65 protein-coding genes and 1 tRNA gene (2 of these 66 cut by a window edge) are annotated in these 54,122 nt (G+C 58.5%); 49 read left to right on the top strand and 17 right to left on the bottom strand.

The genetic code is table 11. From position 1 onward, the window contains the following. The 3 genes from fdhD to IGS58_RS21185 form a co-directional block, all read left to right on the top strand. Positions 1-269, top strand: partial view of a formate dehydrogenase accessory sulfurtransferase FdhD gene (fdhD, locus tag IGS58_RS21195; RefSeq protein ID WP_230522619.1) — the final stretch only. It extends 583 nt beyond the left edge of the window; the window shows 269 of its 852 coding nt (coding positions 584-852); its start codon lies off the left edge, out of view; the stop codon is at positions 267-269. 155 nt (positions 270-424) lie between these two features. Further along, on the top strand, positions 425-1,924 hold the full coding sequence (locus IGS58_RS21190; RefSeq protein WP_230522618.1) for a metal-dependent hydrolase family protein: 1,500 nt from the start codon (positions 425-427) through the stop codon (positions 1,922-1,924). Between the two features lie 46 nt (positions 1,925-1,970). Beyond that, a complete protein-coding gene (locus tag IGS58_RS21185) occupies positions 1,971-2,951 on the top strand; it encodes a ribonuclease Z (RefSeq protein WP_230522617.1) in 981 nt (326 codons plus the stop codon). Here IGS58_RS21185 and IGS58_RS21180 read toward each other — a convergent pair. Beyond that, positions 2,938-3,594 (bottom strand): tetratricopeptide repeat protein, encoded by a 657-nt coding sequence (locus tag IGS58_RS21180; protein WP_230522616.1) that lies wholly within the window; start codon positions 3,592-3,594, stop codon positions 2,938-2,940. The two genes, IGS58_RS21185 and IGS58_RS21180, sit on opposite strands and share 14 nt — an antisense overlap. Between IGS58_RS21180 and IGS58_RS21175 the strand changes: the two genes are divergently transcribed. Together IGS58_RS21175 and IGS58_RS21170 are read left to right on the top strand one after the other, a co-directional pair. Continuing rightward, positions 3,593-4,417 carry an XAC2610-related protein gene (locus IGS58_RS21175; RefSeq protein WP_230522615.1) on the top strand — a complete coding sequence of 275 codons (825 nt, stop codon included), beginning with the start codon at positions 3,593-3,595 and terminating at the stop codon, positions 4,415-4,417. The two genes, IGS58_RS21180 and IGS58_RS21175, sit on opposite strands and share 2 nt — an antisense overlap. Positions 4,418-4,466: 49 nt before the next feature. Beyond that, positions 4,467-4,937, top strand: a complete 471-nt coding sequence (locus IGS58_RS21170) for a GNAT family N-acetyltransferase (RefSeq protein WP_070255217.1) — start codon at positions 4,467-4,469, stop codon at positions 4,935-4,937. On the opposite strand, the gene IGS58_RS21165 is transcribed toward IGS58_RS21170, so the two are convergent. Then, the gene (locus IGS58_RS21165; protein ID WP_230522614.1) at positions 4,934-5,551 is read right to left on the bottom strand and encodes a TetR/AcrR family transcriptional regulator; all 618 of its coding nucleotides are present in this window, start codon (positions 5,549-5,551) and stop codon (positions 4,934-4,936) included. The genes IGS58_RS21170 and IGS58_RS21165 overlap by 4 nt on opposite strands. 236 nt (positions 5,552-5,787) lie before the next feature. Between IGS58_RS21165 and IGS58_RS21160 the strand changes: the two genes are divergently transcribed. Continuing rightward, positions 5,788-6,933 carry an MFS transporter gene (locus IGS58_RS21160; protein WP_230522777.1) on the top strand — a complete coding sequence of 382 codons (1,146 nt, stop codon included), beginning with the start codon at positions 5,788-5,790 and terminating at the stop codon, positions 6,931-6,933. Positions 6,934-6,943: 10 nt separating this feature from the next. Here IGS58_RS21160 and IGS58_RS21155 read toward each other — a convergent pair whose 3' ends face one another. From IGS58_RS21155 to IGS58_RS21145, 3 genes are all read right to left on the bottom strand, one after another. Continuing rightward, positions 6,944-7,438 (bottom strand): prolyl-tRNA synthetase associated domain-containing protein, encoded by a 495-nt coding sequence (locus IGS58_RS21155; protein ID WP_070255226.1) that lies wholly within the window; start codon positions 7,436-7,438, stop codon positions 6,944-6,946. Positions 7,439-7,506: 68 nt separating this feature from the next. After that, a complete protein-coding gene (locus IGS58_RS21150) occupies positions 7,507-7,704 on the bottom strand; it encodes a DUF3079 domain-containing protein (protein ID WP_034786630.1) in 198 nt (65 codons plus the stop codon). A 137-nt stretch (positions 7,705-7,841) separates the two neighbouring features. After that, positions 7,842-8,366, bottom strand: a complete 525-nt coding sequence (locus IGS58_RS21145; protein ID WP_230522613.1) for a hypothetical protein — start codon at positions 8,364-8,366, stop codon at positions 7,842-7,844. Between the two features lie 91 nt (positions 8,367-8,457). On the opposite strand from IGS58_RS21145, the gene IGS58_RS21140 reads away from it, so the two are divergent. Further along, positions 8,458-9,129 (top strand): hypothetical protein, encoded by a 672-nt coding sequence (locus tag IGS58_RS21140; RefSeq protein ID WP_139144124.1) that lies wholly within the window; start codon positions 8,458-8,460, stop codon positions 9,127-9,129. Between the two features lie 132 nt (positions 9,130-9,261). On the opposite strand, the gene IGS58_RS21135 is transcribed toward IGS58_RS21140, so the two are convergent. Together IGS58_RS21135 and IGS58_RS21130 are read right to left on the bottom strand one after the other, a co-directional pair. Beyond that, entirely contained in the window at positions 9,262-9,669 is a 408-nt protein-coding gene (locus tag IGS58_RS21135) for a GNAT family N-acetyltransferase (protein WP_230522612.1), read from the bottom strand. Between the two features lie 152 nt (positions 9,670-9,821). After that, the gene (locus tag IGS58_RS21130; RefSeq protein WP_230522611.1) at positions 9,822-10,283 is read right to left on the bottom strand and encodes a GNAT family N-acetyltransferase; all 462 of its coding nucleotides are present in this window, start codon (positions 10,281-10,283) and stop codon (positions 9,822-9,824) included. Positions 10,284-10,569: 286 nt separating this feature from the next. Here IGS58_RS21130 and IGS58_RS21125 point away from each other — a divergent pair, with 286 nt between their 5' ends. Further along, positions 10,570-10,983: a hypothetical protein gene (locus IGS58_RS21125; RefSeq protein WP_230522610.1), complete on the top strand. Its 414-nt coding sequence runs from the start codon at positions 10,570-10,572 to the stop codon at positions 10,981-10,983. A gap of 553 nt (positions 10,984-11,536) precedes the next feature. Here the strand turns inward: IGS58_RS21125 and IGS58_RS21120 are convergent. Together IGS58_RS21120 and IGS58_RS21115 are read right to left on the bottom strand one after the other, a co-directional pair. Next, on the bottom strand, positions 11,537-11,929 hold the full coding sequence (locus IGS58_RS21120; protein WP_442908376.1) for a GFA family protein: 393 nt from the start codon (positions 11,927-11,929) through the stop codon (positions 11,537-11,539). Positions 11,930-12,271: 342 nt separating this feature from the next. After that, complete coding sequence (locus IGS58_RS21115) at positions 12,272-12,964, bottom strand: DUF4274 domain-containing protein (RefSeq protein ID WP_230522609.1); 693 nt, start codon at positions 12,962-12,964, stop codon at positions 12,272-12,274. Positions 12,965-13,041: 77 nt separating this feature from the next. Between IGS58_RS21115 and IGS58_RS21110 the strand changes: the two genes are divergently transcribed. The 5 genes from IGS58_RS21110 to IGS58_RS21090 all read left to right on the top strand — a co-directional run bounded on the left by IGS58_RS21110 (position 13,042) and on the right by IGS58_RS21090 (position 16,699). Beyond that, positions 13,042-13,209 carry a DUF4265 domain-containing protein gene (locus IGS58_RS21110; protein ID WP_230522608.1) on the top strand — a complete coding sequence of 56 codons (168 nt, stop codon included), beginning with the start codon at positions 13,042-13,044 and terminating at the stop codon, positions 13,207-13,209. An 80-nt stretch (positions 13,210-13,289) separates the two neighbouring features. Further along, the gene (locus IGS58_RS21105) at positions 13,290-13,535 is read left to right on the top strand and encodes a hypothetical protein (protein ID WP_230522607.1); all 246 of its coding nucleotides are present in this window, start codon (positions 13,290-13,292) and stop codon (positions 13,533-13,535) included. Between the two features lie 1,853 nt (positions 13,536-15,388). Further along, positions 15,389-15,901 (top strand): hypothetical protein, encoded by a 513-nt coding sequence (locus tag IGS58_RS21100; protein WP_230522606.1) that lies wholly within the window; start codon positions 15,389-15,391, stop codon positions 15,899-15,901. Continuing rightward, complete coding sequence (locus tag IGS58_RS21095; RefSeq protein WP_230522605.1) at positions 15,879-16,298, top strand: hypothetical protein; 420 nt, start codon at positions 15,879-15,881, stop codon at positions 16,296-16,298. The genes IGS58_RS21100 and IGS58_RS21095 overlap by 23 nt, the downstream gene beginning before the upstream one ends. A gap of 65 nt (positions 16,299-16,363) precedes the next feature. Continuing rightward, the gene (locus IGS58_RS21090; protein ID WP_230522604.1) at positions 16,364-16,699 is read left to right on the top strand and encodes a hypothetical protein; all 336 of its coding nucleotides are present in this window, start codon (positions 16,364-16,366) and stop codon (positions 16,697-16,699) included. A gap of 462 nt (positions 16,700-17,161) precedes the next feature. On the opposite strand, the gene IGS58_RS21085 is transcribed toward IGS58_RS21090, so the two are convergent. From IGS58_RS21085 to IGS58_RS21075, 3 genes are read right to left on the bottom strand one after another with little or no spacing between them, the layout of a single operon-like run. Beyond that, positions 17,162-17,377, bottom strand: coding sequence for a hypothetical protein (locus tag IGS58_RS21085; RefSeq protein WP_230522603.1), 216 nt, complete (start codon positions 17,375-17,377; stop codon positions 17,162-17,164). Next, the gene (locus tag IGS58_RS21080) at positions 17,374-18,435 is read right to left on the bottom strand and encodes a phage portal protein (RefSeq protein ID WP_442908375.1); all 1,062 of its coding nucleotides are present in this window, start codon (positions 18,433-18,435) and stop codon (positions 17,374-17,376) included. Before IGS58_RS21080 ends, IGS58_RS21085 begins: the two co-directional genes overlap by 4 nt. Next, a complete protein-coding gene (locus IGS58_RS21075; protein ID WP_230522602.1) occupies positions 18,432-20,243 on the bottom strand; it encodes a terminase ATPase subunit family protein in 1,812 nt (603 codons plus the stop codon). Before IGS58_RS21075 ends, IGS58_RS21080 begins: the two co-directional genes overlap by 4 nt. Before the next feature lie 136 nt (positions 20,244-20,379). Between IGS58_RS21075 and IGS58_RS21070 the strand changes: the two genes are divergently transcribed. From IGS58_RS21070 to IGS58_RS20950, 25 genes are all read left to right on the top strand, one after another. After that, the gene (locus IGS58_RS21070) at positions 20,380-21,168 is read left to right on the top strand and encodes a GPO family capsid scaffolding protein (protein WP_230522601.1); all 789 of its coding nucleotides are present in this window, start codon (positions 20,380-20,382) and stop codon (positions 21,166-21,168) included. A 48-nt stretch (positions 21,169-21,216) separates the two neighbouring features. Continuing rightward, positions 21,217-22,236, top strand: coding sequence for a phage major capsid protein, P2 family (locus tag IGS58_RS21065; protein WP_230522600.1), 1,020 nt, complete (start codon positions 21,217-21,219; stop codon positions 22,234-22,236). Continuing rightward, entirely contained in the window at positions 22,236-22,952 is a 717-nt protein-coding gene (gene gpM / locus IGS58_RS21060) for a phage terminase small subunit (RefSeq protein ID WP_230522599.1), read from the top strand. Before IGS58_RS21065 ends, gpM begins: the two co-directional genes overlap by 1 nt. A gap of 97 nt (positions 22,953-23,049) precedes the next feature. Beyond that, positions 23,050-23,553 (top strand): head completion/stabilization protein, encoded by a 504-nt coding sequence (locus IGS58_RS21055; protein ID WP_230522598.1) that lies wholly within the window; start codon positions 23,050-23,052, stop codon positions 23,551-23,553. Beyond that, positions 23,553-23,762: a tail protein X gene (locus tag IGS58_RS21050; RefSeq protein WP_230522597.1), complete on the top strand. Its 210-nt coding sequence runs from the start codon at positions 23,553-23,555 to the stop codon at positions 23,760-23,762. The genes IGS58_RS21055 and IGS58_RS21050 overlap by 1 nt, the downstream gene beginning before the upstream one ends. A gap of 64 nt (positions 23,763-23,826) precedes the next feature. Continuing rightward, positions 23,827-24,198, top strand: a complete 372-nt coding sequence (locus IGS58_RS21045; protein ID WP_230522596.1) for a hypothetical protein — start codon at positions 23,827-23,829, stop codon at positions 24,196-24,198. Further along, positions 24,198-24,758, top strand: coding sequence for a glycoside hydrolase family 108 protein (locus IGS58_RS21040; protein ID WP_230522595.1), 561 nt, complete (start codon positions 24,198-24,200; stop codon positions 24,756-24,758). Before IGS58_RS21045 ends, IGS58_RS21040 begins: the two co-directional genes overlap by 1 nt. Then, a complete protein-coding gene (locus tag IGS58_RS21035; protein ID WP_230522594.1) occupies positions 24,755-25,267 on the top strand; it encodes a lysis system i-spanin subunit Rz in 513 nt (170 codons plus the stop codon). Before IGS58_RS21040 ends, IGS58_RS21035 begins: the two co-directional genes overlap by 4 nt. Further along, entirely contained in the window at positions 25,251-25,739 is a 489-nt protein-coding gene (locus IGS58_RS21030; RefSeq protein ID WP_230522593.1) for a phage tail protein, read from the top strand. The genes IGS58_RS21035 and IGS58_RS21030 overlap by 17 nt, the downstream gene beginning before the upstream one ends. Then, positions 25,736-26,203: a phage virion morphogenesis protein gene (locus IGS58_RS21025; protein ID WP_230522592.1), complete on the top strand. Its 468-nt coding sequence runs from the start codon at positions 25,736-25,738 to the stop codon at positions 26,201-26,203. The genes IGS58_RS21030 and IGS58_RS21025 overlap by 4 nt, the downstream gene beginning before the upstream one ends. A 57-nt stretch (positions 26,204-26,260) precedes the next feature. Next, the gene (locus IGS58_RS21020) at positions 26,261-28,189 is read left to right on the top strand and encodes an AAA family ATPase (RefSeq protein ID WP_230522591.1); all 1,929 of its coding nucleotides are present in this window, start codon (positions 26,261-26,263) and stop codon (positions 28,187-28,189) included. Between the two features lie 202 nt (positions 28,190-28,391). Further along, positions 28,392-29,054, top strand: coding sequence for a phage baseplate assembly protein V (locus IGS58_RS21015; protein ID WP_230522590.1), 663 nt, complete (start codon positions 28,392-28,394; stop codon positions 29,052-29,054). Beyond that, a complete protein-coding gene (locus IGS58_RS21010) occupies positions 29,051-29,395 on the top strand; it encodes a GPW/gp25 family protein (RefSeq protein WP_230522589.1) in 345 nt (114 codons plus the stop codon). Before IGS58_RS21015 ends, IGS58_RS21010 begins: the two co-directional genes overlap by 4 nt. Further along, positions 29,392-30,303 carry a baseplate assembly protein gene (locus IGS58_RS21005; RefSeq protein WP_230522588.1) on the top strand — a complete coding sequence of 304 codons (912 nt, stop codon included), beginning with the start codon at positions 29,392-29,394 and terminating at the stop codon, positions 30,301-30,303. The genes IGS58_RS21010 and IGS58_RS21005 overlap by 4 nt, the downstream gene beginning before the upstream one ends. After that, entirely contained in the window at positions 30,296-30,916 is a 621-nt protein-coding gene (locus IGS58_RS21000; protein ID WP_230522587.1) for a phage tail protein I, read from the top strand. Before IGS58_RS21005 ends, IGS58_RS21000 begins: the two co-directional genes overlap by 8 nt. Further along, positions 30,913-32,568 carry a phage tail protein gene (locus IGS58_RS20995; protein ID WP_230522586.1) on the top strand — a complete coding sequence of 552 codons (1,656 nt, stop codon included), beginning with the start codon at positions 30,913-30,915 and terminating at the stop codon, positions 32,566-32,568. The genes IGS58_RS21000 and IGS58_RS20995 overlap by 4 nt, the downstream gene beginning before the upstream one ends. 1 nt (position 32,569) lies before the next feature. Beyond that, the gene (locus tag IGS58_RS20990; protein WP_230522585.1) at positions 32,570-33,079 is read left to right on the top strand and encodes a hypothetical protein; all 510 of its coding nucleotides are present in this window, start codon (positions 32,570-32,572) and stop codon (positions 33,077-33,079) included. A 31-nt stretch (positions 33,080-33,110) separates the two neighbouring features. Then, positions 33,111-34,286 (top strand): phage tail sheath protein, encoded by a 1,176-nt coding sequence (locus tag IGS58_RS20985; protein WP_230522584.1) that lies wholly within the window; start codon positions 33,111-33,113, stop codon positions 34,284-34,286. 58 nt (positions 34,287-34,344) lie between these two features. Continuing rightward, on the top strand, positions 34,345-34,854 hold the full coding sequence (locus tag IGS58_RS20980; RefSeq protein WP_046682355.1) for a phage major tail tube protein: 510 nt from the start codon (positions 34,345-34,347) through the stop codon (positions 34,852-34,854). Positions 34,855-34,891: 37 nt separating this feature from the next. Continuing rightward, on the top strand, positions 34,892-35,200 hold the full coding sequence (locus tag IGS58_RS20975) for a phage tail assembly protein (RefSeq protein ID WP_230522583.1): 309 nt from the start codon (positions 34,892-34,894) through the stop codon (positions 35,198-35,200). A gap of 8 nt (positions 35,201-35,208) precedes the next feature. After that, the gene (locus tag IGS58_RS20970) at positions 35,209-35,322 is read left to right on the top strand and encodes a GpE family phage tail protein (RefSeq protein WP_230522582.1); all 114 of its coding nucleotides are present in this window, start codon (positions 35,209-35,211) and stop codon (positions 35,320-35,322) included. 135 nt (positions 35,323-35,457) lie between these two features. Next, positions 35,458-38,574: a phage tail tape measure protein gene (locus tag IGS58_RS20965; RefSeq protein ID WP_230522581.1), complete on the top strand. Its 3,117-nt coding sequence runs from the start codon at positions 35,458-35,460 to the stop codon at positions 38,572-38,574. A gap of 15 nt (positions 38,575-38,589) precedes the next feature. Further along, positions 38,590-39,198 carry a phage tail protein gene (locus IGS58_RS20960; RefSeq protein ID WP_230522580.1) on the top strand — a complete coding sequence of 203 codons (609 nt, stop codon included), beginning with the start codon at positions 38,590-38,592 and terminating at the stop codon, positions 39,196-39,198. Then, entirely contained in the window at positions 39,195-40,421 is a 1,227-nt protein-coding gene (locus IGS58_RS20955) for a phage late control D family protein (RefSeq protein WP_230522579.1), read from the top strand. The genes IGS58_RS20960 and IGS58_RS20955 overlap by 4 nt, the downstream gene beginning before the upstream one ends. A 325-nt stretch (positions 40,422-40,746) precedes the next feature. After that, complete coding sequence (locus IGS58_RS20950; RefSeq protein WP_230522578.1) at positions 40,747-41,475, top strand: hypothetical protein; 729 nt, start codon at positions 40,747-40,749, stop codon at positions 41,473-41,475. Positions 41,476-41,921: 446 nt separating this feature from the next. Here the strand turns inward: IGS58_RS20950 and IGS58_RS20945 are convergent, their stop codons facing one another. Together IGS58_RS20945 and IGS58_RS20940 are read right to left on the bottom strand one after the other, a co-directional pair. Beyond that, the gene (locus tag IGS58_RS20945) at positions 41,922-44,252 is read right to left on the bottom strand and encodes a KAP family P-loop NTPase fold protein (protein WP_230522577.1); all 2,331 of its coding nucleotides are present in this window, start codon (positions 44,250-44,252) and stop codon (positions 41,922-41,924) included. Positions 44,253-44,704: 452 nt separating this feature from the next. Then, a complete protein-coding gene (locus IGS58_RS20940) occupies positions 44,705-45,151 on the bottom strand; it encodes a helix-turn-helix domain-containing protein (protein WP_230522576.1) in 447 nt (148 codons plus the stop codon). A 291-nt stretch (positions 45,152-45,442) separates the two neighbouring features. Between IGS58_RS20940 and IGS58_RS20935 the strand changes: the two genes are divergently transcribed. From IGS58_RS20935 to IGS58_RS20885, 11 genes are all read left to right on the top strand, one after another. After that, positions 45,443-45,646, top strand: a complete 204-nt coding sequence (locus tag IGS58_RS20935) for a hypothetical protein (RefSeq protein ID WP_035820909.1) — start codon at positions 45,443-45,445, stop codon at positions 45,644-45,646. A gap of 37 nt (positions 45,647-45,683) precedes the next feature. Further along, a complete protein-coding gene (locus IGS58_RS20930; RefSeq protein WP_096234259.1) occupies positions 45,684-45,872 on the top strand; it encodes a hypothetical protein in 189 nt (62 codons plus the stop codon). Continuing rightward, the gene (locus tag IGS58_RS20925; RefSeq protein ID WP_121670599.1) at positions 45,869-46,132 is read left to right on the top strand and encodes an ogr/Delta-like zinc finger family protein; all 264 of its coding nucleotides are present in this window, start codon (positions 45,869-45,871) and stop codon (positions 46,130-46,132) included. The genes IGS58_RS20930 and IGS58_RS20925 overlap by 4 nt, the downstream gene beginning before the upstream one ends. A 120-nt stretch (positions 46,133-46,252) precedes the next feature. Next, the gene (locus IGS58_RS20920) at positions 46,253-46,654 is read left to right on the top strand and encodes a hypothetical protein (RefSeq protein ID WP_230522575.1); all 402 of its coding nucleotides are present in this window, start codon (positions 46,253-46,255) and stop codon (positions 46,652-46,654) included. Between the two features lie 101 nt (positions 46,655-46,755). After that, positions 46,756-47,109 (top strand): hypothetical protein, encoded by a 354-nt coding sequence (locus tag IGS58_RS20915; protein WP_034745810.1) that lies wholly within the window; start codon positions 46,756-46,758, stop codon positions 47,107-47,109. Then, positions 47,099-48,937: a replication endonuclease gene (locus IGS58_RS20910; RefSeq protein ID WP_230522574.1), complete on the top strand. Its 1,839-nt coding sequence runs from the start codon at positions 47,099-47,101 to the stop codon at positions 48,935-48,937. Before IGS58_RS20915 ends, IGS58_RS20910 begins: the two co-directional genes overlap by 11 nt. Next, complete coding sequence (locus IGS58_RS20905; protein ID WP_230522573.1) at positions 48,934-49,086, top strand: hypothetical protein; 153 nt, start codon at positions 48,934-48,936, stop codon at positions 49,084-49,086. The genes IGS58_RS20910 and IGS58_RS20905 overlap by 4 nt, the downstream gene beginning before the upstream one ends. After that, the gene (locus IGS58_RS20900) at positions 49,080-49,319 is read left to right on the top strand and encodes a hypothetical protein (RefSeq protein ID WP_230522572.1); all 240 of its coding nucleotides are present in this window, start codon (positions 49,080-49,082) and stop codon (positions 49,317-49,319) included. Before IGS58_RS20905 ends, IGS58_RS20900 begins: the two co-directional genes overlap by 7 nt. Next, complete coding sequence (locus IGS58_RS20895; protein ID WP_230522571.1) at positions 49,316-49,930, top strand: hypothetical protein; 615 nt, start codon at positions 49,316-49,318, stop codon at positions 49,928-49,930. Before IGS58_RS20900 ends, IGS58_RS20895 begins: the two co-directional genes overlap by 4 nt. After that, complete coding sequence (locus IGS58_RS20890; protein WP_230522570.1) at positions 49,927-50,778, top strand: phosphoadenosine phosphosulfate reductase domain-containing protein; 852 nt, start codon at positions 49,927-49,929, stop codon at positions 50,776-50,778. The genes IGS58_RS20895 and IGS58_RS20890 overlap by 4 nt, the downstream gene beginning before the upstream one ends. 9 nt (positions 50,779-50,787) lie before the next feature. After that, positions 50,788-50,961 carry a hypothetical protein gene (locus tag IGS58_RS20885; protein ID WP_230522569.1) on the top strand — a complete coding sequence of 58 codons (174 nt, stop codon included), beginning with the start codon at positions 50,788-50,790 and terminating at the stop codon, positions 50,959-50,961. A 143-nt stretch (positions 50,962-51,104) separates the two neighbouring features. Here the strand turns inward: IGS58_RS20885 and IGS58_RS20880 are convergent, their stop codons facing one another. From IGS58_RS20880 to IGS58_RS20870, 3 genes are all read right to left on the bottom strand, one after another. Continuing rightward, positions 51,105-52,286, bottom strand: a complete 1,182-nt coding sequence (locus tag IGS58_RS20880) for a tyrosine-type recombinase/integrase (RefSeq protein ID WP_230522568.1) — start codon at positions 52,284-52,286, stop codon at positions 51,105-51,107. Positions 52,287-52,480: 194 nt separating this feature from the next. Then, positions 52,481-52,570 (bottom strand) — tRNA-Ser (locus tag IGS58_RS20875). Positions 52,571-52,731: 161 nt separating this feature from the next. Then, positions 52,732-54,122, bottom strand: partial view of a putative bifunctional diguanylate cyclase/phosphodiesterase gene (locus tag IGS58_RS20870; RefSeq protein WP_070255249.1) — the 3' portion only. 655 nt of this gene lie beyond the right edge of the window; only the last 1,391 of its 2,046 coding nucleotides appear in the window; its start codon lies beyond the right edge, outside the window; it ends in the stop codon at positions 52,732-52,734.

Genomic DNA, 54,122 nt, shown 5'->3' with positions numbered 1-54,122 from the left:
GCCTCGATAAACTGATCGGCTACCTGGCCCTGCACCGCATCGCCATGCACGACGGCTTCGTCTTCCTCTCCAGCCGCGCCAGCTATGAACTGGTGCGCAAGTCGGCGCGCATGCATATCGGGCTCGTCGCCACCATCTCGGCACCCACCTCGCTGGCCATCCGCATCGCGCGCCAGGCCGGCATGCAGCTGGCCAGCTTTTGCCGCCGCGACGGCTTTGTCGATTACACGGCCGGCGACGGGGAAGATAGCGGCCAGCATGCACCTTAGCATGTACCTTTAACGGCAGATGCTGCATTCTTTGCTGTAAAGCAAGTGCACGCTTGACTTGCCGACGCTGCGGGCTTTCAATGGGAATAGTTTCCTATTGTTAACTTTGCCTGCAGCCACTCTCCTGGCGCGGCAGCGATGAAAGGATGGCGGCGATGGCACTGGCACAGGAGCAGCATCTGATCGATACGTGGCAAACGGGCGGCTTGAAACCGCGCGCCTGCGATTGCGGCGGCACCGTCTTCACCATCTTGCACCAGCGGGTGATGGCCGACATGCGGCGCCGGCAGTTTCTCGGCGGCGCGGCCGCCATGCTGGCACCCTTCGTCGGCCTCGGCCTGTCCACCGGCAACGCCATCGCCCAGCAGCCGCAAACGCCCCAGCGCCCCCTGCTGCTGACCAATCTGCGCCTGTTCGACGGCACGGGCAAGGCGCCCCGCTCCGGCATCCACGTGCTGGTGACGGGCCCGACCATTACCGCCCTGTTGCCGGCCGGCGAAAAGGTGGACGGCGCGCAAGTGATCGATTGCCAGGGCAAGCTGGTGATGCCGGGCCTGATCGACGCCCACTGGCACACCATGCTCGCCGCCATCAACCAGGTGACGGCCATGACGTCCGACGTCGGCTATCTATACCTGGTGGCGGCGCAGGAAGCGCAGCGCACCCTGCTGCGGGGCTTTACGTCCGTGCGCGATCCTGGCGGCCCCGCCTTTGCATTACAGCGCGCCATCGATGAAGGCATCGTCGACGGCCCCCGCATCTTTCCGTCGGGCGCCATGATTTCGCAAACCTCGGGCCATGGCGACTTCCGTTTGCGCTCGGACATCCCGCGCGCTGCCAATGCACCGCTGGGCATGGCGGAAACGGCGGGCATGGCCATGATCGCCGATGGCGAGGCGGAAGTGCTGCGCCGCGTGCGCGAACAATTGATGCTGGGCGCGACGCAAATCAAGATGATGGCTGGCGGCGGCGTCGCTTCGATGTACGACCCGCTCGACAGCACGCAGTATTCGGAACGCGAACTGCGCGCCGGCGTGGAAGCGGCCGCCGACTGGGGCACGTATGTGATGACCCACGTCTACACGCCGAAAGGCATACAGCGGGCCATCCGCGCAGGCGTGCGCAGCATCGAGCATGGCCAGCTGGCCGACGACGAATCCGTGCGCATGATGCGCGACACGGGCACGTGGTGGAGCCTGCAGCCTTTCCTGCAAGACGCGGATGCGAATGTCTATCCCGATGTGGCGCGCAAGGCCAGCCAGGCTATTGTCTCGGAGGGCACGGTGAAGGCATATGCGCTGGCGCAAAAGTACGGCATCAGGACGGGCTGGGGCACGGACATCCTGTTCAACGCGAAAAACACGCCCACGCAGGGCCGCCAGTTGGCGAAACTCACGCGCTTTTACGATCCCCTGACCTTGCTGGCGCAGGCGACGGGGCAAAATGGCGAACTGCTGGCCCTGTCCGGCCAGCGCTCGCCCTACCCGGGCACCTTGGGCAAGCTGGCCGCGGGAGCGCTAGCCGACTTGCTGGTGGCCGATGGCGACCCCGCGAAGAATCTCGATTTCCTCGCCAGGCCGGAAGAAAACCTGCTGCTGATCATGAAGAACGGGCGCATCTACAAGGACAAATTGCGCGCGCCATTGGCAGGCTGAAGGCGGGCGCGTTGGCAACGGCGGTGGCTTGCCGCATAATGCGCCCATGTTCAAACTGACTTTTCTCGGCACGTCTTCCGGCGTGCCCACGCGCCACCGCAACGTCACGTCGCTGGCCCTGCAAACCACGCACAACCGCGACTGGTGGATGATCGATTGCGGCGAAGCCACGCAGCACCGGCTGCAGCGCCTGCCCCTGTCCGTGCACGACCTGGTGGGCATTTGCATCACCCACGTACATGGCGACCACAGCTACGGGCTGCCGGGCTTGCTGGCCAGCGCCTCGATGACGGGGCGCAAGAAGCCCTTGCTGCTGATCGCCCCGGCCGCCATCAAGGCCTGGATCGACGCGACACTGCTGCACACGGAACTGTTCCTGACGTATCCGCTGATCCACATCGACGTGGACAGCGCGCCAGTGGTCTACGAGGAAGCGGGCTTGACCGTCTCGCGCCATGCGCTGTCGCACCGCGCGCCGAGCGTCGGTTATCGTTTCGCGCTGGAAACGAGCAGGTGGAAGCTGGACAAGGCGGCCCTGCAGGCAGCGGGCGTGCCGCCCGGCCCCGCCTGGGGACTCTTGCAAGCTGGCCAGGAGGCGCTGCTCGAAGACGGCACGGTCTTGAACGCCGCCGCTTTCCGCCAGGTGGAAACGCAGCGCGCCACGGTAGTGATAGGCGGCGACAACGACACGCCGGCCTTGCTGGCGGAGGCTTGCGCGGATGCGCAATTGCTCGTGCATGAAGCCACCTACACGGAAGCGATGCTGCAGAAAGTGGGGCCCGGCCCCACGCACAGTTCCGTGCAGCGCGTGGCGCAGTTCGCCGAAGCGGTGCGCTTGCCGAACCTGATCCTCACCCACTTCAGCGCCCGCTATCACAATGCGGACGGCATGGCCGAGCTGGAAGCGGAAGCCCGGCTGCATTATTCGGGCGAACTGTTCCTGGCGCGCGATTTCGACAGCTATGAACTCGACGCGGCGGGTGCGCTCACCAAGCAGCCGGGGAAATCGTCGTTCAGTGGGGATTGACGCCATACTGCGCCGCATACTCGGCGGCCAGCGCGCGCGCCGCCTGCTGCTGTGACGGCGTGAGGATTTCCAGCAACTGGTCGCGGTTCTTGATCGATTGCACGCTGCCTGCCTCGGCCGGCATGGCGATCCACGCATACGCCTGCACGTAGTCGAGCTCCACGCCCTGCCCTTGCGCGTACAGCAAGCCATATTCATTCTGCGCCGACAGGGAACCGGCTTCGGCCGCCTGCTTGTACCAGAACGCCGCTTCGGCAAAGTCTTGCGGTACGCCATCGCCCTTGCGGTAAGCCTGCGCCAGGTTGAATTGCGACTGGCCATCGCCCGCCTCGGCCGCCTGGCGGCCATACGCGAGCGATTGCGCCATGTCTTGCGCGACGCCATCGCCGCTCGCATACATCAGGGCCAGATTGGCCAGCGCTGGCGGAAAACCCGCCTGCGCGGCCGCCGTAAACAATGCCACCGCTTTCGGCAAATCTTGCGTCACGCCATGGCCCTGGTAATACAGGCTGGCCAATAAATGCTGGCCGGCCGGATCGCCGGTGCGCGCGGCCGCATCGAATTGCTTGAATGCCTCGGCGTAATTGCCGTCGTTATAAGCGAGAATACCCGCTTCATTAAAAGATTCAGGAGAGGATGTCATGGAATTCCTTGTTCGGGGATTTTCGGGCATTGTACACAGCACCGTTCCGCGCAGAATGTACGATAGGGAATGGTGTGGCGCACTGCCCAAATCCTGCAGTATGATCACTCTCCGCCTGATGCAATCGGGGCATTTGCCCCAACGCCCGTCCACGAATATCGCCATGAAACTGATTGCTCTGCTTTTATCCCTGATTTCCACCTCGGTTTATGCTGGCACCTTGCATCTGGATAAAGCAGTGACAGGCAAAGTGTGGCAAGCGGCCAATATCCGTTATGCGAATCACGATGAAAAACAGACGTATCAGCTGAAAATCGGGAAGCAGTGGCTCAATGGCCGTTGCAGCAGCAGCGGCACGGGCAATTTGCACGCGCTGCTGCTGGACATGAATTTCGACGGCCATGCCGACCTGTGGGTCACCGGCTATACGGATAGCCAAGGGCGCATCCGCTGTTCCGATGTATGGCTATGGGATGCGCCGGCGAAACAATACAGTTTCAACAAGCCATTATCGGCCATTCCAAATCTGGATATCGGCATGAACGATCAAAGAATCGAAGGCGGCATCGCCAATTGCGGCTGCGCGGCGCAATGCTTTTATGAAGACAGCTATGCGTGGCGGGCCAGCAAATTAATCACCACCGCGCGGCGCGAACAGGATTGCGAGCGCTATCGGGAATATCGCTTGAATGACAAAAACGACATGATCATCGTCAAGGATGAAATCATCGATAGCAGCAACCCCGGCCAGCAGGCCATCGAGAATACAAAACTAGTTGACTGGCAGCGTCACGCGAAAATCATGCGCAAACCCTGGGAATGATTTTTATCCTGCCCTGCCCGCCATTCATCCCACACCATCGAGCAAATACATGACGACACACCCAACATCGATTACTTTCCATTCCGCCAAGGCGGAAGACACGCCAGCCTTCATCGACTTGCGCGGCAAGACGCGGCAAAACGCCATTCCCGCGGAACGCCTGGCGGAAGTGGGCATCACGGCCGACTCCTGGGCCGAGATGATGCACTCGGGCAGCCTGCCTGGCCAGGTCTGCCATCACGACGGCCAGCTGGTCGGCTACTGCTTTGGCGAGCGCGACACGGGCGAAATCATCGTCCTGGCCCTGCTGCCGGAATTCGAAGGCTTAGGTATCGGCAAGACCTTGCTGGAATTGGTGATGACGGAACTGCGCGCGCAAGGCCACCAACGGCTGTTCCTCGGCTGCTCCAACGACCCCGCCTCGCGCTCCTACGGTTTTTACCGCTACCTGGGCTGGACCGCGACGGGCGAGACGGACAAGTATGGCGACGATGTGCTGGAATTCCGCTTTACGGCCTAGGCTGCCAAGCGGTTGGCATCCCACACGCGCATGATTTGCGTGATGGCAGAGTCAAACACGGTGTAGCCCACGCCATCGCGGGCCTGGATAGCCACGCCCGATAGAAAGCTGTCGAAGACGGACGCCAGCGCCACGGCATCCATATCACCAGGCAGGTCGCCGCTGGCCATGCCCCGCTCGACGCAGCGCACGAAGCCGGCGCGCGTGCGGGCGCGCGAATGCGTGAGGGGCGCGGCCACGGCCGCGTGTTCGGCCGTCGGCGCGCTCATGCAGCCGAGCGCCACCATGCAGCCGGGCGGATGTCCCGGCTCGGACTGCATGCTGGCCGACTGGCGCAAGGCCAGCTCGATGGCCGCGCGCGGCGCCAGGCTATCATCCCACAGGCACTCCGTCACGCGGGCAAACGTGTCCAGATAGCATTGTGCCGCTTCGCGGAACAGCGCTTCCTTCGAACCGAACGCCGCATAAAAACTGGGCGCGGAAATGCCGCCGCCCAGGCTCGCCTTGAGCTGGCTCAAGGACGTCGATTCATATCCCTGCTGCCAGAATAAAAACATGGCCTGCTCGACCGCTGCCTGCCGGTCGAACGTGCGCGGCCGTCCCATTTGCGCCATCCTTCGCTCCTCCTCATTTACTTACATACTACTCGATACAGAAGTCATTGACAACGCGGCACGTCATCACCTATATTTATACCGATCGATACATATGTACCGCAACGACGGTCAGGGGCGCTCCTGCGCCTGATCTCTTTACAAGGATGTTCGCCGTGAATCTCGCCACTATCACCACCGGAGCCAGCCCCGCGCTGGCTGACCGCCTCCCCGTCGCCGGCCTGCTGGCCCTGGCCATGACGGGTTTTATCTGCATCGTCACGGAAACCCTGCCCGCCGGCTTGCTGCCGCAGATCAGCGCTGGACTCGGCATCAGCGCCGCGCTGGCCGGGCAAATGGTCACGGCCTATGCCCTCGGCTCCCTGCTGGCAGCCATTCCGCTCACCATCGCCACCCGCGGCTGGCGCCGCCGCAACGTGCTGTTGCTGACCATCATCGGATTTCTCGTGTTCAATACCGTCACGGCCCTGTCGTCGCACTACTGGCTGACCCTGGCGGCCCGCTTCTTTGCCGGCATGGCGGCCGGACTGGCATGGAGCTTGCTAGCCGGCTATGCGCGGCGCATGGTGGCGCCCCACCAGCAAGGCCGCGCCTTGGCGCTGGCCATGGTGGGCGCACCGGTCGCCCTGTCCTTGGGCGTGCCGCTGGGCACCTTGTTCGGTTCGCTCGTCGGCTGGCGCGCCGCGTTCTGGATCATTTCAGCACTGACATTGATCCTCATCGCCTGGGTGCTGGCCAAGGTGCCGGATTACCCGGGCCAATCCGTCCATGAGCGCCTGCCCTTGCGCCGCGTCTTCACGACGCCGGGCGTGCGCCCCGTGCTGGCCGTCGTCATCGCCTGGATGTTGGCACACAATATTCTCTACACCTACATCGCCCCATTCGTGGCGCCGGCCGGATTGACGGAGCGAGTCGATCTGGTGCTGCTCGTCTTCGGCGCCGCCGCCATGGCTGGCATCTGGATCACGGGCAAGCTGGTCGAGCGCCACTTGCGCGCCACCGTGCTGGCCAGCCTGGCCGTGTTCGCCGCGACGGCCTTCGTGCTGGGCGTCGCATCGCACATTCCCGCTGTGATCTACCTGGGCATGGCCGTCTGGGGCTTGTCCTTTGGCGGCGCGGCAACACTGTTGCAGACGGCGCTGGCCGACACGGCAGGCAGTGGCGCCGACGTGGCCTTGTCGATGAACGTAGTGGCGTGGAATGGCGCGATTGCGGCCGCGGGCGTGGTCGGCGGCGCCCTTCTGGAAACGTGGGGCGCGGACGCCTTCCCGTGGGCAATGGTCAGCTTGCTGGTGCTGGCGCTCCTCGTCGCCTGGTCGGCCCGCGCGCACGGCTTCCGGCCGGGACGGCGCAGCGGCGGCGCGTCCGTGGCCGGGCATTGATACAACGCGTTTAATCAGCCGCCGGCACGCTCAGAATGCGGGGTACGTGTCCAGTATGGGCGAGGAAATCGACCAGGGTGGCATGCGACAGCGCCACCGTGGCCGTATTGCGCAAGGGATGGGCTTGCACAGAACCAGCTTCCCATACGGCCTGGTCCAGCACCAGTTCCACCGCCTGCGCGCTGTCGTGGATCAGCGCAAACAGGCTGACGGACCCCGGCGTGATGCCCAGATGCTGGAGCAAGCGTTCAGGCGAAGCCATGCTCAGCTTACTGGCCGGCAACAGCCGCCCCAGCGCCGCCAAGTCGATGCGCTTGTCGAAAGGCACGATGACGAGAAAATGCCGCCGACCCTTTTCATCGCGCACGAACAGGTTTTTTACCATCAGGCCAGGCATGGCTGGCACGTGGATCAGCGCCTCGTCGATGGTGTGGACGGCCGGGTGTTCGGCCAGGGTGTAATCGCCGGCGCTGCTTGCCAGCCAGCGGGACAGGGTTTCTTGCATGGAGACTCCTCAGCTCGGACGCAATGAGGAATTGTAGCGGGTCGCTGCACAGCTCGCTGTGCTTAGCCTTAAGGTTTTTTCTCCGCCTCTTCCTTATCGGCCGCCGCCAGCCCCCAGTCATTCCAGCCCTCGCCAAACAGCTCGATCGGATGCTGCGTGCGCTCGGAACCATTGCCGCAGCGCATGGCGTCCGGCGGACAATACTTGTCGCAGCCCCAGCAGATGCGTTCGGGGTTCTTGGGATTCAAGGGAAAAGGCTTGGCCATGGTGTGGGCGCCGGGGTCGGTTGGGTCTTGTTGATGACTCTAGACCTGGCGCGGTGGGCGGTCAAACCAATTTCAGCTAGAAACTTGTCCAATATCAAGCTTGTGCAGATCTTGGAGCATCTGCATGGCGCCGTCCCCTACTCTTTATCTTTTCTGACGGAGATGGCCACTTCCAGCACGATACGCGCCACATTGACACCGCCGTCGGCGGCTGGCTGTGCCTTGAGCTCATCCAGCGCGTAGACCATCGTCACCATGGCGCCAGGCACGAACAGCTTGATGTCCTGTTTGTCGTTCATGTAGATGCTCTCGTCCACTGTCGAGCCATCCGCCAGGCGCAAGGTAACGCTGTTGACCTGATCGCCACGGCGGCTGTCCTGGCCCGCGAAATACGTTTGATCGATGATGCCCGTCAAGATTTGTGTTTGGAGGCACTTGGCCTCGATGCTTTTCCACCAGGCTTCGGAAGCGAACAGGCCCTCGCTGCCTTTCAGGCCCATGTGGGGTCTGGAACTGTCGAGGGTGAGGGATTGGATTTTGGCGACGCGGCTGGGGTCTTTTGCCAGGGCTTCGGCAAGGGTATACACGCATTTCATTGAGCTGTATTTTTCCGAGGACGAGAATTGGCGTAGCTTATGGAAGGTTGAAAATATCGGCTGCATGAATGGCGCTCCGGGTATGCCAGCACTTTATAATAGTGCCAAGTATAACAAGCACTCATATCGACCAACTCCCTTCACTGATCAAATAACCATGTCTTCAAAAATATTGGCTGGCCTGCTCTTACGTTCGAAAACCTTTCGCGCACTGGCACTGCTTTCCTTCACCCTCGCCTGCGCCGCAGTATCGGCGGAAGGCTTTCAAAACATCACCGCCGGACAGACCCTGGGCAGTATCAAGGCACAATTTCCTGCTGCAACCATTGAATCCGTGGAAGCTGCATGGGTAACGGAGTCAGATGGTTTCTATCGGCTTTCAGGTCCGGGGTTTCCAGGCAAGCTATATCTGGTATTTTCCGACATGCGCCCTTTTCAACGAAAAATGCTTGAGAAGATAAGTGAGAAAATCGAAGCTTCCCCCGAAGGCACGATCACGAGAAAGGATGTATTCACTTTCGAGTACTGGACAAAACTGGCCAATGAAACCACCGATAACAGTTTAAAAATAAGCAACATGCGCTGGGTACCGGACGCATCCATCCCGCTGCAGCGCTATATTGCCAAGTATGGCAAACCCGACGCATCGGGTTTCAGCGACGCTGACATGAAGCCCTATGCCGAGTGGAAAAAACGCGGCATTTATCTCAATTTATCGGATGATCAAAAACAGGTTCAATCTGTTGAATTTTCTTTCACAAAAGAAGAAGAACGCGTCGAGTGCCGCAAGAAGTATCAAAAAGCCGATTGGGCCAAGGAGTGCGCTTAAGACAGCACGCGCGCGCCGGATGAAGCTAGTATACGCTTGGACGGAGCGTCGTTCGCCGTGAAAGCTGACTCATCATAAGCAAGCGGCGAGATTCAAGTCCCGTGGCGCAGCCATCGCATGGAAGCTTGCGTCTTAATGCTTGCGCCGAATGACGTAGGCATTGCCGGCAGGCTCAAAACCGAGCGTCGGATAGTAAGACATCGCATCCGGGGCGGAGAGCAGTATCAACGACACTTCCTCGCCGATGATGTCCTGGGTGCGCTTGACAAGTTCCTTGCCGATTCCCAAGCCCTGGTAATCCTTGTTGACGGCCAGATCCGACAGATAGCAGCAATACGCATAGTCGGTCAACGACCGGGCCAATCCTACCAGCTCCCCATCCACCCAAGCCGACAGCAAGAGGCAAGGCGCGGCGAACATGCGCGCGATTCTCGGGAGATTGTCGGTGGGGCGCTTGATTCCAGACTGATCGAAAACACGGACGATATCGACCGGATCAAGGGGAAAATTGTGACGATATTCTACGGTGATGTTTTTCATGTTTTCAAAGGTGGAGGTAAGCGCGCTTGGGCGTGCTATACCCATGATATGGCCGCAGCCTGTTTCGACAAGCATCGCTCATGTCGGCGTATTCATAGTATGGCAGTTGCGGGGGATAAGGGCTGTTCCCGTCTCCGCCACGCACCTGTAACTCAGTCAATTGCCCGGAACTTTAAAAAACATTGGCCCTCATACTCCACTTCGCCATCCAATGCGAAGCCGATTCTTGCAAGCCCCTTGACGTGAGTGCGGCTGGGCGGCAGCAGGATAGTGACCGGGCCAATACCCAGTTCCAGCCGGCGGTGCATGAACCGGCGAACCAGCGCAGGACCATGTCCCCAGAACGCGGGGAGCAATACCAGTGCCAGGTCAGCTTCGCGCCCTTCCTTCTGAAAACCGCCCCAGCCGGCAAACGCGCCATCAATCCGGATAGCCCACGGCCCATAGCCATTTGCTTGCCACTGCGCGTCCTTGCCTTTCGCCCATTCCATCACAGTGTGCTCATCCCAGCTTTCGGTGGCGAGCGGCATGTGGCGGATGACGTCCTGGTGATTCAACAGAACGAGCCATTCATCATTGGCAATATCGGAGAGCGGGTGAAAAGTAAAAGCCATGTGCGTCTTGTCAGTTTAATGAGAACTCGATGAACTTCTATCGTGCCACGAAAACTACGCACTCACCAGTGGAGAACAAAAACGCTGGAGCCGGGATTGTTGACTGTAGACGGGGCAGTTCCATTCTTCCTGCATTCGCAAGGGTGTGAAGAGTCAACATGCGTGAGGCAATCCTGCCAGCAAACGAGCAAGCTGTCGGCAGCTTGTGTGACAATGCTCACACTGGAAATGTGGAAGCTTCCATATCTCTATCTGATATCGAACAGACTTGGCAAGGATTGTAAATATGTTGGCACCGTTACGTTTGAATAGAAGCATGTACGCTTCCTTTGTCGCCGCCGTTTTTCTTGTTGCTGGCGTCTCATCGGCACTCGCCACCTCTCTTGATGAAGACCGGACACGCGGTGACATACATGGCTTATTTGAGATCAGGGATGCTGCAGTAAAGTTCATGGCAGCAGAGAATTCCAAAAACGGCACACGGTGGCGGGTCTTGGAGCCTAACCGGAAGATTCTGGTGACGAAATGCGCGGTATCTTTGCGTGTGGAATGGGTTCCGAAGAGCCGTGGCCTGTCTGGATCAAATGTTGCGGTGAGCTGCGCCAAGACTGTAAAGCCCACGATACAACATAAATGGGAAGTGTTTGTGCCAATCGCCAAGGGTCCACAACGCGCCACAGTTATTCCAGGAAACTCCTGAGTGACACCGCTTATTTTGAGCCGCGGACGAAACTGCCGACAAAAATATTTCAATTTGGCAATGTCGATTTGTATTTTCTGAAAAATCATACATCTATCACGACTACGTTCCACACCACAACATTGAACGCATCAATTAAAAATATCTCACATTCCATTGAAAAAGCCAGCTCTTTCAACGTTTTTCGCCGAATTATTGGATTTTTCGCCTATGCGCACGCGGCAGCTGTATACTCCATGTCATACGCATCCTATTCCGATGCCAGTTATAGCGAGCAAGTGGTCGAAGGACAATTCAATCCTTGCGCAGCCAAAAACTTCATCTGCTTAATTCAGTACCCAATATTTGAACAGCAGCATTGTATAAATCATCTATCGATTTTTGCCACGCATGAGGAATTGATGGAACTGGGTTTCGAGGGATTTGACGACAGGGTTGCGACATTCGCGAGGGTATGGCGGGAGGGTCCGTCCTGACAAAAAAGGAATATCGAAATTACTTGAAATCTCAAGATTGCGATAAAAAAAGCCAGTCACATGACTGGCTTTTTTTATTATGCAGGACTTTCCTGAAACTGTTTTGCATTATCACAAATTTTATACCATGCGGGCTTGGAGCCGACATACACATGAAATTGTATGCTGACCTCAGGGTGATCATCCAGGCAGTTAACTGATATCGGAAACGAATCATTTTCTGAGCCAATTTCCCCCAAAGAAGTCCCACAGTTTTTACAAAAAGTTCTTGCATATTTAAAGGGAGTCTCTGGATCATATCGCTGAATAAATTCTCGCCCCTCCAGCAAGGTAAATGAATTCTTATCAACGAAGGCCAAGGCACTCGCGCCGGCCTTCCGACAACGAGAACAGTGACACATGCCCATCATGCCCGGGGGAGACGCCAATTCAAACTTTACTGAGCCACAGCAGCAACTGCCTCTGATCATGAGATGTCCTTTTTGAAAGTTGACACTGTATTTTTACACAGTACTTTTGGACAGGCAAGTGACATATGGTGGAATTTTTCAGAACCGAAGCGAGGAAGGGGCAACTCTGCCATTCAGGCACAGACTGATGCGTTGAGTGCTGTGAAAGCTTGTTCAGTCGAAAACTGATTAGAGCTCTATGTAGAGTTTGCGAACGGTAGCAGTGGATCTATCCTGATGTTGGGACAGGCCGGGAGATCGTGCTGGTGTTAATGATGAGCGTGCACTGAAGTCAAAAAAGCAAGGGGAGGATTCTGGGCGGGCTGGTCCCGCAGGCCCAGCCTATAGCCCAAGCTTTATTCTTCACCAGTATACACGGAGTTCAACTGGAATATTGATCAATGGCTTCACTGAATAATCTGGCTTGCGATCCAGGAAACAAGCAACGTCGGGAATGGGAAGGATCTGTGCAAATATTCCCAGCTTTGTCTTGTATTCGATTTTATTGAGCAACACGGCATTCGCATGGGATAGAGCATGGATATCCTCGCAAGCAAGATCGAGTGTCTCGTATCGCGCATAGTGATCGCCCGGCTGATTGGCCCAGTAGATGCACAGCGCTGTAGCAAATTCACACTTTGCTTGCACTATGATCTGCGTTGGAAGCCATATGCCACTATCATAATTATGATGCTGGACGATGGCATGAAGCTGACATCCAGACAGAGTCGAGAGATCGTTTTCTACCTCTTTTTTGAACGCTTGAATACCTATCGTTCTCTGCCGAACATAGAAGTGATAAAAATCTTCCTCCTCGTTACCTTCCATAGCGCTGTCAAAAACAGACTGGGCCATGTTGTGGTAATAAGTGTCGCCGGCACATTTTCCTTTCAGGGCCAGTATTAGGATAGCTTGCTCGGCATCCGGGCCGTTCGGCTGTGTAAGCCTTAGCGCTTTTTCCAGTTTTGTTAAAATTTGCATTCCTTGGAGTAGACGGTTTGACAAAACTTCAGGATGAGTGAATGCGACAAATGATAAGGAAATGTCGTTCTTCATGCAGCCTGCACAATATTGTCGTATCTATTTAGCTGGCGCGACCCGCACCGCAGCGTACCAGCAAGATGAAAGAGTTAATGGAAAACATCAATTGTAAAGGCATACCACACATCCGCGTACTGGCAGACGAAGACACCGACGGCCCCACGTACGAAACTCTGCCGGCGCACCAGATTGCCGAGCACGTCTTCGAACTGCTGGCGTCACCCGGCTTGGCCCTGAACCTGGCGCACGGCGACATCTAAACATCGCCGACCCGCTCTCCCCTGCACAAGTATTAAAGCGCGGCGGCAACTTCTGCATCCAGATCTACGATGCCGATGCCGTGAGCCAGTCCGCAGTCGACCAGCTCGAGTACGACGTGCAAAAGCAGCTTGGCGGCACCATGGACGGCCAATATGAAGGCAATCTGACCTTCAACGTGCCGGGACACCACGGCATTTACAACGTCAACGGTCCCTCCGACGCCTTCCGCGAAGCAACGGGCGTGGAATGGTACTTCGCCAATATCTACGCCAACCTCGATGACGACAATGATGAAACCCTACTCAACTGGTGGCTGGATATGTAAAGTTTACTGACCACCTTGACGAGGCGCCGCAAGCCTTGGTCCAGCACGTCATCAAGGGCTACCTCATACCAACACCAAAACCGTAGAAAAAGTTTATCGCGCTTGGCCACTTGGCGAGGCAAGTTCGGTCCCAGACGTCTCCACCACTGAATTTTTAGAATCAAGTAGTTAGCTAGAAGAAAGCTGTCATTATTTGGGGGTGTTTTAGCCTGGGAATGACAACAAAATGACAGATTTTTTCGTACGTTAGCTACTCAGCAACAACAGCCATCCCCTCATTTCGTAGCCTTACGATGGGTTTGCGTCAAGACCCGGAGAGCTATGTGCATAGGAACGTTGTTTTTCGCCAAGTAGGCGGCCGCAGTCGCTGTGCCTAGCATTTCTTGAAAAATGACTCCGACATCGACTTTTTGCGCTGTTAGACCGTCATGCCTTAAACAGTCATAATTTTGGTTGGCTGCAATAGCAAATATGGGTTCATCAAGTTTGTTAACGTGCATTTTTGCCTCATCAATAAAAGAGAAAAATGTCTCCTTTTTTGTCTTAAAGATAACTTAAATTTCCATTTTTGAGTAAATATTTTCTTTAATCAAGTTGTTGAAAAAGTAAAAAATTAACTATTAACAAGCAAAAATCATGCTTACAAGAACGTAAGTAAGCATGGGGGCAAAACACCTATTATTGTAAGGGAGACTCTCCCACTTCCCCTGCAAATTCCTTGGCCAGTACACCACGTGCACTAACGCGAGGGTCAGGTTTGGCGTTCAGACACGGACTGAGGCGTGGGGTTCTGTGACAGTTGGCTCAGTCGCAAAACTGATTGGAAGCACGAACGCGCGCCCAAGGCGCGCGGGGCTGCCGCGCAGCGGCAGCGGTTGGAGGATTCGGGGCGCCGCCCTGCTCGCTTCCGCCAGGAAATAAAAAAGCCGCCCAAGGGGGCGGCTCTTCTTTTTATTTCCTGGCGGAAGCGGTGTAATGCACATAACTAGTATTCATAAGCCCCACACTGTCACCCACTATTAATGTACCTACTTTCGTACCGTCGATTGAAAGGAACACAGAAGTTTTCAGGTCTTAGACTTTCGGTCTGCAGTCCATAGCCTACGCCCTTCGAGGACGGGGCTCAAGCGCAAGCTTGGGAAGCTCGACAAGGAACTCAACAACCATGCGGGCTTGCGGCCCGTTTCTGCTCCGCAAAGGTGACATTATAGCAGCAGTACAAGCGGCCATCCATGGCGAGTTTTTTGTGTTTGAGGAGCAAACTATTCCAGAAGCATGATAAATTAACATCACTTTCGAAGTTATTGCAGTATAACCAAGCAACTTTCGGTATGTTATCTTAACCCTATCGTCGTCCCATCATAAGGACAAAGCACAAGTATCGCAATCGAGCCCAGTACGAACGCCAAGGCCTTTAGAAAATCGACGAACACAGCTCTCGTCAGCGAGCCATGTTGCCATTGTCCCCACTTCAGTTCTTCTATTTTCAATCAGACCGTTTTCCCATAGGTTTTTCATGCTCATACTGCCGTCATGATAGTCACAGCACAGACTCAAAGTACCTTAACTCAGCCCTGTGAACGACACTTGTGCAATTGAACGTGCCTTTGAGTATTTTCCTACTATGAAGCATAATTCAATATTGCATAAAATGAAACAATATTAAGTGTCCATTGCTACAAAATGTAAGCAGTACTTGAACTTCCAATCGAGCGGGCGTATGTTCTAAGATGAGATGCAACAAAAGTACTTTTGCATAAGTTGACACAAGGCATCATTTGTGTACAGAAATATGCTATCCTGAGGAGCTTCGTGTTCTTGACAGAAAGAACATTTTTTCTCAAAGGCAGCTAATGATTCTAATAGGCAGTCAACTTTCTGAAGTAACAATTGATCTCGCAACCGCAAAAGGGTGCAAAATTGAAAATGCTCAGATAACTGAAATTGATATTACTGAGAAAAATCAATTTTCTCTTTTTAAAAAATATGAAAATGATAGTACTCATCTAAGAACAGATGCTACACCGCGATACAACTGTCATGGGATGACATTTGCTTCGCGCCGTACGGGCATATATAGAGCAGAGGATCTGAAGCAGATACTAAAGGAAGATGACTATATTCAAATTAATTCGACTAATGTGTTACCGGGTGATGTAATTATATATTTCTCTCCAGATGGGGACTTTGAACATTCAGGAATAGTTGTGTCTTCCCCAAATGAAAGTGGGTTAGGAGTTCCAAGAGTTGTCAGCAAATGGGGGAAATTTGCTGAATTTTCTCACTGGGCAAATAATTGCCCCTATAATTTTTCAAACGTGCGATATTTTAGGATAAAAGTATATGGAAATCAAAGTTCCCAATGAAATAATTGAAGCGTACGTCTTTGCCAATACGCCAGCTTACTTATATCGAAAATTATTAGCAAGCATGCATGTTTCAGCCTTGGAAAAACTATCAAAAGATAATCTATCTGAGTTGGTAATCAGATCAACTAATGGAGACGTGGAATCGGTTGCCTTAGCCTATTCCGCGCTACTTTCGCTACTTCGCTCGGGCGCCCCCTCTAGTTTCATTCAGGAATTGATATCTAAAGCCAAACTAAATTGGGCAAATGAAATTATTTCCTTACATCAGCAAAAAAATACCACAATTAACAATGTTCATTTTACAAACCCCTTTACTTCAAATGTAACGATTGCAAATTACAAATCAAACTCAACCAGTTCTAATTTCGTCTCATACTCGCCAACCAATTCATGATTAATTCCACATTCTCAGTAATCGCAAAGCGGGCAATAGTCGATTCTCGCACTCAAAGCATTTCCTTGATTGATATCATCGAAGGGTTTAGCTCACTTACTTTCCCCATTGTAATTCCTAGTGTCGCATTAATTTTTCATTTCTCTCGCGAAGCTGAGGACAACACCATTCAAAATGGAATAGTCAAATACGAAATTGATGATGTTGTCACTTTTAGCACTCCTGTTGAACTCGACTTTCAAGAGAACTTACTTACTAGATTAATCATTGAGATTGATGGATTTTTAATTCCAACTAACGGAAAACTAAAATTATCCTGCTGCATTGATAATATTTTGATTTCAGAGTATAAAATTCCAATTTTGAAATTAACCCCTCCAACACCTACTGTCAGCGTTTAATAAAAAACACTAAATATCCTATAGGTGCATTTTCATATTGCAAAATATTAAAAATTCAATATCCTATAAAAAATAATTCACATCTATATTTTTACTCGTAACAAGCTTCCCAATGCTCACGAAGTGCAATAAATCGCAATTGGAACAGGTGTGATAAATATCAATCAAAGTGCGTCAAAATGCGTCAAATCGCATGCCCCCTCTTCGCCCCGCCGCGCCAGTCCTCATGCGCCTTCGGCCATGGCGCACATTTGAGTCAAAAGACCCCTATATAGCAGGCAGGTGTGGAGGGGGGACAACTGCGCGCGCCGGGCCGAAATGGGCTTTTTCCTTGCCTCTAGAGCAACATCAATCGTCGGGACGTGAAAAAGCCGCCTCGTGGGCGGCTTGTGCGGTGGCTGGGGGACTCCGGCGCGGCTGGGCTGTCGCGGCCCTACCCCTCCGACTAGCGCGGCGTGGCGCTCATCCTGCGCGGCCGGCGCGGATCATCGCCGCCTGCTCCTTCTCGTAGTCGTCGCGGCAATCCACATCGCAGAACTGCAGCACGGGCGCCAGCGCCTCGTGGCAGTAGTGGCAGCGGCCGTGCGCCACCAGGGCGGGCCGGCGCCGCACGGCGGCCAGGCCGCGCGCCACCTCCGCAAAGATGATCTTGTCGGTGTTGTCAACGTGATCGCTCATTGCGCGCCCTCCCCGCCCGTGACCAGGTCATACGGGGCGAAGCGCACCACTTCCACGCCGGCCCATTCGTTGATCGCTTCGAACTGCGCCTGCAGCGGCACCAGTTCATTGCGGGCGAAGACGCGCGCGGCCGGTTCCACGGCGCCGAAGCCGCCGGCATTGTTCGGCAGGATGCCCATCAGCTGGGGCGGCACGCGATGCGCGGCCAGTTGGTCGTCGCGCGTCACGCTCTTGATGTTGAAAAATTCGTCCTTGGCGGCCACGTCCGACACGGGCAGAATCTGGATGCCGTCCTTCTTGCCGTTCGGCGCGTACATGAACAGGTTGCGGAAGTTGCCCGGCCCCCTGCTGTCGCGCATGGCCTGGCGCAAGTTGTCCACGTCCTGCGTGTTCGCCGCGGCGTCCGTCATGTAGAACACGAAACCGGCGTGCGAGCCGTTCTTGTAGTACTTGCGGCGGAACAGGGTCGCCGCCTCGTTGAGCCAGGCCGACTGCAGGGCGCTCAGGTACTGCGGCACGCCGTACAGCTCCTGATTCACGTCCGGTTCCATCAGGTGGAACACGCGGCCCTTGTCGAATTCATGCACGGCCTGGTAGCCGTTCACAAAAAAATAGGTATCCAGATCGACGCCGCGCCGCATGTACTTGGCCAGGGCGTGCTGGTACGTCAACGCCTTGCCGCTGCGGCTGGGCCGGTCTTCCAGGTAGGCATTGCCGAAGGTCAGATAGTCCAGGGCCATGCGCTTGAAGCCATCGCGCGACAGGTATTTCGTTGGCATCAAGGTGGACGTCAGCACGTTGGCCTTGAAGTGGATGGCGCTGCTATGGTGCACGCCGGCATTGAAGGACTTGGCCAGGCCCGCCAGGTTGACGGGTGGTTCGTACCAGTGGCCGTTCTTCCAGCATTCGAAGCAGTCGAGTATGTCGGCGTGCTCGAGCACGGGCGTCGGGTCGCCGAAGGAAAACGCCTCGATGCCGGCGGCGGCCGGCGCCGTGGCCGCTGGTGGTGCGCTCTCGGCCTGGCGGCCGCGCGCGCGCAAGTGTCGTGCTTTGCTCAAGAATAAATCTCCATGAAAGAGTGGTGGTTGTCGGTGGTGCCTTCGAAGGGCTCGTGATCGAGGGCGTGCATGCAGGCCCACGCCAGATCGGCGTGGCCGGTTTCGTCGCTGCGGCCGGCGACATAGGTAACGTGCCGTCCGCTGGGGGTTAGGGTCTTGTGGATGGCCATGAACGACTGCGCGATGTCGGTCCAGCCAGCGTCAAACTCCAGCCGGCCCTTGCTGATAATATTTTTGGCTTTTAGCACCATGCGGGTTTTGACTTCAGGCGAGTAATTCAGGGCCGTCACAGCCGGGAAGAAGCCGCGCACGATGGGCAGCACGCCGATGCCCATGCCAGTCGTGTCGATGCCGATGTACTCGACGTTGTAGCGCTGCGTCATCTGGCGGATGGCGTCGGCGTGGTCTTCGAAGCTCTGCCCGCGCCACTGGTGGCGTTCCAGGATGCGGAACTTGCCGCCGGCCGTCATGGGCGGCGCCAGCACGACGCAGCCGGCGCTGTCACCGTTCAAGGCCGGGTCATAGCCGATCCACACGGGCCGGTTGCCGAACGGGCGAAGGCCCAGCAAGGGCTTGTAGTCGTCCCACTCCACCCAGGAATCGACCATGCAGCGCTGTAGCTCGGCCAGCGGGAAGACGCTGGCCGAGTCGTCGATAAAATTGCACATCAGCAGGTTGTCGAACTGGTCCGGGCTGTATTCGAAGTTGCGCAGCTCGTCGATGTCGAACAGGTTGCAGCCGCCGCGCTCGGCATCCAGAATGGTGACGATCTGGCGCCAGATCTTGTCCTCGCCCGTGTAGCCCGACGACAGGCGGCCATGGCTCACATCGATGTTCACCTGGTCCGCCTTGGCGCGGCGCTTGTTGAACAGCTCACCCGTCCAGAACGGATAGGCCTGGTGCGTGGTCGAGGATGGCGTTGAAAAATAGGTTTTGCGCCATTTCTTGTGAATGGCCATGCCCGAGGCCACCTTGTTCAACTCCTGGAAATTCTGCGTCCAGAAGAATTCATCGAAATAAAAATTGCCGTGGTAGCCCTGCGCCGTGCGCGCATTGGTGCCCAGGAAATACAGGTGGGCACCGTTCGGCAGCACGATGGGGTCGCCCGTCAGCTCGATGCCGGCCGCCTCGCGCGCGAACTGCACGATGTATTGCTTGAAGACATGGGCCTGCGACTTCGACGCGGACAGGAAGATTTGATTGCGGCCCGTCTGCATGGCATCGGCCAGCGCCTCGCGGGCGAAATACCAGGTGGCGCCGATCTGCCGGGACTTCAAAATGGCGCGCGTGCGCTGGTCGCCGTTGCGATACCAAACTTTCTGGTAATCGAAGAGAGAATCCTGGAAGGCGTCGAGCAGCTGGATTTTCTGTTCTTCGCTGAAATCGTTGCGCGTCGGCTTCTTCTTCGGCCCGGCATTGCGGTTCGCCAGCTTCGGATTGAGATCGACCTCGTTGCCGCCCGGTTGCTCATAGCGGCGCACACGCGCCATCTGCACGATGGTACGCGCCAGCAGGTCGATTTCCTTGTAATCGCTGCCGCTCTTGACCTCTTTTTCGATCAGTTTCACCAAGCGCAGCTCGGCCGACGCCTCGACATGCTCGATGGCCTGCGCCTTGTCCCACTCGTCGCGCTCTTTCCAGCTATTGATGGTGCTGCGCTTGATTCCGAGGTGGCGGGCGATGGACGAAATGCGCCATCCCTTCCAGTACAGGGCACGCGCGGCACGGCGCGGCTCGGATTCGGGCACGGCCAATTCAGCGATTTTTTCGTCGGCCGTTTGTTCGCTTATTTTCTCGATTGTCAGCATGCCGCCAGCGTAGGCCGCGCGCGCGCGGAGCGGGGAAAGGCAAAAGTCGCTATGACCCATAGCAACCCGCACCGCATTGAATCGCAGCGCCAAGACGTTGACCATGGCGTTATCCGATCAACCGAGAACGCCCACCATGTCCAAATCGAAATTTTTCCGCGTCGCCACCGAAGGCGCCACCACCGACGGCCGCAACATCGACCGCGCCACCATCGAGCAGATCGCCGCCACCTACAACCCGAAGACCTACGGCGCGCGCATCTGGCTGGAACACATTCGCGGCATCCTGCCCGACAGCCAGTTCAAGGCCTACGGCGACGTGATCGCCGTGAAAGCCGAGGAAGTGGACACGGACAGCGGCAAGAAACTGGCCCTGTTCGCGCAGATCGAACCGACGCCGGAACTGGTGGCCATCAACAAGGCGAAACAAAAGCTGTACACCAGCCTGGAAATTCAACCCGACTTTGCCGACTCGTCGCAGCCCTACCTGGTCGGCCTGGGCGTCACCGACAGCCCCGCCAGCCTGGGCACCGAGGCGCTGCAATTCTCCGCCAGCCGCAAGCAGCAAAGCACCAACCTGTTCACCTCCGCCGTCGAGGTGACGCTGGAATTCGAAGAGCCGCAAGGCACCAAGCTGGCCGACGCCGTGAAAAACCTGCTGTCACGCTTCTCGACTAAAACCGGCACCGACGCGGCGCAGTTCGCCGACATCAGCGAAGCCGTGCAGGCGCTGGCTGGCCACGTCGTCACCGTCAACGACAACTACACGGGCACCCTGGCCCGCCTGGAGAAAACCGAAACGGCATTGAAGGCCACGCAGGACGAGCTGGCCGCCTTCAAGGCGCAGATGGACGAAGCGCCCGGCAACGGCCCGCGCCGCCCGGCCGCCACCGGCAACGACGGCGCCGTGCAGACCGAGTTCTAAGCCCCGCGCCATCCACCAACACCCCATTCAACAACGGAGCACTGATTTATGAAAAAGCAAACGCGCCAGGTCTTTGGCCAATACGAAACCCGCTTGGGCCAGCTGAACGACACGGACAACGTGGCCAAGACCTTCAGCGTCACGCCCAGCGTGCAGCAAAAGCTGGAAACGAAGATGCAAGAATCGAGCGAGTTCCTGTCGAAGGTCAACATCATCGGCGTGACCGAGCAGGAAGGCGAAAAGCTGGGCCTGGGCGTGTCCGGCCCGATTGCGGGTCGCACCAACACCAAGGACAAGGAACGCAAGACGCGCGAACTGTCCACCCTGGACGGCACCAAGTACCGCTGCGAACAAACCAACTTCGACACGCATCTGAACTATGCCAAGCTGGACGCCTGGGCCAAGTTCCCCGACTTCCAGTCGCGCGTGGCCAACGCCATCCTCACGCGCCAGGCGCTGGACCGCATCGTCATCGGCTTTAATGGCGTCAAGGCCATGGCCGACACCGATCTGGACGCCAATCCGCTGCTGCAGGACGTGAACAAGGGCTGGCTGCAGCACCTGCGCGAACTGGCGCCCGAGCGCGTGCTGGGCCTAGTCGCCAACGGCATGCCGGGCAAGGTCATCATCGGTGACGTGGACGATGCGGATTACGCCAACCTGGACGCAGCCGTCACCGATGCCGTCAACCTGCTGGACCCGTGGTATCAGGAAGACACCACCCTGGTGGCCATCGTCGGGCGCAAGCTGTTGAACGACAAGTATTTCCCATTGGTCAACACCAAGCAGGCGCCCACGGAAACCCTGGCGGCCGACATCATCATCAGCCAGAAGCGCATCGGCGGCTTGCCGGCCGCACGCGTACCGTTCTTCCCGGACAACGCCATCCTGATTACCCGTTTCGACAATCTGTCGATCTACTTCCAGGAAGGCGCGCGCCGCCGCCGCGTCGAGGACGTGCCCAAGCGCGACCGCATCGAGAATTACGAGTCGTCGAATGACGCCTACGTGATCGAAGACCTGGGCCTGGCCGCGCTGGTGGAAAACATCGAGCTGAAAGACAAGTGATGGCGAACCAATCCCCCGCCCTGCGCCACCGCGCGCGCATGCTGGCCGAGCGCACGGCCGGCGCCGCCGCGCCGCAGGGCGTCACCACCGGCACGGCCTACGAAATGATGCTCTACAAGCTGTCCGATGACCGCCGACGCCTGAAGTCCATCCAGTCCGTGGAACGCAAGATCGAGGTCAAGGCCACCATGCTGCCGGACTACGCCCAGTGGATCGACGGGGTGCTGGCCGGCGGCAAGGGCGCCCAGGATGACGTGTTCGCCACCTTGCTGGTGTGGCACATCGACACGGGCGAGTATGAGCGCGCCCTGGTCATGGCCGAATACGCGCTGGCGCACAAGTTCACCCTGCCAGATGGCTACAGCCGCGATATCGCCACGCTGATGCTGGACGAGTTCGCCGAAGGCTACTTGCACGGCAAGCTGGCCGCCGACCCGCAGCACGCCGCCCAGGTGCTGGGCACCGTCGAACAGTTGACGGCCGCCAGCGACGCGCCCGACCAGGCGCGCGCCAAGCTGCACAAGGCCATCGGCCTGGCCATGATCGCCGTGCTCGATCAGGCCGACGATACCGACATCGCCCCGGCGCTGGTGGCGCAGGCGGAAACGGCCATGGGCCAGTTGAGGCGCGCCCGCGCCCTGTCCGAGTCGTGCGGCGTCAAGAAAGATATGGAACGGCTGGAACGGCGCCTCAAGCGCGCGGCCGGTTCCACGTAAAGAGCATCTCCCCCGCAGCACGGCGGCACGGGGGGATTCTGGCTAATTCATTTGCCTGATGAACCCCGTCCACCGCCCACTTTTGAAAGCGTCCCGTATGTCCTTCATGGCCCTGCCCCCGTCCATCCCGCCCGGCACCACTCCCACGCCGCCAGCACCGGCCGCCGGCATCATCGAGAACGACGGCTGGTTTCCCGACATCCTGCTCACCGATATGCGCGACGCCATGCGCCTGGACGGCACCGTCACCGACGCGCGCCTGGTGCAAGCCGTGGTCGATGCCATCCTGCAGGTCAACCGCGAGCTGGCCGACTGGCAGGGCAAGCAGGCCGCCGCAGGTATCACCGCCCTGGTGGACGTGCCGGCCGCGTGCATCAACCGCGAATCCCGCCTGCTGGCGCAGTACCGGCGCGCCGTCTACAGCACGGCGAAAGCGGATCTGATCGAGCGTTACCGCGATTACGACAGCACGGCCACGTCCGTCAGCGACAAGAAAAGCATGGAATGGCTCGACGAGGCGCCCGGCGCGCAGCGGCGCAATGCGCAATGGGCCATCGCCGATATCGTCGGGCGCACGCACCTCACCGTGGAATTGATCTGATGCAGGTGCGCACGCAGCAGCACGACACGGTAGACGCCCTGGTGTGGCGCTACCTGGGCGACGGCGCGGGATACGTCGAGCAAACCCTGGAAATGAATCCCGCGCTGGCGCGCCACGGCGCCGTGCTGCCGGCCGGCCTGGTCGTCACCCTGCCCGAGCCGGCACCCAGCACGGCCCAAGCCGCAGACATCGTGCAGCTATGGGATTAACGCCCGAATCAACCTTTTTACCCTTATGAAAAATCTCTCACCCCTTACCCCGGAGAATCAAGCAATGTCCGCAGAATCGTTTGGTGGTTTCGCCACCCTGGTCAAACTGTACGGCTTCAAGGCGGCGCTGGGCATGGCCGGCGCCGCCATGCTGTACATCGTGCTGCCGCCCTTGAACAGCGACGGCACCTTCAACAAGGGCGAATTCGTCGCCCGCCTGGCCTGCGCCGGCGTGTTCTCGTGCCTGCTGGGCGGCACCGTCTACCAGCTGCTGTGCGCCCAGCTCCCGGCCATCGGCGCCATGGTCAACGCCTCCGCCATCGATCTGATCGTGGGCGCGCCCGGCTGGTGGGTATCGCGCGCCGTGGCCCTGTGGTTCCAGCGCCGCAGCGACAAAGACATCGCCGAGCTGGTCAAAGACGCGAAGGAGCTCTGATGGCCACTACGGAAAATCCGCTGATCGCGCGCACCATCGACGCCATCCTGCGCGCCGAAGGCGGCTATGTGAACGACCCGCAAGACAAGGGCGGCGAAACCAATTACGGCATCACCGTGGCCGTGGCGCGCGCCAACGGCTACACGGGGCCGATGCGCGATCTGCCCGAGGCCGTGGCACGCGCCATCTACACGGTGCGCTACATCACGGAACCGAAGTTCGACCAAGTGCTGGCCCTGCACGCCGGCATCGGCGCCGAAGTGATCGACACGGGCGTGAACATGGGGCCGCACCGCGCGGCCGAGTTCCTGCAGCGCTGGCTGAACGGTTTCAACGACACGGGCGCCCGCTACCCCGCCCTGTTTGTCGATGGCCGCCTGGGTGCGCAGTCGCTGGGCGCCCTTGCATCCTTCCTGAAATGGCGCGGCCAGGATGGCGCCACCGTGCTGCTGCGCGCCCTGAACGGTCTGCAGGCGGCGCGCTATCTGGAAATCACCGAGGCCAACACGACCCAGCGCCGTTTTCTGTTCGGCTGGATCAAGGAACGGGTGGCCATGTGACCACCACCACCTGGCGTCCGCTGGCCGCTGTTCTCGTGTGCGGCGCCATCGCGGGCTGGACGGCGCAGGACTGGCGCAAGGATGCCAGCATTGCCGAACTGCGGCGGGAGGCCGCCACCAACAAAAGCACCGCCGCCAGCGCACTGGCCCAGGCCACCGCCCGCGTGCTCACGCTGGAACGCGCCGCCGGCGCTGCCCTGGCGCAGCGCGCCGACCACCTCAACCAGGAGCAAACCCATGCGAAAACTGAACGTGACCGTTTCAATGCTGACGTGCGCAGTGGCGCTGTGCGCCTGTCAATCCCCGTCGCCGGCGGCCACTGCGCAGCAACTGCAGATTCCACCGCTGCCGCAAGCGATCAGCACCAAACGCGCGCCGAACTTGACCCGTCGACTGCGGCAGCTCTTGACGCCATTGCCGGCGACGGCGACGACGCCACCCGACAGCTGAACGCCTGCATCGACGCCTACAACACCGTGCGAGACACCTACCATGTACAAACCGAATAGCCTGCGCCAGCACTTGGCCGCCGCCATCCCCGACCTGCAGCGCGACCCCGACCGCCTGCTGGTCTTCGCCGACGAGGGCAACGTGGTGGCCAATGCCACCGCCTCGCTGTCGTTCGAATACCGCTTCAAGCTCAACCTGATCGTGACTGACTACGCCGGCGACGCCGACGCCATCATGGTGGCCTTGTTAGCCTGGCTAAAAGTCCACCAGCTCGACCTGCTGGCCAATGAAGAGCGGCGCAAGCATGGCATTGCCTTTGAAGTCGACTTCAACAACCATGAGACAGTCGATATCTCGATCAAGCTGGACCTGACCGAGCGCGTGGCCGTCAAGACCGGCGAGGCGGGCCGCCTGGACATCAAGCACCTGGCCGAGATACAGCATATGCCGGCCTACGCGGACGAGTTCTGGAAGCTGTATGCCGGCGAGAAGCTGCTGGCGGAATGGCGCACGCCCGAGGCGACAGCATGAGTGACGACCTGCACGCGCTGGAATCCTGGGCCGGTGCCCTGCTGGCCAAGCTGCAGCCGGCCCAGCGCCGCGCCATCAATCACAAGGTCGCCATCGACCTGCGCCGCAGCCAAGCGCAGCGCATCAAGGCGCAGCAGGGGCCGGATGGTGCGGCCTACCCGGCGCGCAAAAAGCGAAGGGAACTCAAGGTTAAGAAAGGACGCGTCAAACGCCAGAAGGCCGCAATGTTCAACAAGATTCGCACCGCTAAATACCTCAAGGTGCAAGCAGATCCTGGCCAGTTGACTGTCGGCTTCGTGGGTAAGGTGATGCAGGTCGCACGGGTGCATCATGAGGGCTTGACGGATAGCGTCTCCAATAAAGGGCCAAAATACAGCTATCCGGCCCGTCCGCTGCTGGGATTCAGTGAGGCGGATCGGACGTTGATCCGAGAATCCCTCCTCAAGCACATCCTGGATTGCTAGTTTTTCGCATCGAAACAGGCGTACACTCATCACAAGCTTATAACCGTGGAGTACACAATGCTGGTCGGCCTTTTCCTACGTCACTATAAAACATACAAAAAAATTAACTTCATTCCAATTAGTACCGGGCCTAGTTTCACAGCTTACATGGGGGCAAATGGAGTAGGGAAAAGTTCGATACTTGATGCGCTAGATAAGTTCTTTAACGGTGGTGAGTGGAGCATAAATTTACAAGCACGATCCGACGGCGGGATTTCAGGCGATGATAAAGTTCCCTTTATCATGCCAATATTTTTAATTGAAAGATCGTTACTGGAAAGCTCCGCTGAAGTTGAACTTTTAAGCTCATATCTTTGGAATACGGATTACAAAACTGTTGACGCAATCAGTGAATTCTACACCCTTCGAGATAATCTAACAAAAAAAGGATTTTCAGAACAAAGTCATTATCTAATTGCAATTGGCAAGCAATATCCAAAAAATGGAGTATTTCTCGGATCTTTTGGAACAGATCCAGAACTAAAAATTATGTTAGAAGGAGTAGGCGTATCAGAAAAGGACTTAACGATATTACTCCAAAAAATATTAAATATTTATGCGTATTTTTATATACCGGTTGAAGCCGACGCAAGTGCCTACTCAGCGTTAGAATCAAAGCATGTTTTAAAATTACTCGACGAAAACATCCGGGGAGCTATTGAATACTCAATTGGATCATCAACGGTAGCTGCAATAAATGGATCACTTGGAAACTTTATTGATGACATAAGCAACAGCTTAAAAGAATATGAGTATAAAGGATCGTATAAAAATAAACTTACAATGAACGATCTTATCGAAAAAGTTTTCGAGGCCTACTTTTCAATAAAAATACTGCACGGAAAAAGAGACGGCACCTCGTTACCCATACGCGACATGAGCGCGGGTGAAAAGAGACGGGCCTTAATTGATCTTGCCTATTCTTTACTAGCGCGAAGCAAAGCGCGTGGCCATACAGTATTGCTCGCTATAGATGAACCAGATGCTTCATTACATACCTCTGCATGTCATGATCAGTTTGCCAGGCTCGCTGAAATCCCTCAACTTACGATACCTCAAACTCAAGTATTAATTACGACTCACTGGTATGGATTCCTTCCAATATTACAAGAAGGTATTGCCCATGCTATGCAAAACACAAATGGAAAAATAGAATTTCATTCATTTGACCTATATAATTACCACGAACAAATAAAACAAAAAATAAAATCACAATCCTCCGCCGTGGCATTAGATGTGGAGCTAAAAAGTCATAACGATTTAATACAAGCAATTGTGTCATCCATCATTCGTCAAAATGGATATAATTGGATTCTATGCGAGGGACTATCAGATAAAATATACTTAGAATATTATTTATCAAGCTTAGTGAAAAGCCACAATCTTAGAATAATTCCATTGGGTGGATTTAAAGAAGTCCGCCGAGCATATGAATACCTTATAAAGCCACTCAATGACACAGCATACTCACCAACTGGGCGGGTATTGTGTCTAGTTGACACTGACGAACAACTTCCAAGTGTTACCACATATAACGATGCAAAATACATTGACTTTAAAAGAATAATCTACAACAGCAAAGAAAATGAATGTATTCTCGTAGATATGCAAAATGAAAAACGTTCACCAGCGACGGAAATAGAGCATGCTCTTGATCCGAAGAATTTCCTAAGGACAGTAAAAATTTTGGACGACTCGCCAAGCGTCCTTGCTCTTAGAGAAATTGTAAAAAATGAAAAATATAATGATTCATCAAAGTCAACATATGGATACTTAGATCTTTCACCATCGTTAAACGAACGTATGATGTCCGAATATTTTGACATTGATGATAATAAAGTTAGATTTGCCAACGCATATACTCAAGACCCATGGCATGTCACGCCTCGCTGGATTGAAGAAATTAAATTGATTTTTAACCCGCCGCAAAAAAAAGGAAAAAAATAACAGCCCTGATATCTGCTGTGAAAAATTTCTTATCTCCGCCCTCTAATTCACAGAATAGCTATCAAAAAAACTTTTTTTGATCTGAGGTCAAACAGAGGAGCTTTCCGTGGAGAGCATGTATCAACCATAGTCCGAGCTACTAAACGGTATATCAACCCGCCCCCGCGTGCATCCGCACGCGGACTTCGGCAACATGCATTGCATGAACGCCGTCCTGTCTGACCTCCTCCGCTTGCTGCAAAACCTGATCCGCCTGGGCACTATCGCCGAGGTCAAAGGAGCCAAGGCGCGCGTGCGGCTCGGGCCAAACCTCATCACCGAATGGCTGAAATGGGCCACCCGACGCGCCGGCAGCACGCGCACCTGGTCGGCACCCACGGTCGGCGAACAGGTGATCGTCTTTTCCCCAGGCGGCGACCTGACGCGCGGCATCATCCTGCCGGCCCTGTACTCGCAGGAATTTGATGCTCCCGAGTCCAGCGACAGCATCCACACCACGCACTACCCCGACGGCGCCGTGGTGCAGTACGACCATGCGGCCCATACCCTGACGGCCACCCTACCCAGCGGCACCGCCACCATCACCGCCGACAAGGTCACGTCGAACGCGCCCAGCACCATCTGCACGGGCGACCTGACAGTCATGGGCAATCTGCTTGTCGAGCAATCGGCCACCGTGAACGGCGCCACCGCCCTGAATGGCGGCGTAAACGCCAAGGCCGGCGCCGCTGGCGGCGTGGCCATGGCCGTGCAAGGGACGATCAAGGCCAGTGAGGACGTGCTGGCCGGCGCCATCAGCCTGGTCAGGCATCCGCACAGCGGCGTCAAGGCCGGCGGCGACCAAACAGGCGGGCCGCAACCATGATGGGCATGCACGCCGCCAGCGGGTGCAGCCTGACGGGCCTGGACCACCTGCGCCAATCCGTGGCCGACATCATCACCACGCCCATGGGTTCGCGCATCCGACGCCGCCGCTACGGGTCCGAGGTGCCCGAGCTGATCGACCAGCCCCTGAACAGCGCCACGCAGTTGCGCATCTATGCCGCCACCGCCTTTGCCCTGCGCCGCTGGGAACCGCGTTTGCAGCTTGCCAGTGTGCAGCTCACGCGCGACACAGACGGCGCCATCACGCTGCTGCTCGATGGCACTGCCAATGGTCAAGGCATTACCCTGTCCGTGCCCGTCAAGCAAGGGGGCACCGTATGAGCACGCCTATCGACCTGACACAATTGCCGGCGCCCAGCGTGGTGGAAGTGCTGGACTTCGAAGCCATTCTAACCAAGCGCAAAGCGCATCTGGTCAGCCTGCTACCGGAAGCCGAGCGCGCGGCCGTCACGGCCCTGCTAGAGCTGGAATCGGAGCCGGCCACCAAGCTGCTGGAAGAGAACGCATATCAGGAAACCATCCTGCGCAACCGCGTCAACGAAGCGGGCAAGGCCGTCATGCTGGCGTTTGCCCTCGACGGCGACCTGGACCAGCTGGGCGCCAACGTCAACGTGGCGCGCCTGACCATCACACCGGCCAATTCCAGCGCCCTGCCGCCCGTGGCCGCCGTCATGGAAGATAACGACGCCTATCGCCTGCGCATCCAGGAAGCGCCTGACGGCCTGTCCGTGGCTGGCCCGAAAGCCTCCTACGAATTTCACGCCCGCAGCAGCGACGGCCGCGTCAAGGACGCGAGCGCCACCAGCCCCGCCCCGGCGCACGTCATCGTCACGGTGCTGGCCAACAACGACACAGGCATCGCCGACGCCGCGCTGCTGGCCACCGTGGCGCGCGCGCTCAACGCCGAGGACGTGCGCCCCCTGGGCGACCGCTTGAGCGTGCAAGCCGCCCAAGTCATCGACTACCAGATCGAGGCCACCTTGTTTATCGGCGTCGGCCCGGAAGTGCCGATTCTGCTGGATGCCGCGCGCACCAACGCCGTGCGCGTGTCGCAGCCGCGCCGCCCGCTGGGGCATAGCATTTATCGATCTGCCTGCAGCGCCGCCGTCCACGTCGAAGGCGTGCGCAAGATCGTCTTGAGCAGCCCGGCCGCCGACATCGAACTGAACGCCACCCAGGCCGCGCGCTGCACGGCCATTAAGCTCAATGTCGTGGTGCTCGATGAATAAGGTCGTGCCAACCCTGCCACCCAACACCACGGCGCTCGAGCGCGCCATTGCCGTAGCCTGCGCCGAGCTGGTCAACGTGCCCGTGCCGCTGCGCGACCTGTGGAATGCCGACCGCTGCCCGGTTGCCCTGCTGCCGTTCCTGGCCTGGGCCTGTTCCGTTGACCGCTGGGACGACGCCTGGCCCGAATCGATCAAGCGCGGCAGCATCAAGGCGGCCTATTTCATTCACAAGCACAAGGGCACGATTGCCGCCGTGCGCCGCGTGGTCGAGTCCCTGGGCTATTTGATCCGCATCACCGAATGGTGGCAGACCACGCCACCGGGCGTGCCGGGCACCTTCCGCCTCGATGTCGGCGTGCTGGACTCGGGCATCACGGGCGCCATGTTTCAGGAAATGGAACGGTTGATTGCCGACGCCAAGCCCGTCAGCCGCCACATGACGGGCCTGGCGATTTATCTGGAAAGTCGCGGCAGCATCTACGCGGGCGCTTGCGCCTACCACGGCGACAGCATGACCGTGTATCCCTGGATCGCGGAAACCATCGAAGTGCGCGGCACGCTGTTGCAGGCCGGCGCATCCCATACCATCGACACTCTCACCATCTATCCATGAGCACATACTTTGCCATCCTGACCGAAGTGGGCGAGGCCAAGCTGGCCAATGCCATCGCCCTGGGTCAAACCCTGAAACTGAAAAGCCTGGCCGTGGGCGACGGCAACGGCAATCTGCCCATGCCATCGCGCACGCAAAAGGCGCTGGTGCATGAAGTGCGCCGTGCCGGCCTGAATCAGCTGACGGTCGACCCGGCCAACAGCAGCCAGATCATCGTCGAACAGGTGCTGCCCGAGAACGTGGGTGGCTGGTGGATACGCGAAATCGGTATCTACGACGAGGCGGGCGACCTGTGCGCGGTGGCCAACTGCCCGCCGAGCTACAAACCTGTGATGGCCGAGGGCAGCGCGCGCACGCAAGTGGTACGCATTGTGCTGATCGTCGCCAGCACGGCCGCCATCGAGCTGAAAATCGATCCGTCCGTCATCCTGGCCACCCGTAAATATGTCGATGACCAGGACATTAGCGTGCGCACCTATGGCGACACGCAACTCGCCAAGCACCAGGCCGCTGCCGATCCGCACCCGCTGCTGGCCAAGGTCGCCGACGTCGATCAGCAGGTCCGCAATGTCGTTGCCTACGTCGACCGACAGGACACCAGCGCACGCACCTATGGCGAGGAGCAACTGGCCAAGCACCAGGCCGCTGCCGACCCGCACCCGCTGCTGGCGAAGGTCGCCTATGTCGATCAGCAGGACGCCAGCGCGCGCACCTATGGCGACCAGCAACTGGCCAAGCACCAGGCTGCTGCCGATCCGCACCCGCTGCTGGCGAAAGTCGCCTATGTCGATCAGCAAGACACCAGCGCACGCACCTACGGCGATCAGCAACTGGCCAAGCACCAAGCCGCCGCCGATCCGCACCCGCTGCTGGCCAAGGTCGCCTATGTCGATCAGCAGGACACCAGTGCACGCACCTACGGCGACCAGCAACTGGCAAAGCACCAGGATGCTGCCGATCCGCACTCCCAATACAGCAAGAAAGAAGTGGTGACGCCACCGAAGTTTGACGCATCGACCAAGCTGGCCAACACCGATTTTGTCCAGCGCGCGCGCGGTGGCATGGTGGGGTTCGCTCGTGTGGATGCTGACCGTGCGCTTACCGCTGATGACGCCGGTTCTGTTCTCCTGCTTGGTATTGCCGCAACGACGCTCACCATTCCAACGCCGCAAGCCCTGAATATCCCTCACACCGCCGGGGCGTGCGTTCACCTGCATTGCACCGGCCCATATAACGCGCAATTGGTCGCCGGTGTCGGAACGTCGCTCGTGGCCCCGGACGCCACGGCAAGCATCATCCTCAAAAAAGGGCAGTCGCTCACCTTGATGGCGACCACCAACCAGACTTGGCGAGTCATCGCTTCAACCGCCGAGCTGTGGCGCAATGCGGACTTTGCATCCCGGCTGCTGCCCGACGGCGATCTGAAACTGCCGGGCGACTTCATCATGCAATGGGGCTCCGTGACGGCAGGGCCGGCGGGCACGCGCGTGGCCTTTCAGTATGCCTTTCCGAAGCAGTGCCTGCGTGTCTTCCTCACCGTATCGAACGGCAACTATCCGGGCTACGTCAGTTCCGATTCTCCCACTATTACCGGGTTTAACGCCTATGCCGCTGCAGATGCCTCCGCCAATTTCATTGCCATCGGAAAATAACATGACGATGCTCTATTCCAACAAGGTCCGTGGCTTCTTTCCGGCGGACATGCAAGCCGCGTATGAAGCGGCTGGCACCTGGCCGGCCGATGGCGTCGAGGTCACGCCCGAGGATGAAGCCATGCTGCGCGAGGCAATCAGCGCCGGTGCGACCATCCGTAAAAAATCCGGCGGCAAGTGGGACATCGCCGCGCCGCCGCCGTTGCCCTTTGCCGTGCTGGCCGCCCCATACCTGGCCAACGTGCGCCAGACGCGCGACGCGATCCTCAACCGCCTGGCCGGCATCGGCTTTGCCGCCATGGCTGATGGCGACGCAGATACCGTGCAAGCCATCGCGGCGGCGCGCACGTGGCTGCTCGACATCACCACCTGCCCGATGGTTGCCGCCGCGCAGGACATCGAGGCGCTGCAAGCGGCCGTCAACGCCGAATACGCGCGCATCGCTGCAACGCTGACCGGCGAGGCGCGGCGCGCCTTCGATGATACCGCCGGCATGGCATCCACCCAGTAACGCCCCATTCACCACTCACCAGGAGAGCCCTATGGCCACCGACTACCACCATGGCGTGCGCGTCATTGAAATCAACGAGGGTTCGCGCCCCATCCGCACCGTCTCCACGGCCGTGCTGGGCCTGATCGCCACGGCCGACGATGCCGACGCGGCGGCCTTCCCGCTCGACACGCCCGTGCTTGTCACCAACGTGCTGGCCGCCATGGGTAAGGCCGGCAAGACGGGCACCTTGTACCGCGCACTGAAAGCGATTGCCGCGCAGACCAAGCCCCTGACCATCGTTGTGCGCGTGGCCGAGGGCGAGACGGAAGCGGAAACCACCAGCAATGCCGTGGGCGGCGTGTCGCCCGATGGCAAGTACCTGGGCACCCAGGCGCTGCTGGCCGCACAAAGCAAACTCGGCGTGAAACCGCGCATCCTGGGCGCGCCGGGCTTGGACACCCAGGCAGTGACCAATGCTTTGGCCAGCGTGGCGCAGCGCCTGCGCGCCTTTGCCTATGCGTCGGCCTACGGCTGCGCCACCGCCACGGAAGCCATCACCTACCGCAGCCAGTTCGGCCAGCGCGAGCTGATGCTCATCTGGCCGGATTTTGTCAACTGGGATACCGCCATCGATGCCGAAGCCAGCATTTCCGCCGTGGCCTATGCCATGGGCCTGCGCGCCAAGATCGACGAGGAAACGGGCTGGCACAAGACGCTGTCGAACGTGGTCGTCAACGGCCCGACCGGCATCAGCAAGGATGTGTTTTTCGACTTGCAAGACCCGGCCACCGATGCCGGCATGCTCAACGCCAAGGAAGTCACGACCCTGATCAACATGGGCGGTTACCGCTTCTGGGGTTCGCGCACCTGCGAGGCGCAAGGAGGCTTCTTCTATTTCGAAAGCTACACGCGCACGGCCCAGGTACTGGCCGACACCATCGCCGAGGCGCACTTCGCCTACGTCGATGTGCCCTTGCATCCGTCCCTGGTGCGCGACCTGTTGGAAAGCATCAACGCCAAGTTCCGCGACCTGAAATTGCAGGGCTACATCATCGACGGCCATGCCTGGTATGACGAGCAATACAACGACAAGGCCGGGCTGAAAGACGGCAAGCTGGCCATCGATTACGACTACACGCCCGTGCCGCCGCTGGAAAACCTGAAATTCCAGCAGCGCATCACCGACCGCTACCTGGCCGACTTCGCCTCGCGTATCGCCGCGTAACCGTCCAATCACCACCCTGCCCGCGCCAGCGCGGGCGCATTGAATCACTGGAGAAATTATGGGCCTGCCCCGCAAACTGAAAAATTTTAACTTGTTCCAGAACGGCGTCTCCTTCATGGGCATGGTGCCCGAAGTCACCTTGCCGAAACTGAGCCGCAAGATGGAAGAGTACCGCGCCGGCGGCATGAGCGGCCCCGTGTCCGTGGACTTCGGCAATGAGGCGCTGTCGCTGGAATGGAGCGGCGGCGGCCTGATCGCCGAAGCCCTGAAACAGTACGGCGCGCACACGCACGGCGCCGTGCAACTGCGCTTTGCCGGCGCCTATCAGGAAGATGACGATGGCACGGTTGCCGCCGTCGAGGTCGTCGTACGCGGCCGTTACAAGGAAATCGATATGGGCGGCGCCAAGATGGGCGACGACACCACCCACAAATACACGATGGCTTGCAGCTATTACAAGCTGATGATCGACGGCGCCACCGTCATCGAACTGGACTTCATGAGCGGCACCGAGAACTTTGGCGGCGGCGACACGAATGCCGCCATCCGCAAGGCCATCGGCCTGTAATCCCCTTTTCTAAACACACCACAACAAGGAACACAGCATGAACAACGAAAACACAAACCAAGCCGTCATCGAGCTGGACGAACCGATCAAGCGCGGCGACACCTTTATCACCTCGCTCACCGTGCGCAAGCCCAAGGCGGGCGCCCTGCGCGGCATTTCCCTGATCGAGCTGGCCAACCTGAACGTGTCGGCCCTGCAGATCGTGCTGCCGCGCATCACCGAGCCGACCTTGACCGTGCACGACATCGCCAACATGGACCCGGCCGACCTGCTGGCCGTGGGCGCCGAGGTCGCCGGTTTTTTGGCGAGCAAAGCCGATCGCCTTTCGGTATCCCCAGCGAAGTAGAAGACGCCATGGCCGACATTGCCGGCGTCTTCCACTGGACGCCGGCAGCGATGGACGGTTTTACGATAGATGAACTGATGGGCTGGCGCGAACGCGCCAGGCAACGCAGCGGAGCGGAATAGATGGCTGGTCGGGATTTGAAGTTACAGGTAGTGTTTTCGGCGCTGGACAAAATCACAGCGCCCCTCAAAAAAATACGTGCTGCAGTTGCCCCGACCAGCAAAACACTGCAGGAGGTTAGCCAGCGCCTGAAAGGCTTGAATGACAAACTCAAGGAAACCAAGTACCTGCGCAAGCTGCAGGAAGAATTTCGCACCACATCGAGCGAACTGAAAAAGAGCAAGCTGGCCCTGAATGACACGCGTGTCGCGTTCGACAATCAGCGCCTGGCGCAGCACAAGCTGGCAAGCGAGACTCGGGCAGCGCGCACCGAATTCAAAGGCCTGCAGCTTGAACTGATGCGCACGCGGGAACCCAGCGGCAAACTGTCGGCCAGCTTTGCGCTGGCGCGCGACAACCTCACCAGGCTGGAACTGAAATATAGTCAGTCGCAGGAAAAGCTGCGCAGCCTGAAAACAACGCTCGGCCAGGCCGATGCGGCAGTGACCAGGATCAGCGGGAGCAAACTCAAGCTGGCTCAAAACCTGACACTCGTGCGGCAAAAGATGGATGCCGCAGGCACCAGTACGTCAAAAATGCGCCAGCATGAACGGACGCTGGCCACCGACATCGCTGCAGCCAACACGCAGTTGGAAATCCAGCAGAAGAAGCTGGCCACCCTCAAGGCGCGCCAGGATCGCGTGGCCACTGCCCAGCAAGGCGCGGCAAAGGCCAAGGCCATCGCCGGCGGCGTGGCCAGCGCTGGCGTGGGCGCCACCGTGGCGGGCGCGGCAATCGGCGCCCCCGTGGTAAAGGGATTGCACGAAGCGAAACACTACGAAATCGAAACAGCGCGCATCCGTGCGCTGGGCACGCGCACGGGCCAGGAAAAAGAACACGCCATCGAGTTTGCCAAGCAGCTCAAGACGTATGGCGTCAGCCAGCTGGAAAAAACGGAAATGATCCGCGATTCCATCTCGATCTTCGCCGATGGCCACCACGCGGAAATGGCCCTGCCGACCATGTCGAAGATGAAATTCATCAACGATACGCTCTACCCGGAATCGGCAGGCGAGCGCAACGCTCAACTGTTCGCCATGCAAAAGGTCATCGAACTGCGCGGCAACGCCGGTTCCGTCGAAGCCTTCAAGAGCGATGCTGACCGCGTGCAAAAGGTAATCGCGGCCACGGGCGGGCGCGTCGGTGGCGAAGACTGGCGGCAATTTACGATCCGCAGCGGCGTGGCCGGCAAAGGCCTGAACGACAATGCCTTCTTCAACCAGATGGAACCCATGCTGCAGGAGCTGGGCGGCTCAACTGCGGGCGTGGGCTGGCGATCCCTCTACAACAACATTTACCAGGGCAAGGGCACGCAGCGCGCGGCCAGGGAAATGCAAAGCCTGGGCCTGCTGAGCGGCAAGCACATCAAGTATGACAAGGTGGGCCAAATCAAATATATCCAGGCCGGCGCGCTGCTGGAAGGCGAACTGTTCCAGAAAAGCCCGCTCGACTGGATCGAGAAAGTATTCCTGCCCAAGCTGGCGGCCAAGGGCATCACGGATAAGGACGAGATCAACAGCAAGATCGGCGCCCTGGTATCGAATAGCAACGGCGCCGCCTTCCTGATGCGCATGGTCGACCAGCGCGCGCAGATCCGCAAGAGCGAACGCCTGAACCAGAATTCTGAGGGCATGGACAGCCTGCACGTCCGCGCACGTGGCCTCGGGGCCGGCGCGGAACGGGAAACGCTGGCCAAGGTTTCCGACCTGAAGCTGGTCATGGGCGAAAAAATCCTGCCCATGTACACGCAGGGACTGGAAATGGCGATTGCCGCCATGACGCGCCTGAATGCCTTCATGGAGCGCAACCCGACCACGGCCAAGGTCATGATTACCGCCTTTGCCGTGCTGGCCGGCCTGCTGCTGGTGCTCGGCCCGCTGATGCTGGGCATTGCCGCCATGATCGGCCCGTACGCCATGCTGCACGTCATGTTCGCCAAAATGGGCGTGACGGGTGGCGTGCTCACGCCGATCCTGCGCGGCCTGGGCGGCGCCTTCATGTGGGCCGGCCGTGCCGTGCTGTGGCTGGGCCGCGCTCTTCTGATGAACCCGATTGGCATCGCCATCACGGTCATTGCCGGCGCCGCCTTCCTGATCTATAAATACTGGGAACCGATCAAGGGATTCTTTGGCGGCCTATGGTTAGACGTCAAGGCGGCGTTTGCCGGCGGCTTTACTGGCATCAATAGCCTGATCGCCGACTGGTCGCCGCTGGGCCTGTTCTATCGCGCCTTCGCGGGCGTGCTGGGCTGGTTCGGCGTTGCGCTGCCGGCCAGGTTCACCGACTTTGCCGCCGACATCCGGGGCCGCTTCGCCAAAGGACTGGCGCCGCTGGCTGGCTTCTTTACTGGCATCTGGTCGCAGATCAAGACAGCCTTTGCCGGCGGCATCGGCGGAGTCAGCGCCCTGATTGCTAACTGGTCGCCACTCGGCCTGTTCTATCGCGCCTTCGCGGGCGTGCTGGGCTGGTTCGGCATCGCGCTGCCGGCCAAGTTCACCGACTTTGGCGCCAGCATCCTGCAGCGCATCACCGCATCTTGGCAACCTATCGCCGCCTTCTTTGGCGATATCTGGTCGCGCCTGCGCACCGTCTGTGCCGGCGGCATGGGCAGCATCACGGCCCTGATTATCAACTGGTCACCGGTCGGCGTGTTTTACCAGGCCTTCGCGGGCGTGCTGAGCTGGTTCGGCATCAAGCTGCCGGCCCAGTTTACCGAGTTCGGCGCCAATATCCTGCGCGGCCTGGTCAACGGCATCACGGGTTCCATGGGCGCCGTCAAGGACGCCATCAGCAACGCCGGTTCCAGCACCATTGCCTGGTTCAAGGAAAAGCTGGGCATCCACAGCCCGAGCCGCGTGTTTGCCCAGCTCGGCGACTACACCATGCAGGGCTTGGCTGTAGGCCTGGACCGCAGCGAGGGCGCACCGATTGCCAAGGTATCCGGTCTGGCGCAGCGCCTGACGCAACTGGGCGCGGGCATCGCCATCGGCACGGCCACGGCGTTACCCGCCAGCGCCTTCGACACGCGCGCGCCGCTGCCCGTGGGCGGGTTCGGCGCCGGCATGACCATCCAGGGCGACAAGATCGAAATCACTTTCAATGTGCAGGCCGGCACCGATCCCCAGGCCATCGCGCGCGCGGTAAGCGCGGTGCTCGATCAACGCGACCGCGAAAAGGCGGCGCGCATCCGCTCGTCCCTGCGCGACCACGATTAAGAAGGAATAACCACCATGATGATGATTTTAGGAATGTTCGTGTTCAGCCTGCCGACCCTGGCCTATCACGAGCTGCAGCGGCAAACGGAATGGAAGCACGCCAGCACGGCACGCGTAGGCCTGCGCGACGCGCACCAGTATGTGGGGCCCGGCGACGACACCATCACCCTGTCGGGCTGGGTGGCGCCGGAGCTGACCGGCTCCCTGTATTCGCTCGATGCGCTGCGCATGATGGCCGACACGGGAAAATCGTGGATTCTGATCCAGGGCACGGGCCGCATTCTCGGCTCCTACCGCATCACCAGCATGACGGAGGGGCGCACCCTCCTGGACGGCAGCGGCGGCGCGCGGCGCGTCGAGTTCTCGATTGCACTCAAGCGCGACGACGACGGCGTGCTGGCCATGGTCGGCCTGGGCGACATCGGCGACCTGAAAAACATGCTCAGCATCGACGGCATGACCAGCAGCATTGCCGGCGCGGCCAAGAACGCCGTGGGCAGCGTCGTCGGCAATGTGGTCGGCGGCATCACCTCGAAATACGGCGGCGTGGTCAGCGAGATGAAGGACAAGATCGGCGGCAGCATCAGCGGCGCCATCGGCAGCGCGGCGGACAAGTTCAAATGAGCGAGCATATCCCCGCCTTCAAGGTCAGCATCGAGGACAAGGATTTGACAGCCATTGTCTCGCCGCGGCTAATTAATTTGACGTTGACCCTGTGCCGTGGCGACGAGAGCGACCAGCTCGACATTTCCCTGGATGACAGCGACGGCAAGCTGGCCCTGCCGCCGCGCGGCGCGCAGATCGCCCTCGCGTTGGGCTGGCAAGCCACAGGCCTGGTAGACATGGGCAAGTTCACCGTGGACGAGGTGGAGCACAGTGGCGCGCCCGATACCATCACCCTGCGCGCCAGGTCGGCCAACCTGATCGACACGTTTAAGCAGCAACAGGAACACAGCTTTCACAAGACCACCTTGGGCGCCATCATCGAGGCGATTGCCTTCCGTAACGAGCTGGCGTCGGGCGTGTCGGCGCGCCTGCGCGATACCGCCGTCGAGCACATCGACCAGACCCACGAAAGCGATGCGGCCTTCCTGCGCCGGCTGGGTAGGAAATACGATGCGGTGGCCACCGTCAAGAACGACACGCTGTTGTTCATCCCCATCAACCAGAGCCGCACCGCCAGCGGCAAGGCGCTGCCCGTCATCCCCATCAAGCGCGCCCTGGGCGACGGCCACCGCTACCACAGCGCCGAAAGCGACGCCTACACGGGCGTGCGCGCCTTCTGGCATGACGAGCGCTACGCCCGGCGCCGCAGCGTGGTGGCGGGCGTGCCCGGCAACAGCAAGCGCCTGCGCACCACCTTTGCCAACGAAACCGACGCGCGCGCGGCGGCCGTGGCCGAATGGCAACGCATCCTGCGCGGTCTGGCCACCTTTGAAATGAGCCTGGCCCTTGGCAACCCGGCCGTGTTCCCGCAATCGCCCGTGACCGTGCAGGGCTTCAAGCCCGAGATCGACGCCACCGAATGGCTATCGGTCAAGGTCACGCACAGCCTGGGCGGCAGCGGCTTCACCACGCGGGTGGAGTTTGAAACGAAGACGGAAGCGGTCGAGGCCGAGCGCGAGGACGAGAAAGACCCGGACGAAGGCATCACGGGCGTGGTGGCCAAGTGGAAGGACGTGGCGGCGAAGAAGAAAAATGCGGGGCAGGAGCAGGCCGGCGCCACGGGTACGCTCAAAACGCTGGGGCATCTTTACAAGAGCAAGCAAGCCGCGAAGCGGGCGGCGCTACATGCATGGAAACACATTGAAGAGGTGCGAGACATTATTCGTGAAAACAATGAATAACCTTGGAGCATCTAGCAACTCCCTAGAAAAATAAGGCAATAGCAGAAACGAGAAATTATCCTAAAAAGTCTGTGCCGAACACAAAAAAACATATCAAAAACGCTGGCAATCAATGGAAACAATAAGTTACATTTTATGAAATACATAAAATTGGTATGTTTTTGAAAATCACATCAACACTCACTCAAGAAAAATATTGTGAAATTTATAATTAATGAATCAAGATCGTAGTGAACGCTCTACTATCAAAGTATCAACATGATTCTATTTTTATAAAATATATGGCACACTAAACGGACTACAGTTACAAAGTGGAAATTGTAAAATGACAAATTTAAATGACTCTAAAAAACCAACACAAGAGCAAATTTATGCCGTAGCGTTAGAAATTCGTAAGCATATGGAGTCAATGGCGGCAGAGCTGCCAGCACCAATTGCCAATCAATTGCAAGAGATTATGGATTTCCGAACATCCCTCACTTCCGAGACGGATCGAGGTTCGGCGCTGATGGCAGCCGCGTTTCTTGATGATCGAATAAAATCACTATTGGCCGCACGTCTTGTAGACGATAAAAAGTTAGGGCGACGCGTATTCGAATTTAACGGCCCACTTGGAACGTTTTCGTCCCGGATAGACTTTTCTTACCTTTTGGGCCTTCTTCCAAAAAATGCCAACAGAGATCTTCATCTTCTTCGATCGATAAGAAACAAGTTCGCACACATCGCAGCGCCAATAGGTTTTGATCATCCAGAAATTAAGCCTTTGTGCGATAGTTTGGTATTTCATGGAGTTCTGAATGAGGCCGGGCCAGGAGCTAAATATCGTCGTTCAGTAATGGCCTTACTCACAATAATTCTTGAAGCGACCAACAACGCAGAGCATATCTCCCCCAAAACAGATGCTCTGGTACCTGACAGGACTGATGCTTATCAAGCCGTTTCTGAAATTTGGGCAAAATTTTCCAATGGCATTCCTTACCCAGTTGAACATCACCATGTAAAAACATCTGATCGTCCTCAAAGTGAATCGAAGCCGATGCCGAACGGCGATTAGCGTTGCGCGCCGGCCTCAAATTTATTGCACATATGACAATACGCAGTTCGGCCAGATGGAATGGATGCGGTGCCTCGCTGGATAAACACCGGCGCCCCCATAGCTTTGTCCACCTCCGACGGCTCGCAAGTAAAAATTGAAATCACTTGGTCGCCGATCCGGTAAATTTGTAGCTTGGCATCTTCTTTGCCAACTGTATCGACTCGAACAGTGAACGTTCGAGGGTCAGGTCTGCCATTCCGACACAGACCCAACTATACGAATCTCCAAGCTGAAGTCTCCGCGTAAGCTCAGCGTCAATACGCATACGCAGCATAGTTAGTAGTGCAGTATTAACAGTTAGTACTGCACGGTTTGCTGTGAGTCTGGTTACCTAGGCTGAGATCGTGTCCGAATGGCAGACCTGACTCCGCCACCTTTGTTACAAATCGAATGTGTCGCCATCTTTAAACAAGCCATGTCTCAAGGAAACCTTGTAAACTTCTCAATGCCTCCTTGTCTTCGGGATATTTTTCAGTATCTATAGAGTCGCACCTGGCCTTGGCTACGCCAATGCCAATGAAGATGTCAACCGTCGCTCTGTCGAATATGTTGCTCAACGTTGAGATCCGATCACCAAATGAGTGGCTTGCGCCACGGCTCATCATGCGCGTGACCATCCTTGCAAATCCCTCGTCGGATTGGGTGGCTCTCAGCACCCAATCGCGAGGCTCATCAAACGAACCCGAGTAATCTTTCCATCGGTAGAGCAAGGAAATCAGATCCGGCTCGACGATCAACGTATCACCGTCTGCTGCACGGAGCCCTATCAACCTTAACCATTCACTTTTTATCTGATTAACGGTGTCAAGGTCGAGCGCAGGATCAAAGGCATGACCCTCGGTTTGATCGGCGGGATCGTTCAAATGTATCAAGATCGCAGCGACAGACATGGCCTTAGTTTGGCGGAACGCCTCGAGGACCAAAGCTCCTCGTATAGCCTCCGGCATCTGCTTCAGGTACCAGCTGGTCGCTCGCCAGGCTGAAATCCAAGGTGAATTAAATACACCGAGATCAATCCTTCCTGCGAGCGTCTGTGCTATTCCAAACATTCCAGGCAGCAGCACTGAGGCATTCTCGACCGGGAGTCGATGGTATGACTCGTCTAACCTTGCGACGAGCGAGTGTAGAAGACCGTCGGCTTCAATGTCGCCGATTATGGAAGCTAACCCAGCCTCCGTAGCAGTCGCGTTAAGGAACTCAACGAAGCGACGCTCCGACAACTCGCCGGCCGTCGTCTGAAGTTCGAAATAACGCGTGAAGTAGCGCGCAGTACATACTCGCTTGGTATTCAGCCACCCGTGAAGACCGTCTGCATAGTTTGTCCCCCCATATGCCCACTCGAGAGGCGGAAAGAGATCTTTGAGCACATTCCGGACGTGTTCGCGACGCTCCACTGACGCGATTGCAAGAAGCCGTTCGGCAGCCGCTTGGTCCTCCCTATCCCTGCGCCCGTTGCCCGGCATTCGCTGAGCTTGGAGAACCAGTTCTCTCTCACGGAACAATGCGTCATGGAGGTCAGGTTCGAATACCCGGAGGGTCTCAAGAAGAAGGAAATCAACTATATTCACTTCGAACACGTCGCCAGCCACATGCAACGGCAGGTGTACGGCAATGGACGAGATCAAACGACGTGCATCACGCACGTTGCGTAGAAAGGGATGGATGCAGCCGATCAAAGCGTTACCCCAGCGCATCTGGGAGAACCCGTTCGCCGCGATTGCGTATTCTCCAGCCAGCACGGATAGTTTTTCCCCAAAGATGCCGTGCACAATCGACCCAGATACCGCTGGTAGGTCGAAGCTCGTCTGCACTATCTTCTCGAGGAAAGCGCGTCCGTCGCCGTCGGAGACGGGATCGAGTGCTCGCTCAACAATGCTGGGTTGGAACATGAGCACGAAAACTATGTTGGGTAAGTTCGCATTGGCCTTCACCTGTCGTAGGAGCAACCTAATCTGATCAGGCTCGAGCCTGTCAATGTCGTCGACGAAAACAATAAGCGGCCGAACAAGTTGTCGAAGACGAACCTCTAGCTTCTCTCGCAATGCATCCAACGGTTCTCCGCTGCGGTCACGTCCGAAATACGACAGTCCACGCCCTAGCAAAAATGCTACAACTGCAAGGATGGCAAAAACAAAGGCCACAGTTCCCGCCTGTGGGAGATCAAAGCCCACGGCAGAGGCGACGGCAACCATCGATATGTTCGTCAGTACCATCGAGATTAGGTCGCTCGAGGAACCAGCTTCTTTTAGAGGCGCGCCAGCCCCTGTAAGGATCGCGCCGTAGCGTCGAAGCGCTTCGGCGCGGGCGAGCGCTGACTTCGAATTATCTCCACCTAGGCGATCCGCCATCTGGCCGAAGAGGGCACGAACGATTGCGTCGCCGTCTCCCCATTGCCAGGGACTGAAATCGAGCCAATGAGTTCTTTCACTCTTGGCATCAAGCTGCTCGGTGATTAGATTTTTAAGAGAGGACTTGCCAAAGCCCCACTCACCGCGAATTGCAAACACTCTGCCCTCGCGCAGACTGAGCTCCGAAAGAACACTTGCTATGCGGCCAGCGAAATCGCTCCTCCTCAGCCGATCTTCGGAGGCCGTCCGGATTGGCGCCTCAGCCCCAATTCCACCGTCAGACTGTTCCGTTCTTGTTTGGTCCGCTTGAGCACTCACGCGACGGGCCAACCACGCCGAAAAACGCACTAACCACGCCGAAAAACGGACCAGCAGACGGTTCAACACGCAATGACTCCAAAATAGCGGCCGGCCACCTTGAAGCGGCGGCACGCTGGCATCGAGACTGACTTAGAAGCGGCAAGCATCTGAATAGAACATTTCGCATACATCTTGCCACCTTTAAGTCTGTGCCCGCTCCCGATACTTTTTTGATACATAGCTCTGTTCCCTCCAGTTAACTTAAGTGAGCCTCGGTCCAACTGGCCGCTGTATCGCTAGCAGAAGAGCACTCACATCTGAGGCCTGATGCCGTTTCGATCACAATGCCGACCGTATAGGCTTTCCCGTCATAAAAGCAGGTATTTCTTAGCGGCCCTAATAATAGGTCAATCTTAGAGCTACATTTGTATATCGGCCAGCCAACTAAAAATGCGCACATGATGCCGCGCATGAAACTCCATGTTAGAGCGTCTCCTAATCGCAAGTACTTATCTCGCCTTGAGCAAACGCCGCGCCGTTCATTTTTTTTTGCGGCCAGCTTTAATAGTTTGAGGGACCACAATATCGCCAGTGACCTGTTGCGCAATATTGCCTTGGAAGATAATTTTCTGCTTTCTCTTAGCTACCGGCTGCGCAAGCTTCAGCCCATCTAACATACCAAAAACCCCTGCTTTTCCACGGTCATCAAGTTTCCGATATGCGGCCAATACAATCTTTTCCTCGGTCGTAATGGGAACCGGTGCCACCTCTCCTGTGAGGATGTAGTGCACATCCATCCCAAGCACATGAAGGCCATGCAAAAAAAAGGCATCAGGTGCCGTCTCGCCAGACTCATACTTTATTAGTGTTCTTGACGACATATCAAAAAGCACTGCTAAAGAGCGCTGTGTATGCCCAGTTTTCAAGCGTTCTTCCGCTAACCGGCCACCAAACAGGAACAAATATTCACTTTTTTCATTTGACATATGCATTATTCTTCACGTATATTTACGTCATTACCATGTGACGTATACAAATCATACCTTATGACAACTATTGCCCCTGTGACGCGGCAGCCAAAGAGTCCACTTTCGCAGCCCATCCCAATTCGCTTGCTCCCTCCTGAGATTGAGCGCGTGGAAAAATTCGCGCAGCAGGACTCCCGTTCACGAGCGTCTTTCATGCGTTTGATGTTGCTGCGTGGCCTGAATTCTTATGAGGCCGAACTCGTCCAATTGTCCGTCATCAATCACGCTTAACTGCACAGGAGCAGGCCCATGTACCCCGATGCAAAACGTATCCGCAGCCACCGCGTCATGCTGCGCCTGGACGATTACGAGCACCAGCTCGTTTCCTCGATCGCCAATTACCAGGGCGAAGAGCTTGCGGTGCTGGTGCGCCAGATCGTGATGCGTGAAGCCTTGGCCGTGATTGCCTTGGATGACGCCACCATCGACAGCGTACAGCGTCGCAGCGTTTAAACCGAGTCACTTTTGAGCAACTCTAAAGTTACAGAAAATGCCAGACCATCAAATTCACCTCAATGACGAAGAGCGCGCGGTGCTGGAACTCGTGCGCCAACGCCAGGGGCTGGCAAGTATCGATCAGGCGGCTGAATGGCTCGTCAAGTCGCGCTTACGCAAGCAGTCGAAAAACATGACAGGTCGCGGTCGCGCCCTGTACCAAGTGGAAAGAAAGCTGAAATGAGAGTCATCGGCCTGCCCTGCCCGCATTGCGAATACACCGTCCGCGCCGTCAAGAGCCGCATGATGTCCGCCATGTTCAAGGAAATCACCTACATGTGCCAGAACCCCGAATGCGGGCACTCCTTCGTGGCAGGCCTGGAAGTGCTGCGCACCCTCTCGCTGTCCGCCATGCCCAAGCCGGATATCCGCATTCCGATGTCCCAGCATGCGCGCACGGCAGCCACCAGCCAACTGGCACTGGACCTGACCGCGGGCTGCTGATGACTATCCCGATCCTCGCGCCGCCGTAGCCCGGCCGCTGTAACTCCCCTCTTTTGCTGTGCCCTGCTGCGCTCCCTTTTGAGCGTGCGGGATTCGTTCAACCTGAAATAAGGAAAACCGATGGAAACCACGCTGCACGCCACCAGTCATGCCGACAAATCCATGGCATCAAGCACGATCCGCCCGACCTTGCAAAATTGTATTGTCCCCGTGGCACCAACGTGTTTTCTGCTGCAAGCCAGCGCGGGCATCGGCATCGCGGCGCTGACCGCCCACATCCATGAGATTGCCAAGACCTATCACGCCTACGGCGCCGCCAATCTGACGTTCATCGTCAGCGACGCGCAGGCACTGGAGCGTGACGGCTTTTTCGCGCCAGCCAAGCAGCGCGCCCTGGTCGGCAAGCTGCCCATCGAGGTGAACTACATTTTCGCCACTGAAGCGGGTTCCCGGCACTGCTGCGGCGCATCGCACACGCTCCCGTATTGGGCAGAACAATTTATCAAGGCCGGGGCACGCTGATGCTGCGCCTGGCCAAAACCTGCGGCATCTGGCTGCTGTCGCTCCTGATCGTCATTGCCCCCGGCGTGCTGCGGGCCATTGGCTTCATCAAGGACTGAACCATGCCGGCGTCCCTTATCGACAATCACCTGTCGTTCCAGCCTGCCGCCGAGATTCTGGCCGCGCGCGACAAGGATATGCCGACGCCACCAGGCGCCGGGCATGCGCTGGCCGCCATCGCCGAAGCCAAGGCCCAGCTACGCAGCATCAAGCCGCGCAACCTGGCGCCCTTCATGGCCCAGGCCTGGGGATTGTCGCCACGCGGCGCGCGCCGCTCCGTGCTGATCGCCGCCGGCATGGACGCCGACCGCTGGGAATCGCCCATCCACTCATTTACCGAGGAAGAGCGCATCGAGCTGCGCGCCGCCACCTCTGCCGCTATCCGTGTGTACGAAAGACTGTTGAATGCAATCTAAACAAATCCTGCTGCCTGCCCCGCAGCGTCACGAAGCCTTTTTGCGATCCGCCCAGTTCGCGCCCGAGCTGGCCCGCATCCCCTACAAATGGCGCAACCGTGTCATCACGGCAGCCCTGGCCAAGATGGCCTGGTCGTCCTGGTACAAAGTCTATGAGTCCGTCGCCACCGGCTTTGTGCGCGAATTCGCCGACCTGTACGTGCCTGCCGGCGTCGACCTGTCGCAGAGCGATGCGGACATCGTGACCACCGCCGAGCGCGCGGCGGCCGGCGTCACCAAAATGCTGTGGATGGCCGTGTCCGACACGCACGCCCTGCAGATCATGGAAGACGAATGCGCCTCGTATGGCATCGAGCTGCCCGAGTTCGACGCGCTGGCCGACACCATCGCCCGCCTGGTGGACGCCCGCTGGTGGCGCCGTCAACTGCGCAAGCGCGTCAAGCGCGCCTTCGAGGCGGGCAATATCCGCCTGGGCTATGTGAACTATCGCGGCGAACCTTACGCCAGCAATGACGCCGTGCTGTCTCGCATGGCGCAAAACCGCCGCAACGCGGCAGCGCTGGCCGCCACACTGGTGCAGAACGAGAGCGGCCAGCAATTCAGCATCGCCGAGCTGGCCGAGAAAACGACCGCCAACAAGGCCATCCGGCGCGGCGAGCTGATGTTGCGCATCAACGGCTTTGAGCAGATCGCCCGCGAGTGCGGCGACCAGGGCATTTTCATCACCTGGACGTGCCCATCGCGTTTCCACGCCATGCAGCACAGCGGCAAGCCAAACGACAAGTTCGACGGCTCCACGCCGCGCGAGGCCAATGCGTATTTGGGCAAGATGACGTCGCTGTGCCGCTCCGCACTGGCGCGCCGTGGCATCGGCCTGTACGGCTTTCGCATCGCCGAGCCGCATCACGATGGCTGCCCGCACTGGCATTTGCTGCTGTTCGTGCGCCCCACCGCGAAATACAAGACGGCCCACCTGCAGGACGTGGCGGGCCGCGCCATCCGCATCATGAAGCGCTACGCCTGGCGCGTGGACCGTGGCGAACCGGGCGCCTTCGCGCGTCGCCTGGACGTGAAACGCATCGACTGGGCCAAGGGCAGCGCCGCCGGCTATATCACCAAATATGTGGCCAAGAACATCGACGGCGTGGCCGACCACAAGACCAAGGAAGGCTACGTGGTCACGGCCGATACCGAAGGCGATGTCGAGCTGACGCCATCGGCGCGCGTCGAGTCCTGGGCCGCTTGCTGGGGCATCCGCCAATTCCAGCAATGGGGCGGCGCTCCCGTCACCGTGTGGCGCGAACTGCGCCGCATCGAGGAAAGCATGCTCAACGAAGCGCCGGCCGCCATGCGCCGCGCCTGGAATGCAGTGCAAAAGATCGACGGCGAAAAGCGCGCCTGCTGGGCCGAATACCTGCGCGCCCAGGGCGGCGCCCTGGTGCCGCGCAAGGAGCTGGTCGTCACGCTGGCCAAGGATGAAAAGACCGTCATCGGCCGCTACGGCGAAACGCTGCGCACCACGCCCTACGGCGTGCGCTGCAGCGACCTGATTGGTGTGGTCTTCAAGTCCGTGCGCCATACATGGACGCCCGTACAGGCCACAGGCGGGCGCGGGGTGGCTGTTGGGGTTGCCGTTCCTCGGACTCGTGTAAATAACTGTACGCACCCCGACCGCCCTGCCCCGGCCACGCCGCCGGCGGCGCCCGTCCCCGATCTGCCCGACGAGGCAAAAAGAGCGCTGATTGCCGCCTGGGCGGCCGTCAACGCCTGCCCGTATCCCCGGCTGATCGTCCCCGACACCCCACCCCATGAAGGAAATGGCACATGAGCACCTATGCCGTGATCGTTCGCACGCAAACCGAACGCTTTGAATACGCCGCGATTGCCGCTTCCAGCGGCGACGCGATCCAGGCCGCCCTCGACCACTTCGGCGTGTGCGGCGTTACCGCCAAACTGAAAGGAAAACCGCAATGCTGATCACCCTGACCGATTCACCGCGGCAAATCGCCCTGGGCGACCGCGTGACATTCGATACCGATGAAGGCTACCAGGCCGGCACCGTCAACGACCTGCGCCGCGACGTGGGCAACGGCGAGCTGCATGCGTGGGTGGAGCTGGATCACCAGTGGCCGGGCATGTTCCGGGCGGTGCCGCTGGGTGCCATCGAGGCGCTCAAGAAAGCAGCCGTGCCTGTCGGGTGCCCAGCATGACAGCGGAACGCTCATTACCTGCCGTGGCGGCCTTGTTCGTGCGTGCCAACTCCATCTACAAGACCATGCCGGCGGTGGACGCCTGGGATGCGGAACGCGACGCCCGCGCCTGGCCAGGTGGCGTGCCAGTGGTGGCGCATCCGCCGTGCCGCTCCTGGGGGACGCTGCGCCACCTGGCCAAGCCGCGCCCGGACGAAAAGGAACTGGCGGTGTGGGCCGTCGCCCAGGTCCGCAAGTTCGGCGGAGTGCTTGAGCACCCGAAGCGCTCGACCCTCTGGCCACACTGCGGCTTGCCAGCGATCGGCGAGCGGGACAAATTTGGCGGCTGGACGCTACCGATTTTCCAAAGCTCGTTTGGCCACCGCGCCGAAAAGGCCACCTTGCTCTACATCGTTGGCTGCGCGCCAGCTCAAATACCGGCCATGCCCATCGTCTTGGGCGATGCCTCGCATGTGATCGCTGCGGCTGGCCGCAACCGCGCCGGCGAGCGGCGCCGGAAAGGTGATCCAGGCTGGCGGCCGGAATGCGGCAAGGCAGAACGCGAACACACGCCGGCCGAGCTGGCGCATTGGCTGGTGGCCCTGGCTCGACGCTGCATGGTGCCCGCATGAACAGCCCATTCCTGTTCGACGGCCCGGGCGTCATTTCGTTCAGCGGCGGCCGTACCAGCGGCATGATGCTGTGGATGACGCTTCAGGCCTACGGCGGCACGCTGCCGGCTGACGTCGTGGTGTGCTTCGCCAACACCGGCAAGGAAGAGGAAGCAACCCTTGAATTCGTGCGCGACTGCAGCGAGCGCTGGGGCGTTCCCATCGTCTGGATAGAAAACCGTCCTCGCAACGAAGCACGCGGCAAGGAATTTGCCGTTGTGGACTTCACAACGGCCAGCCGCCGCGGCGAGCCGTTCGCCGATCTGCACGACGAAAAGAAATTCCTCCCGAACCCAGTAGCGCGCTTTTGCACGGCGGAACTCAAGGTACGCCCGATGCAGCGCTATTTGAAGTCGATAGGCCTGGTCGAATGGACCACGTTTATCGGCATGCGCGCCGACGAGCCCCTGCGCGTGGCGCGGCTGGCGAATCAGGACTACGGCAAGCACGAAGTGAAAGAGGCGCCCTTGGCGGCGGCCGGCCTGACCGTGGCCGATGTCAGCGCGTTTTGGGCAACACAAGATTTTGACCTGGGCTTGCCGAACATGAGCGGCAAGACGATGCACGGTAACTGCGATCTGTGCTTCCTGAAAGGCGGCAACCAGGTGCTATCCCTGATCCGGGAAAAGCCCAGTCGCGCCCTGTGGTGGATACAGCAGGAAAAGAACGCCCAGGCGTCCGGATCTGGTGCTGGCGGCTGGTTCCGCAAGGACAGGCCCAGCTATCAAGCGATGTATGACATGGCGATGAATCACGGGGAGCTGTTTCCCTTCGACGACGCCTTAACCGATTGTGGATGCACGGACTAGAAGGAGATTATGAAAATGGACCAATACAAAGAATTCTGCCGGCTGCGCGACTACCGCAAGCCTGGCGTCGAAGTACCGCACCACACCGAGGCCGAAGCATTCGCCTTGGCGGTGCAAAACAAAGGCGGCCATACAGAACCAGCCCAGCGCAAGAAAAACCCCACCACGAAAGGAATCAAGTAATGAACGCAGACCGAATTATTTACCGCCAGGACTTATACAAAATGCTGGGCGTCACTTCGGAGACGCTGCGCAGATGGGTGAAGGAGAACAAGCTGCCGCCGGCGGACGTTGCCATAACCCAGCGCACGCTGGGATGGCGCCTTTCAACGCTCCAAGCCGCTGGGATCAGGCTGCTTTAACAACCAGTCGGCGAAGGCCTGAAGCATCACGCGGCGCTGCTTCAGGTACTCCGCGGAGTTGTAGACCCCGCGCACGCCGCCGTCCTTGTGCGCGAGCTGCACTTCAACGTGGTCCGAGTTGTATTCGTGCTCGTTGGCCCAGGTGGAACCGACCTTGCGCCAGCCGTGGCCCGTCATCTTGCCCTTGAAGCCGATACGGTGAATGAGGTAAAGAATCGCGTTTTCACTCATGGGGCGGCTGCCGCCCCGGTCGTTCGGAAAAACGTAGTTGCTGCCCCGCGAACGCAGCTTCATTTCAGCCAGCAGGTCCAGCGCCTGGGAAGACAGCGGCACCAGGTGCTCGCGGCCCTTCTTCATGCGCTTGCCCGGTATCCGCCAGACATCACCCTCCACTTCCGCCCAGGTCATGCGCCGCAGCTCGTCCGTGCGCGTCCACGTCAACGCCAGCAGCTTGCAGGCGAGTACAGACTGAATTTCATCTTCCAGGGCCAGGCGCTCCATGAACGGATGCACCTCGGCCAATGCCAGGGCGGCGAACCCTTCGCGCGGCTTGCGGGAAAAGGCGACCTTCGAATTGATGTTCGATGCGGGGTTTTCTTCGCAGTGGCCGTGCTGGATAGACCAGTCGAGCACCTGGCCCACCCACATGCGCACGCGCCGAACGTACACGGACAGGCCGGCGGCATCCATCGGGCGCAGCGCGGCCATCAAGTCTTCCTTGGTAATTTCACGCACGGTTTTCGCGCCCAGCGTCGGCGAGACGTACATGGCCAGCGCGCGCAGTGCATTTGCCTTGTAGCCGGCGCTGATGTCCGTGCGTCCCGCCCAGTAGGTATCGATGGCGGCATCAAGGGTAATGGATGGGCTGCTTGCCTTGCGCTTGGGCTTGAGGTCGTCGCCGTCGATCAGTTTCAACCGCAAAACGTCCCGGCGCTCGCGCGCTTCCTTGAGGCCGATCAGGGGATACGGGCCGATGACGGCAGTTTGCTGCTTGCCCTCGTCGTTACGATAGGCCATGCGCCAAACCTTGTTTCCGCTCGGCAGGACGGCCAGCATCAGGCCGTGGCCATCGAAGAGCTTGCGCAGCTTGCCGTCATTCGGCGTGGCGCGGCGGCAGTCTGCATCGGTAAGCGTATTGATGGCCATGCGAAATCCTGTAGGTACGGGTTTGAGAAAAACCGCATGATACCTACATTTCAGCCTACGCGTGATTCTGTGGGAAGGTTTTTGGATGGTTCCGAATCTGTGACTCGGAGGGATGAAAATCAAGCTAAGTCGTTGATTTTCAATGAAATTCGGTGGAATATAGGTTGAGTATACTCACGAATTTTTTATGTACTTGGCGGAAGCGGTGAGATTCGAACTCACGAACAGTGTAACCCGTCGCTAGTTTTCAAGACTAGTGCCTTCAACCACTCGGCCACGCTTCCAGATGGCAGCATTATACATAAAGGTCCGTGGCTTACCAATGGCGAGTAGTCAGTGCCGCGTATTTAAACCTCACAGCAACCTCCGGGGTCAGACCCGGCGGGTCTGACCCCGGCCCTTCGCCTATGGGTTCCATATTTGCGCCGGTACGCCAACGGGAAGCCTAAACGCCCCAGTTTTTCCGCAGCGCCTTCTCGAACTCCCCCGCCGGCAACGGCCGCGAGAACAGATAGCCCTGCACTTCATCGCAGCCAGAACTCTTCAGGAAGGCCAGCTGCTCCGCCGTTTCCACGCCTTCCGCGATGACTTTATGGTGCAGCTGCTGGGCGATGCTGATGATGGTGCTGGCGATGGCGCAGTCGCTGGCATCTGTCGGAATGCCGGTGGTGAACGAGCGGTCGATCTTTAATGTGTCGATGGGGAAACGCTTGAGGTAGGACAAGCTTGAGTAACCAGTGCCGAAATCGTCCAGCGACAGGGCCACGCCCAGCGCCGTGATGCGGTCCATGATGCCAATGACCCTCTCGATATTGTGCATCAGGGTGCTTTCCGTGATTTCCAGCTCCAGCCAGGCCGCTTCCAGGCCGTAGCGGGCCAGGGTCGCGGCCACCCTGGCGGGCAGGGCTGCCGTGAATTCGCGTGCGGACACGTTGACGGCCAGGCGGATCGGCGGCAGGCCGGCCAGTTTCCACGCTTGCGCCTGGGCGCAGGCCGCTTCCAGCACCCATTCGCCCACTTGCACCACCAGCCCCGTCGATTCGGCCAAAGGAATAAACTCGGCGGGCGGGATCATGCCGTGCTGCGGGTGGTGCCAGCGCACCAGGGCTTCGGCGCCGATGATGCGCCCGCTGGCCAAGGCATACTTTGGCTGGTAATGCAGCAACAGTTGCTGCTCAGACAGGGCCTGGCGCAAGCCTGTTTCCAGGCGCATGCGCGCCTGCATGCCCAGGTTCATGTCCTGGCTGTAGAAGGCCACGCTTTCCGCTTCGCCGCCGCTGTCCTGCTTGGCCCGGTACATGGCGATATCGGCCAGGCGCAGCAGGGTTTCCGCGTCCTGCCCGTCTTGCGGATACACGCTGATGCCGATGCTGGCGCCCACGCGCAAGTCGTGGCCTTCGATCAAAAACGGTTCCACCAGCGAGGCCAGCAGCTTTTGCGCCACCATGCTGGCCTCGAAATGCTGGCCGATGTCGAACAGGCCGACGGCGAACTCGTCGCCGCCCAGGCGGGCCACCAGGTCCTGGTCGCGCAAGGCGTGGCGGAAACGCAGCGAGACTTGCCGCAGCAGTTCGTCGCCGATGCGCCGGCCCAGGGTATCGTTGATCAGTTTAAAACGGTTCAAGTCGATGAACAGCACGCAGCCGAGCATCTTGCTGCGCTGCGCCACGCTGAGGGCCTGGTCGACCAGCTTGGCCAGCAAGGTACGGTTAGGCAGGCTGGTCAGGGGGTCGTAATAGGCCAGGTGGTGCAGGCGCTCTTCGGCCAGCTTGCGCTCCGTGATGTCCGTCAGGTAGGCGATGAGTCCGATGGGCTTGTCATCCAGGTCTTGCAGCG

The organism is Janthinobacterium sp. EB271-G4-7A (assembly GCF_020858075.1).
In the GTDB taxonomy this organism is placed as follows: Bacteria; Pseudomonadota; Gammaproteobacteria; order Burkholderiales; family Burkholderiaceae_D; genus Janthinobacterium; species Janthinobacterium lividum.
Note: the sequence above shows the minus strand (reverse complement) of the source record. Positions and strands in the feature narration are given on the sequence as shown.

What these genes read in the sequence shown, in the direction of transcription:
- IGS58_RS21125 (WP_230522610.1), top strand. Translation starts at nt 10,570, where the DNA reads ATGTTGGCACCGTTACGTTTGAATAGAAGCATGTACGCTTCCTTTGTC.
- IGS58_RS20900 (WP_230522572.1), top strand. Translation starts at nt 49,080, where the DNA reads ATGCTGATCACCCTGACCGATTCACCGCGGCAAATCGCCCTGGGCGAC.
- IGS58_RS20915 (WP_034745810.1), top strand. Translation starts at nt 46,756, where the DNA reads ATGCCGGCGTCCCTTATCGACAATCACCTGTCGTTCCAGCCTGCCGCC.
- IGS58_RS20950 (WP_230522578.1), top strand. Translation starts at nt 40,747, where the DNA reads ATGACAAATTTAAATGACTCTAAAAAACCAACACAAGAGCAAATTTAT.
- IGS58_RS21155 (WP_070255226.1), bottom strand. Translation starts at nt 7,438, where the DNA reads ATGCAAGAAACCCTGTCCCGCTGGCTGGCAAGCAGCGCCGGCGATTAC.
- IGS58_RS21120 (WP_442908376.1), bottom strand. Translation starts at nt 11,929, where the DNA reads ATGATCAGAGGCAGTTGCTGCTGTGGCTCAGTAAAGTTTGAATTGGCG.
- IGS58_RS21185 (WP_230522617.1), top strand. Translation starts at nt 1,971, where the DNA reads ATGTTCAAACTGACTTTTCTCGGCACGTCTTCCGGCGTGCCCACGCGC.
- IGS58_RS21045 (WP_230522596.1), top strand. Translation starts at nt 23,827, where the DNA reads ATGTCCGCAGAATCGTTTGGTGGTTTCGCCACCCTGGTCAAACTGTAC.
- IGS58_RS21075 (WP_230522602.1), bottom strand. Translation starts at nt 20,243, where the DNA reads ATGCTGACAATCGAGAAAATAAGCGAACAAACGGCCGACGAAAAAATC.
- IGS58_RS21110 (WP_230522608.1), top strand. Translation starts at nt 13,042, where the DNA reads ATGGAAAACATCAATTGTAAAGGCATACCACACATCCGCGTACTGGCA.
- IGS58_RS21050 (WP_230522597.1), top strand. Translation starts at nt 23,553, where the DNA reads ATGCAGGTGCGCACGCAGCAGCACGACACGGTAGACGCCCTGGTGTGG.
- IGS58_RS20940 (WP_230522576.1), bottom strand. Translation starts at nt 45,151, where the DNA reads ATGTCAAATGAAAAAAGTGAATATTTGTTCCTGTTTGGTGGCCGGTTA.
- IGS58_RS20935 (WP_035820909.1), top strand. Translation starts at nt 45,443, where the DNA reads ATGTACCCCGATGCAAAACGTATCCGCAGCCACCGCGTCATGCTGCGC.
- IGS58_RS21000 (WP_230522587.1), top strand. Translation starts at nt 30,296, where the DNA reads ATGAATAAGGTCGTGCCAACCCTGCCACCCAACACCACGGCGCTCGAG.
- IGS58_RS20890 (WP_230522570.1), top strand. Translation starts at nt 49,927, where the DNA reads ATGAACAGCCCATTCCTGTTCGACGGCCCGGGCGTCATTTCGTTCAGC.
- IGS58_RS21150 (WP_034786630.1), bottom strand. Translation starts at nt 7,704, where the DNA reads ATGGCCAAGCCTTTTCCCTTGAATCCCAAGAACCCCGAACGCATCTGC.
- IGS58_RS20885 (WP_230522569.1), top strand. Translation starts at nt 50,788, where the DNA reads ATGAAAATGGACCAATACAAAGAATTCTGCCGGCTGCGCGACTACCGC.
- IGS58_RS20895 (WP_230522571.1), top strand. Translation starts at nt 49,316, where the DNA reads ATGACAGCGGAACGCTCATTACCTGCCGTGGCGGCCTTGTTCGTGCGT.
- IGS58_RS21020 (WP_230522591.1), top strand. Translation starts at nt 26,261, where the DNA reads ATGCTGGTCGGCCTTTTCCTACGTCACTATAAAACATACAAAAAAATT.
- IGS58_RS21010 (WP_230522589.1), top strand. Translation starts at nt 29,051, where the DNA reads ATGATGGGCATGCACGCCGCCAGCGGGTGCAGCCTGACGGGCCTGGAC.
- IGS58_RS21095 (WP_230522605.1), top strand. Translation starts at nt 15,879, where the DNA reads ATGGAAATCAAAGTTCCCAATGAAATAATTGAAGCGTACGTCTTTGCC.
- IGS58_RS21030 (WP_230522593.1), top strand. Translation starts at nt 25,251, where the DNA reads ATGTACAAACCGAATAGCCTGCGCCAGCACTTGGCCGCCGCCATCCCC.
- IGS58_RS20880 (WP_230522568.1), bottom strand. Translation starts at nt 52,286, where the DNA reads ATGGCCATCAATACGCTTACCGATGCAGACTGCCGCCGCGCCACGCCG.
- IGS58_RS20985 (WP_230522584.1), top strand. Translation starts at nt 33,111, where the DNA reads ATGGCCACCGACTACCACCATGGCGTGCGCGTCATTGAAATCAACGAG.
- IGS58_RS21130 (WP_230522611.1), bottom strand. Translation starts at nt 10,283, where the DNA reads ATGGCTTTTACTTTTCACCCGCTCTCCGATATTGCCAATGATGAATGG.
- gpM (WP_230522599.1), top strand. Translation starts at nt 22,236, where the DNA reads ATGGCGAACCAATCCCCCGCCCTGCGCCACCGCGCGCGCATGCTGGCC.
- IGS58_RS21025 (WP_230522592.1), top strand. Translation starts at nt 25,736, where the DNA reads ATGAGTGACGACCTGCACGCGCTGGAATCCTGGGCCGGTGCCCTGCTG.
- IGS58_RS20990 (WP_230522585.1), top strand. Translation starts at nt 32,570, where the DNA reads ATGACGATGCTCTATTCCAACAAGGTCCGTGGCTTCTTTCCGGCGGAC.
- IGS58_RS21145 (WP_230522613.1), bottom strand. Translation starts at nt 8,366, where the DNA reads ATGCAGCCGATATTTTCAACCTTCCATAAGCTACGCCAATTCTCGTCC.
- IGS58_RS21135 (WP_230522612.1), bottom strand. Translation starts at nt 9,669, where the DNA reads ATGAAAAACATCACCGTAGAATATCGTCACAATTTTCCCCTTGATCCG.
- IGS58_RS21005 (WP_230522588.1), top strand. Translation starts at nt 29,392, where the DNA reads ATGAGCACGCCTATCGACCTGACACAATTGCCGGCGCCCAGCGTGGTG.
- IGS58_RS21040 (WP_230522595.1), top strand. Translation starts at nt 24,198, where the DNA reads ATGGCCACTACGGAAAATCCGCTGATCGCGCGCACCATCGACGCCATC.
- IGS58_RS20980 (WP_046682355.1), top strand. Translation starts at nt 34,345, where the DNA reads ATGGGCCTGCCCCGCAAACTGAAAAATTTTAACTTGTTCCAGAACGGC.
- IGS58_RS21115 (WP_230522609.1), bottom strand. Translation starts at nt 12,964, where the DNA reads ATGAAGAACGACATTTCCTTATCATTTGTCGCATTCACTCATCCTGAA.
- IGS58_RS21055 (WP_230522598.1), top strand. Translation starts at nt 23,050, where the DNA reads ATGTCCTTCATGGCCCTGCCCCCGTCCATCCCGCCCGGCACCACTCCC.
- IGS58_RS20930 (WP_096234259.1), top strand. Translation starts at nt 45,684, where the DNA reads ATGCCAGACCATCAAATTCACCTCAATGACGAAGAGCGCGCGGTGCTG.
- IGS58_RS21140 (WP_139144124.1), top strand. Translation starts at nt 8,458, where the DNA reads ATGTCTTCAAAAATATTGGCTGGCCTGCTCTTACGTTCGAAAACCTTT.
- IGS58_RS20975 (WP_230522583.1), top strand. Translation starts at nt 34,892, where the DNA reads ATGAACAACGAAAACACAAACCAAGCCGTCATCGAGCTGGACGAACCG.
- IGS58_RS20920 (WP_230522575.1), top strand. Translation starts at nt 46,253, where the DNA reads ATGGAAACCACGCTGCACGCCACCAGTCATGCCGACAAATCCATGGCA.
- IGS58_RS21160 (WP_230522777.1), top strand. Translation starts at nt 5,788, where the DNA reads ATGACGGGTTTTATCTGCATCGTCACGGAAACCCTGCCCGCCGGCTTG.
- IGS58_RS20960 (WP_230522580.1), top strand. Translation starts at nt 38,590, where the DNA reads ATGATGATGATTTTAGGAATGTTCGTGTTCAGCCTGCCGACCCTGGCC.
- IGS58_RS21065 (WP_230522600.1), top strand. Translation starts at nt 21,217, where the DNA reads ATGAAAAAGCAAACGCGCCAGGTCTTTGGCCAATACGAAACCCGCTTG.
- IGS58_RS20995 (WP_230522586.1), top strand. Translation starts at nt 30,913, where the DNA reads ATGAGCACATACTTTGCCATCCTGACCGAAGTGGGCGAGGCCAAGCTG.
- IGS58_RS21070 (WP_230522601.1), top strand. Translation starts at nt 20,380, where the DNA reads ATGTCCAAATCGAAATTTTTCCGCGTCGCCACCGAAGGCGCCACCACC.
- IGS58_RS21190 (WP_230522618.1), top strand. Translation starts at nt 425, where the DNA reads ATGGCACTGGCACAGGAGCAGCATCTGATCGATACGTGGCAAACGGGC.
- IGS58_RS20955 (WP_230522579.1), top strand. Translation starts at nt 39,195, where the DNA reads ATGAGCGAGCATATCCCCGCCTTCAAGGTCAGCATCGAGGACAAGGAT.
- IGS58_RS21175 (WP_230522615.1), top strand. Translation starts at nt 3,593, where the DNA reads ATGGAATTCCTTGTTCGGGGATTTTCGGGCATTGTACACAGCACCGTT.
- IGS58_RS21100 (WP_230522606.1), top strand. Translation starts at nt 15,389, where the DNA reads ATGATTCTAATAGGCAGTCAACTTTCTGAAGTAACAATTGATCTCGCA.
- IGS58_RS21165 (WP_230522614.1), bottom strand. Translation starts at nt 5,551, where the DNA reads ATGGCGCAAATGGGACGGCCGCGCACGTTCGACCGGCAGGCAGCGGTC.
- IGS58_RS21085 (WP_230522603.1), bottom strand. Translation starts at nt 17,377, where the DNA reads ATGAGCGATCACGTTGACAACACCGACAAGATCATCTTTGCGGAGGTG.
- IGS58_RS21015 (WP_230522590.1), top strand. Translation starts at nt 28,392, where the DNA reads ATGAACGCCGTCCTGTCTGACCTCCTCCGCTTGCTGCAAAACCTGATC.
- IGS58_RS20925 (WP_121670599.1), top strand. Translation starts at nt 45,869, where the DNA reads ATGAGAGTCATCGGCCTGCCCTGCCCGCATTGCGAATACACCGTCCGC.
- IGS58_RS20970 (WP_230522582.1), top strand. Translation starts at nt 35,209, where the DNA reads ATGGCCGACATTGCCGGCGTCTTCCACTGGACGCCGGCAGCGATGGAC.
- IGS58_RS21170 (WP_070255217.1), top strand. Translation starts at nt 4,467, where the DNA reads ATGACGACACACCCAACATCGATTACTTTCCATTCCGCCAAGGCGGAA.
- IGS58_RS20905 (WP_230522573.1), top strand. Translation starts at nt 48,934, where the DNA reads ATGAGCACCTATGCCGTGATCGTTCGCACGCAAACCGAACGCTTTGAA.
- IGS58_RS20910 (WP_230522574.1), top strand. Translation starts at nt 47,099, where the DNA reads ATGCAATCTAAACAAATCCTGCTGCCTGCCCCGCAGCGTCACGAAGCC.
- IGS58_RS21180 (WP_230522616.1), bottom strand. Translation starts at nt 3,594, where the DNA reads ATGACATCCTCTCCTGAATCTTTTAATGAAGCGGGTATTCTCGCTTAT.